Genomic DNA, 57,671 nt, shown 5'->3' with positions numbered 1-57,671 from the left:
TATAAAGTTTAGCTCTTTCCTGATTTCAGAATAAGTGGAGTAATTTGTATATGTCAGCGGATGCTTGAATATATCCGAGAAATTTTTGGTCGAACCATACGTAGAAAACGAATATTCGATTGTTCTGATTTTCCATTCAACGTTCGTTTTGACTTGCCTGAGTAGGTTCTTTTTATCTGTTAAATAACTCGATTCGATCGACTCATAGGTATTCTGATAAATAAATAAACTAAATCCTATGACAAGTACGGCTCCTAATAAAAACATCGGTAAAAATATTTTATAAAACACTGTACTTTTCTTCATTTTCTTCCTCTCTTCCCTTTAAGTAAAAGGCTTTCATTTTTCTGTAAAATTGATACTCATCTAATTAAATGAGCATTCCCCGTTTTTAAGAATAGCATAATTAAAAATAAAAAGCCAAGTAATTTTTAACGTGTGCAATCTTTTCATACCAAAGATCTATTGACTTATCGTAGTTATCGTAATATGATGAATGCGTTAACAAAAAGTGAAAAAGTAAGGAAAATGATGGAATGGTAACGATCAAAGATATCGCTAAAGCAGCTGGTGTTTCTCATACGACAGTTTCTCGTGCTTTGAATAACAGCAGTTTAATCAAAAATGAAACAAAACAAAAAATACGGCAACTAGCTAAGGAAATGAATTATTTGCCGAACTATAGTGCAAAAGGTTTAGTAAATCAAAAAAAATATCTTATCGGACTGTTTTTCTCAAGTTTGCATAAAGGAACTTCATCAAATTTCCTAGCAGATTCCATTGCAGGTATCCATTCAGTGTTGGACACAAACTACAGCTTATCTGTCGAAAGTATCGATGCTGTTGATTTAACAGAAATCAATTTGCAACGTTATGATGGTCTAATCGTTATGAGTCAAAGTGATGAAGATCAGCCTTTTATCGATTATCTAAAAGAAAAAGAGTTTCCCTTCGTAGTTGTCAATCGTCACATCAATGATCCAGCGGTTATCAATGTTACTGCCGATGATGCGGCCGGTGTTATGCAGGCAGTAGATTACGGTATTGGGTGCGGACATACGAAGATCGCTTATATTGGTGGGAAAAAAAACTTTCGTTCGACAAAAGAACGGGAAAAAGGTGTATTGGACAGTCTAAAAAAAGCAAGCATCCCTGCCAATCCAGCCTATTTTTTAACAGGGGACTACAGCTTAGAAAGCGGCCTCCAAAACATGGAGTACCTATTATCGCTTTCTGACCTGCCTACTCTGGTTTTTTGTGGCAACGACGACATAGCGATTGGTGCATTGAGAGCTGTACATTCAGCTGGTCTTCGTGTTCCCCAGAACATTTCTCTGATTGGGTTCGATGATTCTCCAGTCGTCTCCTATCTTAATCCACCGCTTACTACAGTACACAAACCGTTGAAAGAAATGTGTCAAGTAGGAACAAAGCTTTTATTGGATTTGATTGAAGACAGGCCGATCGAACAATCTAAAATGGAGCTCTCCACCTTACTGATGCTTCGTGAGTCGATCAATTACTTGTAAACTGCAAGTAATTTTATATAAAAATGTTAACGTGTGCATAACACAGAAAGGAAGTAATCTATGAATAAACTGACAAAAGAATTAGTGAAAAAAAACGAGGCTCCCGTAAAAGTTCTTCAATTCGGCGAAGGCAATTTTATGCGCGGATTTGTTGATTGGCAGATTCAGCAACTGAATAACCAACAATTGTTTAAAGGAAATGTCGCCATCATTCAGCCTTTAGAACAAGGTCTTGGGAATATGATGAACCAGCAAGACAATTTATATACGGTCATTTTACAAGGACTCAGCAATGGCGAAATCGTTGATACTTCCGAGATTATCACCATAGTAGAACAGATGATCAATCCTTATCATGAATGGGATGCTTATCTTTCTCTAGCAGAAAATGACGACTTAGCCTATATCGTCTCCAATACAACAGAGGCAGGAATCCAATTTGTGGAGACTGATGAACGAACAGATACGCCACCACAGAGCTTCCCGAGCAAACTGACAGCCTTTTTATATCGACGTTTTGAATTAAACAAAGCTGGTTTTACCATTATTCCTTGTGAATTGATTGACAGAAACGGTGAACGTCTAAAAGAAATTATTTTACGCTATGCAGAAAAATGGGATTTAGAACCTGCTTTTATTGAGTGGTTAGAAAAAGAAAATGTTTTTTGTTGTAGTTTAGTTGATCGCATCGTACCAGGTTATCCTCGTGAGGATGCAGATGTTTTCAATCAACGACATAACTATGAAGATCAATTGATGGTCAAAGCGGAACCATTCATGCTTTGGGTGATCGAAGGACCTAAAGAGTTGGAAAATCAACTACGATTCAAACAGGCTGGCTTGAATGTCATCATCACAGATGATATGACTCCTTATCGTGAACGTAAGGTACATTTGCTTAATGGACCGCACACAGCGATGGTCCCTCTTGCTTTGTTGGCGGAATTGGAAACTGTAGAAGAAGTAATGAAAGATCCTTTATTCTCCGCTTATGTTGATCAGCTATTCGATCTAGAATTGATTCCTATGCTTTCTTTACCTAAAGATGAATTAGCCATTTATGCTGATCAAATCAAAGAACGTTTCTTGAATCCTTTTGCCGATCACAAATTAGAAGCGATTTCATTAAATAGTGTTTCAAAATTCAGCACCCGTCTGCTTCCGGTCTTCAAGAAGTATATCGAAGAAAAAAATCAAGTACCACCGCTAATCTCTGTTTCACTAGCTGCGTTACTTCTTATGTATCGAGGCGATCAAGTAAAGCCCCATGATGATGAAAAGACGATAAGCGAATTTGTTGATGCTTGGTCTGATAATGAAACAGCTATTCTTCGATTATTGCAAAACGCTGCGCTTTGGGGAGAAGATTTGTCTCAATTACCGAATGTGGCAGATACTGTTCAAGAAATGGCTACAAAAATCGATCAAAAAGGTGTCCGAGCAGTATTACAAGAAATGAAAGGAACGATGGTCCATGCTTGAAACCCTGCAACCAACAATGAAATTAAATCAACGAGACAGTGTTGTTGTCGCATTAACACCTATCCCAAAGCAAACACAACTGACGATTGATCAGCAAACGATCACCACTCTTGAAGATATCCCGCAAGGTCACAAGATTGCATTGAGTGATTTGAAAGCTGGAGACAACGTGATCAAATATGGCTATCCAATCGGGCACGTGACGACAGATGTAACTGCCGGTCAATGGCTGCACACTCATAATGTAAAAACCAACCTTTCTGGTGAATTGGATTATCGATATGAAAAAGATGTCCATCCAAGTCATTATCCTTTTGAGAACCGAACATTTCAAGGCTACTTACGAAAAAATGGAAAAGTAGGGATTCGTAATGACTTGTTCTTAGTCCCTACCGTTGGGTGTGTGAATGGAATTGCTGAACTGATCGTCAAACAGTTCAAAGAAAAACATCCGGATCTGGGACAGTTTGATCATATTACGATTTTAAAGCATCCCTACGGCTGTTCACAGCTTGGAAAAGATCATCAAAATACTCGAGAAATCTTAGCAGACGCGGTAAACCATCCAAATGCTGGCGGAGTTTTAGTGTTTGGATTAGGTTGCGAGAACAATACCGTTCCTGAATTCAAAAAAATTTTAGGTGAATATGATGAAGAACGAGTGAAATTTCTAGTGGCTCAAGATGTCTATGATGAGATCGAACAAGGCGTAGCTCTATTAGAAGAACTTTTAACCGCGGTCGAAAACGACCAGCGCATACCAGTCCCGCTCTCTAAGTTGAATGTCGGTTTGAAATGCGGCGGTTCTGATGGTCTATCGGGAATAACTGCCAATCCTTTGCTTGGTGCATTTTCTGATTACTTGATTGCTCAAGGAGGTAGCACGATCTTAACAGAAGTGCCAGAAATGTTTGGTGCAGAACAAGTATTGATGGCACGAGCGGAAAATGAAAAAGTTTTTGGTTCAATCGTTGACTTGATCAATGACTTCAAACAGTATTTCTTGTCTTACGGGGAACCAGTTTACGAAAACCCATCTCCTGGTAATAAAGCAGGTGGGATCACTACATTAGAAGATAAGTCTTTAGGCTGCACGCAAAAATCAGGAAGCTCTCCTGTCGTTGATGTACTGCAATATGGCGAAAAAATCAGAAAACCAGGACTTAGTTTATTGCAAGCTCCCGGGAATGATCTTGTAGCTGCCTCTGCTCTTGCTTCATCCGATTGCCAGTTGGTCTTGTTTACCACAGGAAGAGGGACTCCGTTTGGCTCATATGTCCCTACGGTCAAGGTATCTACGAACACGACTCTTTTTGAACGCAAAGGTCATTGGATGGACTTTAATGCAGGCGTCTTATTAGAACAACCAATGGAAGTGATCTTAGAATCATTTGTTCAAAAAATCATCGCTGTGGCTAGTGGAGAAGAAACGAAAAATGAACAAAATGACGTTAGAGAAATTGCCATTTTTAAAAACGGAGTAACACTTTGATTTTCATAAAACAGTATAAAAAGAAAGAAGGAAGATTTATGTTTTTATCTGATGATTTTTTATTAAAAGACGATTGGGCGAAAAATCTTTATCATTCCTACGCAAAAAATATGCCCATTATTGATTATCACTGTCACTTAGATCCAAAAGAAATTTACGAAAACAACAATTTCAGCAATCTGACAGAAGCTTGGTTAGGAGGCGATCATTACAAATGGCGCTTGATGCGAGCTTGCGGCGTGCCTGAAGAAAAAATCACAGGAAATGCTTCTGATTTTGAAAAATTTTTAGCTTGGTGTCAAACCGTACCAAAAATTATCGGCAATCCGCTTTACAGTTGGTCACATCTTGAATTGAAGCGTTTCTTCGATATTGACTTGTTGATAAATGAAGAAAACGCAGAGAAAATTTGGACACAAGCAAATGAAATTTTGGCATCTCCTGATTTCCGTCGGCGGGAAATCGCGAAAAAATCGAATGTAGAAGTGATTTGTACGACAGATGATCCAGCAGATGACTTACACTATCATCAATTGCTTGCTCATGAAGAACCAGATTTGAAAGTTCTCCCTTCATTCCGTCCAGACAAAGCACTCAATATTGAAAAAGAAGGATTTAATGTATGGATTACACTACTGGAAGAAGCAGCTGACCAAACGATTACCACCTATCAAGAACTGATCGAAGTTTTAGGGCAGCGGATAGAATACTTCCATCAACATGGATGTCGTGTTTCCGACCACGCTTTAGACACCTTACGCTATAAAGAAGCGGATGAAACAGTATTAGAAGAGATTTTTCAAAAAGCACGAGCTAACAAACTATTATCTTCAGATGAAATCGATGCTTATCGTACAGAAACACTGATACGTTTGACCCACTTCTATCATTCTCATAATTGGACAATGCAGCTGCATATTCATGCTTATCGTAATTGTAATACACAAATGTTGGAAAAATTAGGACCCGATACCGGTTATGATGGAATGAATGATCTTTCTTTGACTATTCCTCTGCAAAAATTATTGAATCGTGCAGAAGAAACGAATCAGTTGCCAAAGACGACCCTCTATTCACTGAATCCAAATGACTACCCTGCGATTTTAGCTTTGATGGGCTGTTTCCAAAAAGAACAGAATGGAAAACTGCAGTTAGGTTCTGGATGGTGGTACAACGATACTCGAGCTGGTATGCGCGATCAATTGACACAGTTTGCTGATGGTAGTGCTTTGGGGAATTTTGTCGGCATGCTGACAGATTCAAGAAGTTTCCTTTCCTACACTAGACATGAATATTTCCGTCGTGTTCTTTGTGAATTTTTAGGCGAAATGGTCATGCGAGGGGAAGCACCTGAGGATGAACAACTTTTAGGAAGTCTCGTTCAAGCGATTAGTTATACAAATGCTAAAAATTACTTTGGCTTTTTTGCCTAATTGATTAATAGTAACAGTAACGAATCAAAAACAGGATAGCGAAATAACGGAATCCGTTTATCCACGTTTTAGAGAAGAAGACGGACCAAATTTGCTCCGTCTTCTTCTCTTGCTGTTCTGCTTCATTGCCTATAAACCTTTATGAAAGAAGAGATAACATGCCTACTATCCATATTGCCGGTGATTCTACTGCGGCAGAAAAAGATGAAAACAAGCGTCCCGAGACAGGTTGGGGAGAAAAAATATCTGCTTATTTTTCACCTGAGATCCAGATTAATAACCAAGCAAAGAATGGACGCAGCACTAAAACATTTATCCAGGAAGGAAGGTTAGCCCGTTTAGCTTCACAGTTTCAGCCAAATGATTTCTTATTTGTACAATTTGGACATAACGACCAGAAAATCCAAGAAGAAAGAGGTACGCTTCCCTTCGGTAGCTATTTAAAAAATCTGCAGATATTTTTTGAATGCGCAAAAAAAGCGAATGTCCACATGGTCTTGCTGACATCTGTGACGCGACGAGATTACTTAGAAAATGGAACATTGAATCCAGATATACTTGGAGACTATCCAAAAGCGATGCGTGCATTTGCTGAGAAATATCATATTCCGCTTTTAGATGTTTTCTCACGATCACAAGAATATTTCCAGACCTTTTCAAAAGAAGAGACAAAAAAATTCTATCTGCATCTTATGCCTAATAGTTGTGAAAATTACCCAGAAGGACTAAAGGATAATACCCACTTTAGTCCAGAAGGCGCTGATAAAGTTGCCCGAATAATTGCTGAATTGATAAAAGAATCCCGTCTGCCTCTTGCTGATTATTTACAAAAAGGAGTTTGAAATGTTTCCATTAAATTTAGGCATTCGTGCCCATGATCTAGAGGTTCGAAATCGTGAAGAAATCGTTCAAAAAGTATCACAGCTTCACTTGTCCCATATCCAATTTGCACCGCAAAAAGCATTTCCTGAACAACTTAAATTAAATGCCATGACACTTGGAAGTGCTGCCTATTTTGGTGAATACTTCCAAAAAAACAATATCGAACTTTCCATTTTAGGATGCTATATCAACCTATCCAGCAAAAATCAAGAAGTTCGTGCACAAGCATTAGCAACTTTCAAACAGCAAATTGCTCTGTGCTCTGCCTATCAAGCCAAGATGATCGCTACAGAAACTGGTAGTGTCTCTGTCGGTTACACAAAAGAAAATTTTACTGAAGAAGCTTATCAGATCGCTAGAAATTCTGTCATTGAATTAGTCGCTCATGCAGAAAATTTTGGCGTAACTGTTGCTGTTGAAGCAGGGATCAATCATCCAATCTATAACTATCAGTTAGCCAAACGTTTAGTCGATGAAGTAGCTTCACCAAATTTAAAAATTATTTTAGATTGTGCGAATTTGATGCATAAAGAAAATCATACTGATCAGGAGAAAGTGATCCAAGGTGCCTTGGACAATTTACAGGGTTGTATTACAGCCCTTCATCTCAAAGACTACATCATGGAAAATGGAAAGATCCGCATGGTTCCTGTTGGCAAAGGCTGTTTAGATTTCCGACCGGTACTGCATTATATCAAATATGAGCGTCCTCTAATGTACGCCACTCTTGAAGCTACTCCTGAGATTTATGTTCCTGAAGCAATAGAACACTTGCAGTTTATTTACCAAGATTGTTAAGGAGAAGATTATGGAGGAACGAATACAGAAAAGTTATCAAAAATATCATGCAAATGCTTTTCAGACATTGCTGCATCTTTATCAGGGGAATTATTGGCGCTTTGCTATGTCAGGACTCTTTTTTATTATCAAACATCTTCCATCTTGGTTAATGCCGATCGCTATTGCCAATGTAATCAATGCAGCTTCATCAAAAGATTCCTCTCAATTGCAGGCGATTTATTTCAACGCTTTTTTGATGACTTGTCTGATCGGTCAAAATATATTGACGAATTATTTTCATGTAAAATACCATAGCACTTCGATCCGGCAAGTAGAAGCTGGACTAAGAGCGACCCTTATCAAGAAAATCCAAGAACTTTCTATTCCCTATCAAAAAGAATTGCAATCTGGCCGGATCCAATCAAAGATCATCCGTGATGTAGAAGCCATCCAAACATTGTCCTCTCAAGTATTTGTCAGCGGATTGAACATTGCTGTCAATTTATTCGTGGCTTTAGGTATCACGCTTTATAGAAGTCCTGTCGTTTTCTTGTTTTTCTTATTGACTGTCCCTCTCGCCGCGTTAGTTACTCTTTTTTTCCGGAAAAGGATCAGACAGTCCAATTCAGATTTCCGGCAAGAAATGGAAGAAACTTCTGCAAAAGTGATCGAAGTGATCGAATTAGCACCGATTGCTCGAGCTCATGGGTTAGAAAAACACGAAACCACTCGCTTAAATAAGCATTTTACCCAAATCTATGAAAAAGGATTCCACTTAGATATCCTGCAATCTGTTTTCGGATCAGTCAGCTGGGCTAGTTTTCAGATATTTCAGCTGATTTGTTTGATTTTCACTGGGATATTAGCTTTACAAGGGCGTATCCAACCAGGTGATGTCGTGATGTATCAGACATATTTCACAACGATCGTCAATTCCGTTTCTGGAATGATCACACTGATTCCTACGATTTCAAAAGGCATGGAATCTATTACTTCTATTGGTGAACTGTTGATTGCTGGCGATGTAGAAACTTATCACGGTAAGAAAAAAATCCAACATTTGGATGGAAATTTTCGTTTTGAGAATGTTTCTTTTCATTACCCGGACTCACTCAAGCCGATTATCGATCATTTTTCTCTAGAGGTGAAAGCTGGAGAAACAATTGCTTTTGTTGGGCCATCTGGTTCTGGAAAATCTACACTCCTTAACTTATTGATTGGATTTATCCAGCCGTCTTCAGGGAGGATTTTCTTGGATGATCAGCCTTTGGATGAATTGGATATGCGAAGTGTGCGTAATTATTTAGCCGTTGTTCCTCAAACCACTTTGTTGTTCTCCGCTTCGATCAAAGAGAACATCACTTATGGCTTGAAAAACGTATCAAAAGAACGTTTAAATGAAGTCATCGAAGCTGCGCAACTTTCTTCACTGATTGACCAGCTTCCTGATGGTCTGGATACCTTAGTAGGCGAACATGGCAACAAGCTGTCTGGTGGCCAAAAACAACGTATCTCTATTGCACGAGCATTGATACGTCAGCCGAAAATCATTTTGCTAGATGAAGCAACTTCAGCTTTAGACAACCAGTCAGAGAAAAAAATCCAGCAGGCCCTGAATTACCTGACAGAAACACCCACTACTTTTATTGTGGCTCATCGGCTTTCAACAATCAAAGAGGCAGATAAAATCGTCGTGATCGATGAAGGAAAAATCGTTGAGATGGGTACTTACGAAGAGCTGTTAGCTCAAGAGGGCTATTTTTACCGTTTGAAAAATGAATGACAAAAAAAGGAGAGACGACAAGAGTTTTGTCGTCTCTCCTTTTTCTGAATAAACGGTGTTCTCCTGCCAACTCCTCGGTCACAAATCACAATAGTCATCAAACATGAGAAGCTTTTTTTGAAATTGTTCCTTGTAACTCAGAGTTAAACGGTAGGCTCACGACCTCTTGGTAAATGGTGTTCAAGCGACAGTCTATCGGCAATAAGAAGCAATTTTGTCATCGCTCAAGGCTGAACAGCTCTTTCACAACCTCTGTTGTTTCATAAAATAGTTCTATTCGCTGTAAAGGTCGCGAACTGGCGTCATGATAATCCGGTTCAAGTCATTAATGATCGTACTGAACCCTTGTTCTTTTTGCATTAAATCATTGATTACTTCTTCTGATTGAATTTTTACAGCCATTTCTTGTGCTTTCATTGCATCTTCGTCGCTGAATTCTTGTCCGCTCATTTGTTTTTCTTGTAATTCGATTTGCATCGCTTGGAAGTCTTTGAATAGCTTGTGTGCTTCTTCGTTTGCTTGTACTTTCTCGTACGCTTCTTTCAACGCTTTGAATTCTGGTAATTCACGGATCTCACGTTCGATCTGATTTGCGCTATCGTAGATGTTTGACATGTTATGCCCTCTTTTCTTTTAGTAGTTACTCTCTATTGTAACATGGGGTTATTCGTTTTCAAAGGGTCTACTCTCCTTGATATTTCCGCCAGAGGTCTTTAGCCGCTTCACCAATTCCCTGAACGCCTTCTTTTACCATATCGCCGAAATTCTTCAATCCTTCTTTTGCTTGTTCACCATATTGATTCAAGTTATCTTGCCAATTTCCAGACTCTCCATTAGAATTACCTGTATTTCCAACTTGATCTGCTGCTACTACTTGCCCTCCTGTGGCATAGGCATCCGCTACACTAAATCCTGTTTTGGAAGTATAAGGAAGGATACCTTCTGCCGCTGATTTGAAGACTTTCCCGACAACATTTCCACTTGTCCCTTCCAAATAATGCAGCTTGCTGGATTCTTCATACCCCATCCATGTCGAAATCACTACGTCTGGCGTATACCCAATCATCCATTGGTCATTTGCTTTCGTGGCATCGAAATTAGTTTCTGTGGTTCCTGTTTTCCCTGCTATCGTATAACCTGCAGGATTCGCAGCAGCTGCTGTCCCATTTGAGAATGTACCAAGAAGCATGCTAGTCATTTCATCGGCTGTTTCCTTTGATATGACCTGTTTTGGCTTTTTGTTTGTATTATCGATGATCACCGCTCCAGTTGAATCAACGATTTTCGTGATGAGATGCGGCGTATACATCTGACCTTCATTGGCAAATGCACTGTAAGCACCCGCCATGATCATTGGAGATACTCCTTTTTCTAATCCGCCAAGAGCTAAGCCATAATACTTATCAGATTTTGCTAAAGGCAGGCCGAATTCTTCTGCTTTATCATATCCTTTTTGTAAACCGATCTCATGCAAAAGCCATACAGCAGGCAAGTTCAAACTTTGTGCAACAGCCTGATACATCGGTACTTCTCCTTGGTATGTCCCGTCAAAATTATGCGCATCGTAATAACTTTGCGGTTCATCTTTCAAGACACTAGAAGGCTTGTAGCCAGCTTCCAACGCTGGTGTATACACGCTTAATGGTTTGATCGTTGATCCTGGAGAACGGCGCATCTGTGTAGCAAAGCTGAATCCTCTAAAGACATGATCTCCTCTTCGTCCTACTAATGCTTGTACACCGCCTGTATTCGGATCTAAAGCTACTGAAGCAGATTGGACCATGGCACCATCTGAAGCATTTGCTGGGAATAATGCATTATTTTGATAAGTAGCTTCTAATTGCTTTTGGTAATCCTGATCTAAAGCTGTATAGATTTTATAGCCTTTATTCATGACATCTTCTTCATCAAGACCATACTCGTTCACTGCTTCATCGATCACTGCATCAAAATAATAAGGATAACGATAACCAGAATCTGAATTGTCGTATGTGTCATGAAGATAAGCACTGATGTCTGTCTGGCTTTCTGCTTGTTCTTGTTCTTTTGTGATTTTTCCGTTTTCTTCCATTACGCTTAATACTGTGTTTTTCCGATCATTCGCATTTGCTGGGTGATCAATCGGATTATAAATACCAGGACCTTTCAGCATTCCTGCCAAAGTAGCAGCCTCAGATAGCGTAACATTCGTTGCATCTACTCCAAAATACTTTCTGGAAGCGTCTTGGACACCCCATACCCCGTTGCCAAAATAGGCATTGTTAAGATACATGGTCAAGATTTCTTCTTTGCTGTACTTCTTTTCGATCTCGATTGCCAAAAATAATTCCTTCGCTTTTCGATCAAATGTTTGATCTAATGTCAGATAAGCATTTTTGGCAAGCTGCTGAGTGATCGTACTTCCTCCGCCCCCTGATGTTCCGCCAGACAAAACCATCCGAACAGCCGCACGGGCGATTCCTTTGATATCAAATCCGTGATGTTCGTAAAAATTCCTATCTTCTGTCGAGATCACCGCATCTTGGATATAGGGAGAAATCGCGTTTAATTCTACGTATGTCCCTTTTTGGGCGTACAGTGTGCCAGCTTCTTCATTTTTCTTGTCATAAATGACTGTCGATTGGCTTAATCCAGATTTTAACGTTTCGACATTTGCTTGTTTGGCTAAAATAAAAAGGTAGATACTTGTCACTAAGACACAGATCAAACCAATCAGCAAAATCAATTTGTTCACATGATATTTTTTCCAAATGCGCTTTCGCCATCGATGGAATTGTCCGAGATATGGTCTGATCCATCGCCAAAAACTGATCAAAGCAGCTTTTATCTTTCCTAAAATGCTTTGAAAATCCATTCGCTTCTTCTCCTGTCTATTCAATTCAATCGTCTTATTTTACCATAATGAAAGAGTGTTTTCTTCCTGCTTAAGTTGTAGTTCGATTTGTTTTTTTTCGCTAGTGCAAGTAGAGTAACATAAGAATGAACAGAAAAATGTAAGTTTTTTCTTAAATATGTTTTAAAAATGGTACAATTAGTCTGCAATTTTACCGAAAGGAGTACACTTGTGAAAATCACGATTACTTTACCTATGAACCACCCTGAAACAACGATTCGCGACTTGCTTGAAAAGGAATGGTTAGTTCCTAGAAAGGTTCGGCACTTTTTGCGTATACGTAAAAACGTTTGGATCAATCAACAACCTGCTTTGTTCCATCATGAAGTAAAAGGCAATGACCAGATCACATTGTTATTCGAAGAAACAGATTATAATTATCAAGAAGTCCAATTAGGAGATGCGAAGCACATTCGTGTTTTATATGAAGATGAACATTTGATTATAGTGGATAAGCCTGCAGGAATGAAGACTCATCCAAACGAACCAACAGAAAACAGTACCTTGCTCAATCACTTAGCTGCTTATCTCGATACGAAAAAACAACGACCTTATGTTGTCCACCGTTTGGACAAAGAAACAAGCGGCGCTGTTTTATTTGCAAAAAACCCATTTGTCTTGCCGATACTTGGAAGAATGTTGGAACAAAAAATGATCTATCGGAGATATCAAGCCATCGTATGGGGGAAAATCGCCAAAGATAGGACTATTACCAATAAAATCGGACGCGATCGCCATGATCGGAGAAAACGGGTCGTAGATGATAAAAATGGTCAGAACGCCTTGACACATGTCACTGTCGACAAAGTACTTTCTGGAAAAACACAAGTGTATTGTGTTTTGGAAACCGGTCGTACGCACCAGATCAGAGTTCACTTAGCTCATATAGGGCATCCAATCGTCGGAGACCCTCTTTACCAAAATAGACCAGCTGAACGACTGATGCTCCATGCATTAGAACTGCACATGATTCATCCATTTACTCAAGAAAAAATAGTTGGTAAAGCTTTACCCGGATTGTGGAAATAGAAAGAAGAACGTAGTCCTATCATTATCTGCTGATAAGACTACGTTCTTTTTGTGTAACTTGTCTGCTTACTTTTGATGTTCGTGTTCTGCTAACAGCAAACTACCGATAATCCCACTTTCATTCGGCAGTCCCCAACGAACGATATATTCACTTACTTGAGGTGTTTCCATGTAGCCACCCATCAATTCAACAAATTGCTGACGAATTTTTTGAAGGAGATGATCCTGATTCATTACCCCGCCGCCTAAAATAATCTTTTCAGGTGCTAACGTCAACGTATAGTTGATCAGTGCTTGAGCAATATAGAAAGCTTGAATATCCCAAATCGGATGATCTTGTGGCAGATCTTGCCCTTTGATTCCTATACGTGCCTCAATAGACGGACCTGCTGCTAATCCTTCTAAACAGTCTTTATGATAAGGACAAGTGCCTTCATATTGATCATCTGGATGGCGTTTTACCCAAATATGTCCCATTTCAGGATGTGCGATTCCTGAAAAAATTTCCTCATTGATCACAACGCCTGCACCGATTCCTGTTCCCACGGTAAGGTAAATACAACTATTTTTTCCTTGTGCCGCCCCTTGCTTCAGCTCCCCGTATGCAGCCGCATTGACATCCGTCGTCCAAGCAACAGGAACATTGTAGCGTTTCCTGATTGTGCCGAGAAAATCAAATTGTGCCCATCCTTTTTTGGGAGTTGCCAAAACGTATCCGTAATTATCTTTTGTTTGGTCGATACCAATCGGGCCGAATGAGCCAATCCCGATTCCATTCAGTTCATAACGATCAAAAAATTCAAATACTTGATCCAATGTTTCTTCTGGTGTTGTGGTAGGAATACTTGTTTTTTCCAAAATCTCTCCATCTTCTGAAACCGCACACACAAATTTTGTTCCGCCTGCTTCTATTCCGCCATACATTTAGTTTTCCTCCTCGAATCCGATTGTCCGAATTTCATAAGGTTGGATTATCGGGACAACCGATTGCTGCGTTGGTTCTTCAAGCAGATTCAATATGACCGTTTTTCGATTGTCTTTAGTTATTTCTAATTTTTCTAAATGACTAGACATATTGAAACCTCTCACTACTACTTTATCACTAAACTTACTCCGTTTCAAAGCTGTAATTGCAAACGTTTCACTTTTTATCGTTAAATATTGTTGTTTTGATGCCAATGTTCCTTCATGATGTTTGATTTGTTGAGTGGAAAAAGGAATCTGTGCCGCGTATGCATGCAAATAAGTAGAGAATGTTTCTTCTGGTCCATGTAGTTCAACGCTGTAATTGAACTGATGCTTACCTAAACACTGTGCTTCTGGTGTTGGAAAATACCCCCAATCTCCTAGTTCTCCCACACAGCGAAGTAGCGTCACCGCGATTTGTCCATCTGCTGTTACTTCGTATTCATTCAAACCAAAGTTACCAACTGTTACACCGTTCTGTTCATCATGAATATTGACAAATGCTTGCTGATGTTGCGGATTCGTGGGATTTTCCCAGCTCCTAGATACATGGTTTGGGCGCTTTACTACTTCAAAAATACTATCTGCTTCGTGATGTTCCACATGTAACTTTGTAGGAAACAAGATACGCAATCGATGATCTTTCATTTGATTGTCAAGAGTCGTTTCAAAGTCGATTTTTTTACTATCTTTTCTGACTGTCATGATCGTTTCTATTTGAAGGATCCGTTTTTCTTTAGATCGTTCTGCTTTTCGATAACGAAATTCTACAACCATCCGTTGTTCTTTCTCTAAACGCTCGTCTGCAGAAACTGGGATCTCCATTTCCTGTAGAATACTTATTTTTGCTATTTCTGGTGTATCTACTAATACTTTTACTTCAGAGTCCTCTTGATTACTGGATAGGATTGGTTGATCATAGACAGGTTGCTTAAAGATATACTCGTTTCCTATATCACCGATATCTTCAAAAATATGCAGGTTATTCCATTTTCGTTTGTTTTTACGATCTTCCATTGTAATGGCACCGTTTTTTTCAATCGTCAAACGTAGGTGGGCGTTTTCGACGATTCGTCCACTCTGACGGATCATTGTTTCCTTTTCTTCTGCTTTCGCTTCCCCTTCTACAAGCGCGAATGTTTCCCAAGAAAACGCTGGCATGTTTTTTATTGGGAAAGTTACCTTGATTGTCTTTGCCATATATGGCACACGGAAACGATCTTTCGGCAAATCATAACCAAATTGTACAGTTTCTTCAGATAAAATAGCTGGTATAGTGGCCCCGCTTTTTGTTTCTACGTGATACTTCCGTCTAGGCAACTGTTCTAACTCTTGATACAGATGTTCCGGTATTCCCTCAGCGAATCTTTTTCTTTCTAATTCGATGGTTATTTCTGCTTCGCCAGTTTTATCCATTCCTGCAGTATTTACAACGACAAATGGAAAGCTGTCTTTTGGAAATCCAGTTGTATCGATTGCTGTGGCCAGTTGTTCTAAAGAATCTTGTGCAAGATACTTTCCGACTTCATCTGCTTTTTCAAAACGAGGAATCATTTCCCGATGGACAGAATCGACTGAACAACCGCAAATACTGTCATGAGGATGATTTTGCATTAATGTCTTCCAAGCATAATCTAACTGATCGTGGGGATAAATCCCTGTAACTTCGTAAGCCATCGTCGCAAGTGGTTCCGTGATGTTTTCTAGCTGCCGTTGGACCTTGGTATTCCATTGTTTCAAATAAACGCGAGCAGATGCTGTATTGGCTAAAGTATACCAGCCATCCGTTTCTTGACTTGTCAATTCTCCTTCTACTGAACCTAAGTCTTCTGGCAACTCTTGTCGAACTGCTTCCAGATAGTCAGTAAAATTAGAATGGATGAACTCGTAATCTGGAAACAGCTCATTTGCGAGATGAATTGCTTTTGATATATCTTTTTGTACTGGTTGATGATCAACACCATTCATCATTAATAGATGATCAGTAGATGCATATTGTTCTGCATCTGCTAATTTCTGCTTCCAAAAGACACGAGCAGCTTCTTTTTCTACGGGAATCTCGTTCCCATTGCTATACCAATTGGCAAATAACAGACCAAAAATTTCTGTTTGATCAGGTCCTTTCCACCACATCTCTGAGTATTGAGAAGAATAGTTTTCTGCTTCCAGAACTTGATTGTCAAAGCCAATTGGTTTTACCCCACGGCCAAACGCCGCTGCTGAAATACCAGCTTGTTTCATTAATTGAGGCGTCTGTCCCATATTTCCAAATGTATCAGGAAAATAACCTAACATGACGGGGGTTCCCCATTTACGGCTTTCTTCCATGCCAATCAGCATATTTCTCACGTTTGATTCCGAACTGATCAGAAAATCATCTTGCAAGATATAAAATGGTCCGATTCTCAATTTTCCTTCATTGATTGCTTGTTGGAGCGCCTGTCTTTTTTCTGGTCTTACTTGAAGATAGTCATCTAAAATAATCGTTTGCCCATCCAAATGAAAACTGTTGAAGGACGGATCAACTTCAAATAGCTCTAATAAATCGTCTATCAATTCAATCAACCGCATGTGATGCTGTTCGTAAGCCATGTACCATTCACGATCCCAGTGACTATGAGAAATGATATATACTTTCTTTTTCATTTACAGTACCTCCTATTTTTCTACTCGAATATCAAAGTAATCCATGACTAATTCGCAAAACATCATGTTTGCCCAAGAAAACCATTCTCTTGTATAATTTTCAGGATTGTTCACATCAAATCCTTCGTGCATAAGATGTGTTCCTGCATCAGTTGCTACAAGCAAATTCAATAGCCGTTCTTTTTCAGATTTATCTGGTGTTGTCATTCCTTCCATAGCTAGTGCAATTGGCCAAACATACTCTTTTGGCGTATGGGAAGAACCAATTCCTTTTGCATACTTTCCTTCATAAAAATATGGATTCTCTTTACTCAACAATGTTCTTCTTGTTTGAAGATAATCTTCCTCTTTTTCCGAACAGTAACCCAAATAAGGTGCCGCGATCAAATTGGGCACATTGCTGTCATCCATGACCGTCGCGTGCCCCATTCCATCTACTTCGTATGCATAAATCGTTTGCCCTTTTTGATTAACCGTCCGTCCGTGATTTTGGATACCTTCTTGAATCTCTTTCTTCAATATTTGTGCTTTCTGTACAATTTCTTTATCATCGAGTATCGTTTGGAAAATTTCTTCCACATAACCTAACACGACCACCGCAAACATATTGGATGGTACCAGATATCCGTAACGGCAAGCATCATCGCTAGGACGGAACCCAGACCATGTCATACCTGTAAAAGTTGTTTTGGCTCCTCGTCCGTCATTGATCAGCGTATCTTCTTTTCTTGTCGTATCTCGTATAAATGTATAAGGAGAGTGTTCATGATCCTGCTCTGTTTCGAACACGCCTAAGATTTTTTTGATCCCTTCAATAAAAGTTGGGTTGAATTGGTCCGTTTTTCCTGTATTTTTATAAAGAAGATAGGCCAACTGTATCGGGTAGCATAAAGAATCAATTTCATATTTTCTTTCCCAGATCCAATCGTTCATTTTTGTGTGATCTGTTTGGTGTCCCGCACCGTTCGCTTCTTCATTGAAGGCATTCGCATATGGATCGATGTTGATATAAAAAAATTGCTTTTTGACCAACCCACTAATCATGTCAGCTAGTTCCTCATCTTCTTTTGCAATCACTAAATAAGGACGAACTTGTGCAGTAGAATCTCGCAACCACATTGCAGGAATGTCTCCTGTCAATAAAAAAGTAGTACCGTCATTTTGCTTTTTGACTGTTGTCAATAATGTGTTGGCAAATGCTGCTGTAAAATTCGTTGCCCAGTCCGCATGGTTTTTCCCGCATTTTTGTGTGATATCATTCATAAATTTTTGTACTGACTTTGGTATATCTTTATAAACCATATAAATTTCCTCTTTTCATTTGATATATCTTTAAAGATTATACCTCTTGTGTCATTTTATGTCTACGCTTTCAAAAAAATAAATTTTTATTTACTTTTTCATCTATTATGGTATTATTTAAATATGATATATCATTAAGAGGTGTTTATATGAATCAACCATTGTACCAGACAATATTTAATGATTTGCAAATGGCTATTTTAACTGGTGAATTACCTGTAGATAGCCAACTACCAACTGAAAAGGAACTTTCCCATACTTATAAAGTAAGCAGAATCACTTCAAAACGTGCATTGACTGAATTAGAGCAATTAGGGCTGATTTATCGCGTTCGTGGGAAAGGCAGTTTTGTTAAATCAGCTTCTCCGGAGCAGATGCTTCCTTCACCTACAAAAACACGGCGGATTCTGTTTCTTCTTCCATATGTCGCTGATTTGTCTGTTGGTGATTTTACCAAGGGATTGAATCCTGTGATGCAGGATAAACAGATGGATGTCATGATGACGACACATGATTTTTTACAAAATAAAACGGCAAAAGAACTCATCCATGAATTTGATGGATTGATTTATTATGCCTTTGATACAGAACAGCATCTTGACTTGCTTTTTGAGCTTTCATTAAAGGAATTCCCTGTTATCATATTGGATAAAAAAATCTATGAATTGCCTTTTCCTACCGTGCTTTCCGACAACTTCCAAGGTGGTGTGCTCGCTACTTCTCATTTGATCGAACAGGGACATTCAAAAATCGCTTATTTATTTGGTGCACAGACTCATCCACAATCCGTACGTCAGCGTTACCTTGGTTACCTTGAAGCATTAGACAAAGCTGGTTTGGCTTTCCACACTTCGCTGGATGACAAAAGCGCGACATTCGATGAATTGCTTTCTTATATCACTAAGTATGAAGTGACCGCTTTTGTTTGCGAAAACGATGTTGTTGCTATCCAGACGATGAATTTCTTGAGACAGCATGATTATCATGTTCCTGAAGATTTTTCAATCATCGGATTTGATGATATCCAAGCAGCCGCTCTTGTTGATCCACCGCTGACAACCATTGCACAAGATTTTGAACAGTTAGGCAAGCTTGCTGGAGAGGCTTTGATCACTTGGTTAGAGACAAACGAACGTCCTTCCGACAGCAAATTTCCAGTTTCATTTATCAAAAGACAATCAACAAAGGAGAAATAAAATGAATATCGGTCAAATAGATACTAGACATGGCACAGCTAATCAGCCAAATTTCTCTAACGGGAACTGCCAGCCTTACACTGGCGTTCCTTTTGGGATGAATTATTTTGCACCGCAAACGACCGATCAAAACGGCAGCTGGTGGTTTCATCCTGAGGATCGTGTTTTTCAAGGTTATCGACTTACCCACCAACCAAGTCCTTGGATGGGCGATTTTAGTCATATGCTGCTCACGCCAATCAATGGTAAATTACAGGAAAATACCCTTTTTCATGCTCAAAGTTCTTACCGCCCAGAAGAAAGTATATTTTGTCCGACTCATCTGTCGATCCGTCAATTGCGTTATGGCATCCGCTCTACATTGATACCCAGTATGTATGGCGGAATCTTATCTATTGATTACAGCAGAAATGATAGCGGTTTACTTTTATCCTTTCCGGGACGTCATCAGCTCTTTGTTATAGATCCTTACACAGTGGAAGGAAAAATCACACATTTTGCTGGTTCAGAAGATCCTGATTTTTCTTTTTATTTTATATTGAGATTTGAATATCCTTTAACAATTGATGAGTTAGCTGTTTCCAACAAAAATAGCGATTCGATCCCGTTGTATTTTGAACAGACAAAAAAACAAATCATCCGATTCGGGACATCTTTTATCAGCTCGGAACAAGCAGCTTATAACCTGGAACTAGAACAAAACCAAAGTAAAGAGACTTACCTTGCTAACAGCCAGAAACAATGGCAATCCTATTTTGATCGTATACAGCTCACACACCATGATCAACAACAATTGCGGACGTTTTATCATAACTTCTATCGAGTGTTTTTATTTCCGCAGACATTTTATGAAATGGATCCTAGTGGGCAAAAAATCCACTATGATACGACTAGTCGATCTGTGAAACCTGGTGTTCTCTATACAAATAATGGGTTTTGGGATACGTATAAAACGGTTTATCCTCTTTATTCTTTGATTGCTGTAGAAAAGTACGAAGAAATGCTGGAAGGTTTTTTGAATAGCTATAGAGAAAGTGGCTATTTGCCAAAATGGCTGTCTCCTGACGAACGTGGACTAATGCCTGGGACATTAATTGATGCAGTCATTGCAGATGCTGCTGTAAAAGATATTCGGCCAGACTTGATGCAGGAATTTCTAACAGCAATGAAGAAAGGCGCTACAGTTCAAAGTAATCATCCAAATTATGGACGACAAGGGACAGAGGATTACTTGACATACGGCTATGTTCCTAATCACTACCATGAATCGGTCAATCATACGCTAGACTATGCTTACAGCGACTTTTGTATTAGTCAAGTTGCCAAAGTACTAGCAGAGGACGAAACGGTGAAAAAATATCAGCAACGATCATTGAACTATCAAAATATTTTTGACTATGAGACAGGATGGATGCGTTCCAAAGACAAAAATGGCAAATTCAGAGAACCATTTTCTGCTCATCGTTGGGGACAAGATTATGCAGAAGGCAGTGCTTGGCAAAGCAGCTTTGCTGTTTATCATGATTTTGCAGGGTTGATCGAAAAATATGGCGGCAGTGAGAGATTCAAAGAAAAACTCATTGATTTGTGCAATCAATCTCCGACATTTGAAACAGGAGGATATGGTTTTGAGATTCATGAAATGAGCGAGATGGCTGCGATAGAATTTGGGCAGTTAGCTATCTCCAATCAGCCAAGTTTTCATTACCCATACTTGTTCAGCTATATTGGACAACCCGAAATGGCACAGCCATTGCTTAAACAATTGATGACTCAAACTTTCAACGATTCTTCAACGGGTTACCCTGGAGATGAGGACAACGGAAGTATGGCTGCTTGGTATATCTTCAATAGTCTGGGATTCTATCCTGTCACACCAGGAACCGGTGAATATGTTATCGGTATGCCTTTAATGGACAAGGCTGTTGTGCTTTTGTCAAATGGAAAGGAATTGACGATTGAAGCCACTCCTAATCGGCCGCAACAGCAATTTATCCATAAAATCAATCGGATGGACAAAGAATATACGAAATTATATTTTACCCATCAAGATTTGCTGAAAGGCGGCAAGATTTCTTACCAATTAGGTATCGTCCCTCATCCTAAGAAGTATCGATCAAAAGATTTGCCTTTTTCTTTATCAAACGATAACTAACAAAAGGTTGTGAAAAAGCTGTCCTGCATCAAGTAATAAGAACAGCCAAACAAAAATAGCTCCTCCTATTTTCGTTTGGTTGGGCTTATTACCGCAGATGCAAACTTTTGAACATTGATTCATTCCATACGCTTCTTTTTTTAGGATTCTCCTCTTTTTTCCCGATACTCCTTAGGGGATCTGCCGACAATCTTCTTGAATAATTTAGAGAAATACGTGGTATTGTTGTAGCCAATCTCACTTGCTATTTCATTGACGTTTTGATTACTGTGCAAAAGCAGCTGCTTTGCTTTTTCCATACGCAAATGGTTCAAATAAGCTGAAAAACTTTTTTTCGTTTCTTTTTTGAACAACTGCCCTAAATACATGACATTTAAATGCAAACTTTCTGACACTTCTTTGAGTGTAAGTGGTTCTTGATAATGCTGATGCAGGATTTCGATTACTTTTTCTACATTGCCACTGTATTTTTTCTGTCTCTGGTGCTTTTGGACGAACGACAGAAGAAGCTGATGGAGTTCTTGCACCGTTTTTGCCTGATGAATTTTTTCGATTCCTTGTAAATATTCCTCATCTTCTAGATCAATCAATTCCCGTTGAATCTCCATAAACAGTAAAAAGCTGGAGTACCGGATGTCTTCCGGCATCATGGCTGCTAACTGAAATTGCTCGAAAAAATCAGTGATCATTTTTTGGGCATCATCTAATCGTTTATTTTGCAACACACGTCTGAAACTTGAAAAATCGATGGTTTGCTCTTTTATTGTTGCTTGTATTGCGTAAAAAACATGCTCGTCTTTATCTCCATAAAATTGATGTAATTGTAGATTGTCTTTCGCTTGTTGAAATGTTTCAGGGATCTTGTCCAATGAATCTGTCTCTTCCCCGATACTGATCAGCCATTCCTGATCAGGGATGTTTTCTTGGACAAAACAGCAAAATCTATCAACTTCATCTGCCTCCAACAACAGCGTAATCAATATACGGTCTCCATAATTTCTTTGATAATAAAAGATTTGCTGGTGTTCTTTCAACCATGTATTGATAAGAGGATCATGAATTCTTGATAATTGGATCAATACTATTCTATGCTGTTTCTCACTGATTTGTCCTATTATTTCTTCTTCACTTGCTTCATCTAACTCTTCATTCAACCATTGACTGAATAATAGTTCCTGATAGATTTCTTGCTGATTTTTTTGTTCATTTTGCTGGTCTAACCGTGTTTTGATTTTCTTGAGGCTTTCAATCAATTCGAACTTATTCACGGGTTTCATCAAATAATTCACTGCGCCTAATTGCATGCCTTCTTTCAAATAATCAAATTCTTGGTACCCGGACAAAATCATAAATTCAAAATTATGATGTTCTTTTTGAGCCGCTTCAATAAATTCCAGTCCGTTTATTTCTGGCATCGTCACATCCGTTACCACTAGATCAATCCGCTGTTGCTCAAGGACAGATAGTCCTTCTTTGGCATTCTCCGCTGTTGCTACTATTTGGAACCCTAAACTTTTCCAATCAATTATCTTTTTTAACCCATTCAAAATCATGTATTCATCATCTACCAATAACACCTGGTACATGTTCACCCCTCCTTGAATGTAATAGAAACAGTCAGTCCACCTGTCTCATTATTCTCAAGCGACATGTAATAACTGCTGCCGAAGTTGGCACGTAAACGTTCATTCACGTTTTGCAGACCGATTGATTCGTGAAGTTCCACTTTGGGATGAGACAGTTTTTCTTCCACCTGTTTTAGCCGTTTTTCAGTCATCCCTCTTCCATTATCTTTGACGATGATTCTTACCCGCTTGTCTTCCTGTAAGACTTTGACACTTAGGGCATTATCAAATCGAGTAAAATCAATACCATGTTTAAAATAATTTTCAACTAATGGTTGAATCACAAATTTAGGTACTTCGATCTTTTCCAAATCAGGATCGATCATAAAATGATAGGCCACTCGATTAGGATAACGCATTTGATATAAATAGACATATTTTTCGCAAAAGTCCAGTTCTTCTTTCAAAGTGATCGTCTTCTCTTGATTTGTGTTGTTTCGGAGCAAGGCAGAAAAAGCATATACAACATCTGCTAATTCTTCGCTTCCTTCGCTGATTGCATACATTCGGATATATTCTAATGTATTGTATAAAAAATGCGGATTGATCTGTGCTTGAAGCGCCCGCATATGTGCATCTTGCTGTTTGATTTCTAGTTTGTAGATGTCTTCGACAAATTGATTGATGCTATCCAACATTTCGTTGATACCGATTGAAAGTTCCTTTAGTTCATATTCCGTTTTTGTTGTATCAATCCGGGTTTCTAAATTCCCTGCTGCTGTTTGCTCCATTGCCTGCATGACGATGGATATTTGCTGTGAATATCGTTTGAATGTTTTATAAAGAAAGATAAGCAATATACTGTCTAAAACAATGATACCTACAATCAGCGGGGCAAGGTTTTTCCCCGTTTCGATTTTTACGCTTTTTTTATCTAATACAGCTAATATTCGGTAATCATCCGACAGTTCTTGATGTTGGATAAAATTATTTTTTCTCAGATTAGCAATTGGCAATTGTGAATTTTTCTGAAGACTCTCTGAGATAATCGTTTCTTGTCTTCCAAACGTTTCTTTAGCTATTTTATTATCATGGAACGTATACAAGCGATTTGTCGTGCCAGAAATCATGTATAAAGAGAGTCCATTGAATGACGTTAGATTCTCTAAAATCGTATCTAGCTCTTTCTTTTGGAAACCGATAAAAATACTGCCTGACTCAGCTCCTCCTTGTGTGATAGGCAACTTGATATAAAAGGCGTCTAGTAATTTTGGCGTTCCTGCTTTTACTTCTCCGCCTTTGTTTTCTCTAGAGGATTCATAATACTCCGGTAGCTGATTCAGTACGATATATACCGCACTTAGTTCTTCATAATTTATATAAAGATCTTTGATTTGATTTGGGAAAGAAACTAATTCGTCGGTACTGTTTTGCTGCTCATACACATACATCAAATACTGATCTATGGGTTTTGTTAAGTAGGTAGTGACATTTTCGATTTTTTCGGAATCACCGACGAGTTGGTTTTTAATGATCCTACTCAAAGTTGTTTTGTCATTCAGCATTCTGCTTGTACTTTGAACGGCATCACTTGTCATGTTTTCTGCTTGCTTTTGGTTTTGATCCCACGTATGGACACTAAAAATAATAGTAGCAGTCATCGTTACACCAATCATGATAACCGCATATTTCCGCAACAGCCGATTCAGTAACGTTCCTTTTGAAAATAGAATCCGGATCCTATTCATAACTTTCCAACTGTTTATCTAACTCTTCACGCCACTGTTTCGTCGTCGTACCATTCCAAACCGTCAAAAGACCAATGACACCAAATAAGATCAATCCTTTGAATTGCCAAGTCACAGCTATAATTATACCGCTACCAATAATTGTTTTTAGAAAAGACGAAAAGCTGGAAAAAACCGAAATAAAACTCAGCTTTAGTAGATTAGGAACAGAGATCGTATATTCACTGTCTAAAATCATACTGTATTGATAAGTAGCAAATAGACAAAATAAGGCAAAAAGCAAAATAAAATCAATAGCTAAAAAAATGAGTCCTTTGATTTGAACAGATAGATATAGATTGTAGCTCAATAAAGCAGTACTAGATAAAAATAAACCAAATAGCAGATTTCCTCTTAAAAAATTTCTTTTATATATATTCCAGCCTCTTTTTAACGTGATTTCTTTATACTCGAATCCATATAAATAAAATAACTCATTGACTGTTTTCCATGCCGTACCTAATCCAAAGATGATTCCGCCGACAAACGTGTATACCCAGAAATATAAGGTTAGTTTTATAACGACCCAGATTCGGATAAACAACTCTTCCAAAACCTTCCCTAACATATCTTCTCCTCCAAACATTAAGTTTATACTTTCTCATTATACAAAAAAGGTTGGGCAATCAGCACCATGGCCTGAGTATTAAAGGTTGTAAAAGTGCTGCCCTGCATCAAGTAATAAGAACAGCCGAACAAAAATAGCTCTCTACGTTTTTCGTTCGGTTGGGCTGATTGCCGCAGATGCAAGGTTTTGAACACCGTTTATTCGGAACAAGAGGTTGCGACACGTTTTTGTCACAACCTCTTTGTCTTTATTCATTATTGTTCTTGTCAAAACTCGTCATATTGTTTTTGCATTTCTTTCAATACCTTGTCATAACCAGCTTTATCTAAAGCTTCTTTTAATTTCGGCAATGTTTCATCTGGATCAACAGTTCCTGTATTCAATCCATCCAAATACTGGTTCATGACATTTGAAATATTACTTAATTCTGTTTTTACATTGTCCGTGTTGAAGCTGAATCCTAAAATCGGTGAAGTTTCTGCTTCAGCAATCGATTGGTCGCGTTTGGCAATCATGTCATCCGTAATGGACTCTTGTGTATATAGAATCTTGTTGTTTCCTGTATTCCAAGCAGACATATGTGTGTTTGGCTGATAACCATCTAGCAATTTGATTTTATCCTCTGAACCATCGACTTTTTCCCATGCTTCTCCTTCGATTCCCCAAACAAGTCCATTCAATAATTCTGGATCACTGTTAAGCAGCCCTAGAAGTTCTACTGATTTTTCTTTATTTTTTGAAGTATTGGATACGACAAAATTTGCCATTTGTGCTTGAGCTGTAGATTTCAATGGAACAGTAATTGCTTTTGAAACTAGTTCTTGTTTTGCTGCATTTGTCAAAATCGTATCGCCATAATCATAGGGTCCTTGTGTTTCTCCACGCATCAGCCAAGTATTTCCTTCTAGTGGATAGTCCTTATTGCTCGTTGCAGCGTCACTTGGAATGAGTCCTTGTTTGTACCAGCTATGCATCGTACGCAGCAGTCCGATATACGTTTCATTGTCGTATTGATTGATGATTTTTGAATCATCTCCATCCAGATCAATAGCAAATGGTAAAGTGTTCCCTAAAGGATAGTCAAAGTTTCCTTGGACTTTGAATCCTTGTCCAATGGCAAAAGCGGCCGTGTTTGGTTCTTTTTCATGGAATTCCTTCAAAACTTTTTCTGCATCAGCGTAAGATTGGATTCCATCAATTGAAAGATCATATTTATCTAGTAAAGCTTTGTTAAAAGTAAGTACTTGTTGAGCAAAGACATTTCCATTTACTGGAAAGGCATATAATTTCCCATTCACCAAATTTCCCTTGATATAAGCTTCATCTAAATCATTATACGCTTTTTCAGCGTACTTAGGCGCTAATTCAGTCAAATCAGCAAAGGCTCCTTTTTGAGCATTGGAAACATAGTTGTTCGCAAAGGCGATATCGTAATTTTCTCCGGAAGAAATGATGACGTTCATTTTCTTTTCGTAATCGCCCCAACCAATGTAATTGATATTGACTTTTGCACCGATCTCTTTTTCGATTCGTTTGTTTGCCACTTCCATCAATTGATCGAAATTATCCGGTTTATCGCCGATTTGATACATCTGCAAAGTGTCCGAATCACTAGCTTCTGCTTGCTCTTTAGAACCAGAACCTCCGCATGCCGCTAATGTACCTACCAATAATGCTGAAACACCTGTAAAGGCTAGTTTCTTCCATAACTTCATTTTTCTTCCTCCTAATTTTATGATTTATATTTTTTTATTCTTTTACTCCACCGATCGTTAGACCTTTGACAAAATGTTTCTGGAAAAATGGATAGCTGATCGCAATAGGCAACGTAGAGATAACTACGATCGCCATTCTGGCGGATTCTCCTGGAACTGAAGCTAGCCCACCTGTCAATTGGCTTCCTGCTCCTGAATTTTGCGTCAGATATTGAATATTACTTTGGATTTTCATCAAAAGATACTGTAGTGGAACTAGCTTATCATCTTGAATGTATAGTAAAGCATTGAACCAGTCATTCCAGTAACCCAATGCGGCAAATAAGCTGATTGTTGCGATACCAGGAACAGCTAACGGTAAAACGATTTGAACGAATATTCGAAGTTCGCTAGCTCCGTCGATCCGCGCCGATTCAATAATCGAATCAGAGACCGAACGTTTAAAGAATGTGCGCATCACAATAATATTGAAGGGGCTGACAGCCATTGGCAAGATCAATGCCCAAATCGTATCTTTTAACTGGAGAAGATTTGTCATAACAAGATAATTAGCTACCATACCGGGTGAGAACAACATCGTAATCAAACAAAAAACGGTAAAAAAACGACGGAATGGAAAATTTGACCGCGAAATCGCATAAGCATATAAAGAAGTAGCCGTGCTATTGATCAGTGTACCTAAAACAGTGACAAGCATAGTAACATAAAGCGCTTGGAAAATTTTATCCTGCATCTGGTCGAACAAATACGTATAACCAAATAGACTGAATTTTTCTGGCCAAAAACTGTACCCGTGCGTCGACAATACGGACTCATCGGTAACAGAGATGGCAATAACAAATATAAATGGCAAAATACAGGAAATAGCAAAGAGTGCAATCATTATATTAGAGAAAAAATTGGTTGTCTTATTGAAAGAACGGACTTGGACTCTCTCCACTTTCTTTTTTTTCATTTTTTTCCTCCTTAGAATAATGCAGAATCGCTATCAAAACGACGGGCGACCGTATTTGTGATCATCAATAAGACAAAACCAACAACTGATTGATAAAGTCCTGCAGCAGCCGTCATACCAAAATCTCCTGTGGATGTCAGCCCATTGTAGATATACGTATCCAAAACTTGAGTCACATCGTACAATGCACCGGAATTCCTAGGAATGTTATAAAACAGGCCAAAATCAGCTCGAAAAATGTTTCCTACGGCTAAAATCGTTAAAATCGTCATCAATGGAATCAGTTGTGGTATCGTCACATGTTTGATTTGCTGCCATTTGCTAGCTCCATCAACCATAGCAGCTTCATAATAAGTCGGATCGATTCCCATAACAGATGCAAAGTAAATGATGCTGTTATAACCAATCCCTTTCCATGTACCGATGAACACTAAGATAAATGGCCAATATTTCGGTTCATTATACCAATTGACAGCTTCTCCTCCGTGTCCAGTAATCCACTGGTTGAATATTCCTTTGTCGGGACTTAAAAAGGCGTAAACGAAGTAACTGATAATGACCCAAGATAGAAAATAAGGGAGCAAGGACATCGTTTGATAAACTTTAACAAGTCGTTTATTTCTCAACTCGCTCATAATGATTGCAAATACGACTGAAATGAGCAGATTTAAAAGGATAAATGTCACATTATATAAAATTGTATTTTTAGTGATGAGAAATGCTTGGTCCGAAGAAAATAAAAATTTGAAATTTTCCCAACCCACCCAAGGACTTTCCCTCAGGCTAGCCAGGAACCCATCTGCTGAAATATGAAAATTTTTGAATGCTACGACATTCGCCATTACAGGTATGTAAAAGAAAAAAATCATCCAAAGCATACCCGGTACAGCCATCAGGACAAGTGCTTTATAACGCCATAGATTCATAAAAAAATGATTGAACCCCTTTCGTTTTTTCATCTAAAAACCCCTTTCGATTCATTTCCAACGCAATTATAGCGCTTTCAATAATGAGAATAAATAAACAAAGTATAGGGAAAATGAAACAAAGTATAGGAGAGGTTGTGAAATCAGCGTTTTGTCCTGAGTATTAGAGAAAAGAACGGAAAAATAGTTTCTCATATTTTGCCGTTTTTTGAGCTAATACCGAGGGTCAGCTGATTGCACACCGTTTATCAGAGGTTGTGAAATCAGCGTTTTGTCCTGAATATTAGGGAGATCGTGACCTTACTATCTAACTCCGAGTCACAAGGAGCAATGGGGACTGTGACAAAAGTCTTGTCACAGTCCCTTATTCTGAACAAACAATGTTCCAGAAGTAGCTTCTACGGAAATAAGTCGAAATTTCACAAAAAGGCCATCCAAAAGTCAGACGGATAAGTCTGCTTTTCAGATGGCGCTACAACTACGCTACTTATTCTTTTAACTGTCCATTCACTTATTTTTCTCTCACTTGTTCTAGCTCTTCTTTGGTCAGGGGGCGATACTGCCCTTTATTCAAATCTTTAGGCAGCCAAAAATTCCCCATACGGATTCTTTTTAAATATAAGACTTCTTTTCCTACTGCTTTGACCATTCGCTTGACTTGGTGAAACTTCCCTTCATGCAAAATCAGTCGGATAATTGAAGTTTCTGACTCTTGATCTACTTGATCAATTTGGAGTTTTGCCGGCAATGTCTGCTCATCGCAATCAATAATTAATCCTTCTGCAAATAAACGGATATCTTCTTCTGTCATTATACCGCTAACCTCAGCTAGATATTCTTTCTCCACGTGTTTTTTTGGTGATAATAACTGATGAGCAAATATCCCATCATTCGTTAAAATCAGGAGGCCTTCCGTGTCTTTATCCAATCGGCCAACTGGAAAAAGATCTTCCCGATAATCTTGATCTTTCAACAAATCGATTACGGTTTGGTCATGATTATCCTGAGTAGCAGAAATGACTCCTGCAGGTTTATGCAAAATATAATAAAAATCTTTTTGATACGCAATGATTTCTCCTAAATAAGTAACCGTATCTTCAAACTCGTTTACTTGCGTTTTATCGCTTTTGACCACTTGCCCATTGACTTCAATCGTTCCTTTTTTGATCAATCCTTTGACTTCTTTGCGGCTACCAAGTCCCATATCTGCTAAAAATTTATCTAAACGCATGCGTTTCCCCCATTTCAAAAGAGCATTGATTCTGCTCTTCCCATTCACTTATTTTATTTTTAATTTGTGTCGTAAACGCGCTATTCCTGGTCCTAGTAGTCTTTCTGCCAAACGGATTTTCAAAGCTAAATAACCGTACACCAATGCCCCTATACCTGCTACTGCAAGAATCAATAATAGAGACTGGAATTTGCTATCTTCATTTAAGAAAGTCCCAAAAATTATCTTTGTGATCCACGAAGCAAAAAGCATAATCAAGGTAAGAATAAAGATCAGTAATGTCCTACGCCAGACAAAACTTGGTTTAAAGCGGGCTACTTCATGGATCCTCTTTAAGATTAAGGTACAAGACACAGCAAACCCGAGCATTGTCGCTAATAAAGGGCCATACACTTCAAATAAACGAATGGCTGGATATTGAAGAAGTAGTTTCACCAGAAACCCAACAACCAAATAACTGATTGCTGCCCTGTTTTCAAACATTCCTTGCAGCATGTTGGAAACTAGCATATATAACCCTAAGAAGAGTCCTACAAAACTTGCTTGGATCAGTACATTGCTTCCTAGAGAATCTGGTGTATAAAATAATGTGTTTAGCGGATAGGCGAGTAACATGACACCGAATGTCGCTGGAAACATAAAAAATGAAAACAGTTGTAAATTTCCGCTCGTCAATTTTGCCAGCCCTACTCGATCTTTCAACGTAACAGCTTCTGTAATCAACGGTAACCCGGTAGACGCGATCGATGTTGCCAATGCGATAACTACCATCGTCAACTTATCTGGATTGGCACTGAAAATCGAAAAAAGATCTAACAACTGTGCGTTGGAATATTCAGTGGATGCGGACATGATCCTCATAAAAGTGAATTGATCGACTAATTTGAAGATTGTTACCCCTGAACCAACGATAATAAACGGTATTGCTTCTTTAATGGTATCTAACAACAATTCCTTCGTTGCAATATTTACTTTGTTTTCGCTGTAGTGGATAAATGCAGATGTATACGCTTGATGTTTCTTCAAAAAATACAAAAGGACAAGGATACTTGCTAGCATACCGATAAATGCCGCGAAAGTTGATTGCGTGACCGCTGTCACATAATCGCCATTCATGACTTTCATGATGATGAATGTAGCCAATAGCATATAAAAAATACGTGCCACTTGTTCAACGATCTGCGACAGCGCATAAGGCATCATCTCTTGATTCCCTTGAAAATACCCTCGTATCACACTCATACAAGGAAAAACCAATACAGCGATACTCAAAGAGCGCATCGTTGGAATCAGTTCTTCTCCGCCACCAGAAGCATGAGCTAGCCAAGGAGAGGCGATGTACATGAACAAAGCGAACAACAGACCTAACCCGCCCATCATCTGTAATGCCCGGATGAATAATCGTCGTGAAGTGCCATATTCATTCAACGAATTATATCGCGCGGTTTGTTTTGCGATCGCCGCGGGTATTCCTGCTGTAGAGATCAGTAGAAACAATGCATATATATTGTACCCCATATTGAATAATCCATTGGCAGCCTTAGCATTTTCGCCCATCCAAGCATACCAAGGAATGATATAGACAGCTCCTAGCAACCTTGAAATGATATTACTGGCGGTCATCCAGGCAGAGCCTCGTGCCATTTTTTCTTGCGGTGATAATTGATCTAATGCTGGTTTTCTTTGATTATCCATCGGTCAGATTCCAACTTTCTACAAAACATTACTATCATTTTAATTGGTAAAACAGAAACTGGCAATCGATTTTATATAACTTTTATAAGAACGATTGTTTTTTTGAATTCGATTTCGTTTTTTTGGTAAAGTAAAGAAATATACAGCCTTTTATGGCTAACATTTATAGGAGATATCAATGACACAAGAAATAAAAAAACTACCCGTTATATTTTTAGGTCTTTTCTTTATCACAGTTGGATTGAATTGGTTCTTGCTCCCTCATGATATAGCTTCCGCCGGAGTGGGCGCAATCGGACATTTAGTTGAAACGGCCTTTTCTATCCAGCGCTCAGTTACTGTTTGGATCATCAACCTTATGATGCTGCTTCTAGCCGCTGTTCTATTAGGAAAATCAGTATTTTTTAAAACTGTAGCGGGAAGTCTGCTTTTTCCTGTTGTTTTAGAGATTGTTCCAAAAGTGGAAATGCTCTCCTCACATTTCTTTTCACTGATTTCAGGAAGTCTTTTGTTCAGTCTTGGGGTTTACACATTGTACACCGTTGGAGCCTCAAATGGCGGGATAACGATACCGCCGATTATTTTCCACAAATTTTTTCGGCTTCCAATGCCGCAAGGACTGTTACTTACGAATAGCCTTATCGTCTTTTTGAATTATTATGTATTTGGATGGTTAGAGACACTGTTCGTTCTCCTATCTATTACAGTCAGTTCATTGTTTATGAAAATACTCATCCGCTTGTCCCCTGTGTCAAGAAAATTTGAATAAAGCTGGATTTTGTCATAGCGGAATCAAACGATATATTGAAAAGAGTGTGCTATAATAAATCAAGAAATTGAATGAAGCGAGGGATCAATCAATGAGCTTCTCTTTAGAAGACATCCGTCATTTACTATTAAAAGAACATCTATTAAAAGAATTTGTTTCAACAAAAGGCTGGCATCTTGATGTACCAGAAAAAGCTGAATTTCTTCAGTTAAGTTATGATTCAAGAAAAGCTGATGCTTCTACTCTGTTTTTCTGTAAAGGAATGAATTTCAAAGAAGAATATTTGGATTCAGCGATCGAACAAGGTATCCAATATTACGTATCAGAGCAGCCATACGAAAATTCAGCAGTAGGAATCATTGTGACGGATATCCGTAAAGCAATGGCACTTCTTGCTATGGCCTTTTACGACTATCCACAAAATAAATTGAAAGTGATTGGATTCACTGGAACAAAAGGTAAAACAACTGCTGCGTACTTTACTAAAGCAATCTTGGATCACACAACGAATAAAAAAACTGCATTGCTTTCTACGATGAATACAACGCTAGATGGCAAAACGTATTTCAAATCCCATTTGACAACGCCTGAGTCATTAGATTTATATCGTATGATGGCAGAAGCAGTTGAAAATGGTATGACTCATCTAGTGATGGAAGTTTCTTCTCAAGCTTACAAAACACAACGTGTGTACGGGTTGACTTTAGATGTAGGAATCTTCTTGAATATCTCGCCTGACCATATCAGTCCGATCGAACATCCAACATTCGATGATTATTTCTATTGCAAGCGTCAATTGATCTTAAACTCAAAAACAGTTGTTTTGAATCACGAAAGTGACTATTTTGATTTGCTTAAAGAAACCGCCGATCTATTCCAGATCCCAACGATCACTTATGGCCGTTCGGAAGAAAGCAATTATCAAGTGATCCATTCAGACAAAGGTACCCACGGGTTTACTTTATCTTCTCGTCAAGATCACTTAGCTATCTGCGATACTGCTTATGATATTTTGCTGGCCGGAGGATTCAATCAAGAAAATGCAGCCAGTGCGATCATTGCCGCAGCACTAACCGGTGCTTCCAGTCAAGATGCACAAGCCGGATTAAAAGAAGCTCGTGTACCAGGTCGAATGGATCAATTGATCCAAACAAATGGGGCGCATGTCTATGTGGACTACGCACATAATTATCTAAGTTTGAAAACATTGCTAGAATTTGCCAAAAATGAACATCCAGATGGTCGTGTAATTGTTGTATTAGGCAGCCCAGGAAACAAAGCAATCTCCCGTCGACATGATTTTGGAAAAGTGCTATCAGAAACAGCTGACGTTGCCTTTTTGACGGCAGATGACCCAGCATTTGAAGATCCGCAAAAAATCGCGGAAGAAATCAATGAAGCAATTACTAATCCAGAATTGATCGTTCATTATGAAATGGACCGTCCTGAAGCGATTCGACGTGCTTTAGCAGAAAGTACTCCGCAGGATTCAGTCGTCATTGCGGGAAAAGGGGTTGATCCCTATCAAAAAATCAATGGTGTAGATGAACCTTATGAAGGGGATTATGCAATCGTGAAGCGGTTGATTGAAGAGTAATGTTATTTATGTTCTAGTGGACGGGACGCTATGAAAAGAAAACTTTTCATAGCGTCCCGTCTATGGAATTATCAAGAAAAGTTGCCGGAACTGCGTTAATTTTTATTGTTTCTTTATCATGCCTCTTAAAGATAGCGCTATCATCCGTTTTGCTTACTGGTTCTTCTATCGTTGCTTTTAGTTTGTTATTCCTGTTTTTCAATAATATAAAGGTGGTTATTATGAAAAAATTTTTCAACTTAGCAAACGGTATCTTTTTTCTTTCTCTTTTTTCTGTCATTTTTCTAACTTTGAATTTGCAAAGTGGCAAAATGGGGGTCGTTATTTTTAGAAATCTCCATTTGCCAGTTGATGCATCGATTGTTGGATGGTTACTGCTACTTTTTTCTTACTTGATGAGTCGGAAGCATCAGACTAAGTTTTTCGCGCGCTTAGGCGGAAGGGTTGCTCTATTTTTTCTAGTCGTTTATCTGATATTCACATGTCTAGGTTTGCTTCAGTCGCTCGGTATTCTGCCTTGATACTTCGTTCGAATCATATTGACTATAATAAATAGAGGCTGGGACAGAAGCGTTTAACTCCAAGAAATAAGAAGGAATTCACGAAAATTGCTTTTCAAATTTTTGTGAATTTCAGCTTATTTCCGAAGGAGTTGCTTCTGCTTCCGCCGTTTACACATGTTTAGAGCGTGAGACAAAAGTTTTTCTTTACTTTTGTCCCACACTCTCTTAGAAATCAGTTAGCTGACTTTTCGCCAGCTAATTCTGCTGCCTTTTCTCTTTCTTCATTCAATAATTTATTATCATAGAATTTAATAAATGGGAACCAGATAATGAATGCGATGATTGCACAAAAGACAGCTAGCACAGCCGCTTTCCAATCACCCCCACTGCCGACAAATGCGCCAATTCCAACTGGTGAAGGCCACGGCATCTGTGCAAGCATCGGTTTAACGATTTCCAGCCGAATGGCAAAATAAGCGAGTGTAGCAGAAGCCATCGGTGCTAAGAAAAACGGAACCGCTAAATAGGGATTGTAAACGATTGGCATCCCGAAAATAATTGGTTCGTTGATATTGAATAGTCCTGGTACAAGAGAGGCTTTTCCTAACACTTTCAGCTGATCAGATTTCGCGAGGAATGCAATAAAGATGATCAATCCTAAGGTCGCACCTGATCCACCAACGGTTACATAAGAATTGTTGAATTCTCCTGCCAACGGATAATTTGCGCCTTGTGCGTTAGCTGCCATATTAGCTAATACGATTGGGGTCAAGAAAGAAGTGATGATATTCGCTCCATGGATTCCTACGATCCACAATGCATGGATCAAGAAATAAATTACCATGACACCAAGCCACGTATTCGTCAGCTGCGTAACAAACCCAAATGGGATAGCAATCATTTTGAAGATATCCGTTCCTAGCGCAACTAATAATCCATTGATGATCATCACCACAAACGCAATGACAAATGTTGGGATCAGAGCAGTGAAAGAACGAGAAACTCCTGGCGGAACAACATCTGGCATTTTTATGACCCAATTTCTCTTGACACACATACAATACAATTCGACCGCAATAATCGACATAATAATAGCTGTAAAGATTCCTGAAGTTCCTAAACGTTCGACAAAAGAGCCCATCCGTATCCCATTTACTACAGTTTCTGTCTCATTGATAGAAGCAATCAAGCTGATTTTACCATCGTTCATGATCAATTCAGGGATACACATAAAGAATGCAAAAACAGATAGTAATGCCCCCGTGAGCGGATTAACGTTCAACTTTTGTTCATCTCGTTCAATTGACGTTAATTCATAAGCAAACACAATGGCAAAGTAAATAGATAAAATACCCATCGTCATTGTATTGACGATCATGTACAAGTCACTAACTTTGAAAAAAGTTGCATTAAAAAATCCTTCTAAAAATGGGAACGGTAATGGCAAAATATTCAAAACCAAAAACATCGAACCTACAATCGTGAAAGGAATAGAAGCCATCCCCGCTGCCATGACAGCCCGAACGATTTTAAGTTGCGCAATTTTCCCCATAGGTCCCATCAGGTATTTCTGCAAAAAATCAAACATTAATTATTCTCCTTTCCTAAATACAACGCTTTTTCATATTGTTTTATACGGATATACTGCTGATCTTGATTGAGCGAAATTTTCTTTAAACGATACTGGATAAATACACTGACAAAAATACCGCTTACAATAAGAATGAAAACAAATAGCTGTCCTCTATTGTTATTTGCCATAAAAGGATACAAGAGTGTAAATCCTGAGGTGAACAACACTGGAATCAATAATATATTGCAGACACCCTGAAACAAAAAATACCGCTTTGTCCATGGAACATTCGTTTGGTGCTTTCGATAAAGCTTTACTTGTTCTCCTACTGCAGGCAAAATAGCTAAAAGTAGAACCATTGGTAAACTGCTTCCTAAACTTTTAGCTGATAGAAGCAGAATCATCCATTGCATGTTCATGAAAAAGAAAAAGGCAGTCAGATAGCGTACGAACAGATAACGATTGAAATACATGTTTTTCAAACTAAGTTGCTTTTTTTCTAATTCGTTTTTCTTTTTTACTGTATCCTGCACAATAAATCTTCCTTTCTATTTATTTTTTTGATACAAATAATTCATTTCCTGTGCAACTTCCAATAATGTCATCGTCGTCATCAGATGATCTTGTGCATGGACCATGATAATTTCCATTTCTATTTTTGTCCCACTAGCATATTCTTTCAGAAGTTGAGTTTGTGATTGATGCGCATGAAGAATCTCTTCATTTGCTTGTCGCAACTTCTCTTCTACTTCTTCAAACATCTCCTTACGCATCGAGCGAAATGCTTCATGTATCAGTGTTCGTGCATTTCCGCTATGAAAAATGATATCAAAAGACGTCACTTGTAGCGTTTCACTGTTTATTTTTTCAGCCACCTGTTTTCCTCCTTATTCGATCAGTTTGATAAATTTACTGCTGAAATTCTCAAAAATAGGTTCAGCTAAGATTTCCTGTTGCACGTTTAGCTGGTCAACTAACCTAACGATTGCTTTGGTCACGACCGTAATTCCTTCATTTTCGATATAAGAAGGCGAAACTAGAAAAACAAAATGGATTCCTTGATACTGATACCATTGCATCCCTGAAGGAATCAATGCAACGGCTACCTTTGTTTCGATTCCAACTGGAACAGCGGGATGTGGGACTGCCACTGTATCACTGAATATGATTTGTCCCATACTTTCACGTTGCTGGATCTGCTTTCGCATTTCTCTTATATATCCTTCTTCTTCATTTATGCTCAGCTTTTGCAACAAATCATGAAGAACTTCTTCTTTTTTTGGTTCGTACGTATAAGTCTTGAAAAATTTTTCAGACAGCTGCTCGGTGTAAATCCGCTTTTTTTGCTGTAGAGAAAATACTGGTATCGGTCGATCTGAGGAATGATAAGGTATGGATTCACCAATTACCTTTCGTATTTTATGAACATCATCTTCATTCAAAAAAATACTGACATGTAAAACTGGAATTTTAAAAAACATTGTCGAAAGATCAATAGAAGAAATAATCAGGTCGATTCCTTTTAAAGTTGTTTCATTGATCTCATAATAGCCTTTTACATTTACCACTGTAATATTTTTTCCAAATTCGCTGATCACACGATTCTTTAATAATTGAGCACTGCCATAACCTGTTGCGCAGATGATCAACGCATGTAACTTATGCGTAGCTCTTTCTTTTTCCAATGCCGCCATGAGATGCAAAGCCAAATAGGCCCATTCATCTTCATTGATGGTATAGTTTTTCAAAGCTGGCATGTTGCTGAAATGTGTTTTTACTGCTTCAAAAACTTTGGGATTTTCTTTCTTTATCTCTTCAGTCAGAGGGTTCTCAATGCGAATGCCTCGGCTCAATCGAATCATCATTGGTGACAAATGATCAAGCAGTCCATTGAAAAGCTGGTGATCCTCTATTAATGAAAAACGAAATTCCTGAGACAATCGTTTCAAAACTTTCACTACTTCCTTTGATAGTTCCTGATCATTTTTATTTTCTCTATGATTTAACTTAGCCATAAGGTGTAAAGTCAAATAAGCAATTTCTTCTTGGGGAAACGATACATCCGCGATTACCTCAATACGTTGAACAATGCGTTGCGCCACTTGGTACTCTACTCGATCAGAAACTTCTTGTTCGATACCTAGTTCCTTGATTTCAAACCCTTCTCGTAGACGTTTGATTCCCAAAGCCAAGTGTAAGGACAAATTCTGTATGATAAAATCAGAAACTTTTAACTTAGCTTCTCTTGTTTCATCGAGAATGATGATCACTAGCTCTTCAAAACTGATGTCTGTGAAAAAGCGACTTTGTCCTAAATATTCTTTCAATGAATTTCCACAATGGTTCCCGAAAAAAGTATCCATGATAAAATGCCGTCGATTTCTTTCTTCCCCTTCGATCCATATCCCTTGACCATGCTTAGAAACAATTTTTAGTGAATAAGGAATCAACCGCTCTTTGATTGCTTGCATGTCCTTTGTCAAACTAGAACGACTGATATAAAGCTCTTCTGCCAAATCATCCATAAAAAGAATGGCATCTTCCAAAAGCAGTTGATTCAATATATACTTTTGTCGGTCTTCCGACTCATAAAATCCTTGAGGTTCTCTAGCATATCCCGGTACTATTTCTTGCCGACTCAAAAACAGATCAAATGTCAATCTCTGCAAGATGTGCAGTTGGTAGCCATAACCTGGTTTAGCAAGGATCTTACCTCCGTTTTCTTCTACTAACTCTTTGATCCGCTGCAAGTAATTACGGATTGTCCGATCAGATAATAACAATTCAGAAGCTAAACGTTGACTGGTGACATACTCCTTCCTGTGATCAATCAAATATCTCAACAGCAATTTTTCCTTCTGTTTCATTATCATCCACTCCTATTCCATCATATGTTCTCTTCGATCACCTCTGCTAACTTCTGGATGCCTGTAGGGATTGGGACATACGCTTGGAAAGGGATACTAACAACAGGCTTTCCAACAGATTCTCCTAATTTTTTGAATTTATCCAAAAACATCGTCGTTTGCGGGCTGATCAGAAATAAATCAAAATCACTATTCTTAATCATATTATCGCCTTCTGTAGCTGAAACTGCATCTACGAGTACCTCTTCTCCTTTTTGCTTAAACAAATCCGTTGTCTTTGAGGCCATCATCGATGATGACATTCCTGCGGCACAAATAATCAATGCTTTTTTCATAAATCAATCACTCCTTTTATTTTTATAAATCAAGCATAACTTGTAAGCGTTTTCTATTCAAAATATATATTTCCGTAGCATTACGGAAAAAATGTGTATCATATCTTGAATAATAATTTCTGGCACCGTGATATACTAGTGATAGAATTTTTTCAGGAGGGGATTTAGTGAGTATCACAGTGAATATTTTGTATACAAGTACAAATGGACAAGCCAGAAAATTTGCAGAAGAAATGGTCGAAAGAAACATTGTCAAAGCGATTCGCGCAGAAGAAGGAAACGAGAAATATGACTATTACTTTCCACTAGAAGATCCAGAATCTCTTTTACTGATCGACCGTTGGAAAGATGAAGAAGCAATCGAAAAGCATCACAAATCCGAAATGATGGCCCAAATAAACGAACTCCGTAAAAAGTATAAATTAAAAATGAAAGTCGAACGTTTCACTGATCTACCTTAAAACAATGAAGTTGTGACAGACATGGTCAGTTTCAAGAAACAAGAAGGAATTTACGAAAATTGCTACTCAAATTTTTGTAAAATTTGGGCTCATTTTTCGAAGAAGATACTTCTGGAACACCGTTTATTCGTAAAAAGAGGCTGTGACAAAAGTCTTGTCACAGCCCCTTCTTCATTTTTTTCATTATTTTTTAGTGGAACTTACCAAAGGATTCACTTCATGTTTTTCTCTTATTTTTCGGATAAGTATTTCAGTCAACCCAATATACATGACCCCTAGACATACCCCAAGAACATTCTCAAAGATACGGATTGACACTGCTCCTGGAACCCCGAATAAACTGGCAGTGATTGCCAAAGCACCAAAACAATTAAAAACTGTTTTATATCTATAGGTAGAACAAACACCTAAAGCTAGACCACCTAATATACCGACCCAGTTAAAAGGAATAAATTGGCTGATACCAATAAATAAAGCACATCCAATCAATGACCCAATGATTCGGTCTACTGCTCGTTCTTTGAAACCAATCGACATCAATCCATAGCTAGATACAATAGAAGAAAATGCAAACCCTGCCCACATCAATCGCTGAAAAGGGACATACTCTCCTGCAACAATCAAAAAGCTAATGCCAAATGCATAGATGAGCATCCAAATTTTTTCCTGCGAATACATGCCTTTCAAAAAAATCTCTTTAAACAAGCTTTTGTCTTTGTTCTTTTCTCGATGTTTTCTGTAAAGGAGAACTGAAAACCAACAAAAAAACAAAAACAATAAGCTACTTGTTTGTGTAAAGAAATTCTTGTTCAACGAATCTTTAGGTAACGAATAAACAATAAAGAGATATGAAAAGCCGTACAAAGAAGCATTCCCCATTTTGGGATCACTAGCGGTTGCCATTAATATGCTGCTTAGTAAAACAAAATGAATCAACATGCCCATAACTGTCCATTTAATCAGATGGATATAAGGCGCTGTTAATAGTGAGAGCATAACGATGGCTAAACTAATGATCGAATGAGAAATCTTATAACCAAAATCAACAAAACGAATACTCATCAACATACAGAATAAAACCACCGCGTATGGTTTATGCGTCGATTCAAACAATGTTGTAATGAAAATAATAAAACAAATGGCAAACAATACGATGAATAATGATCGTAAAAACAATGAACAAATATACATGCACTTTTCTTTTTTAGAAGCTGCTTCTCGTATTTTTTGTTTTAAAATAAACGGATCTAGTTGTAGAGACTGATAAAAATTCACCTGTTGTCGTCCTTTCTTTTACTTTTATTTCAATATTTTTTACAGTCAACTATGACAGGTTGTAAATACTATGGAACATCATATGGCGTTGTTATTTTCTTGTCAACTATTTTCTCTATTCATGTTTTTTTACAAAAAAACAGCTGACAGAGATTCTGCCAACTGCTTTTATCAGGTTATTTAATTAGCAACGATATTGACTAACTTATTTGGTACCGCAATAACTTTTCTGACTGTTTTGCCTTCGATATATTCTTGCACTGTTTCATTGGCTAATGCTACTTTTTCTAGCTCATCTTTCCCTAAGTCTCGGGGAACATTGCTTTTCGCACGAACTTTACCGTTTACTTGGAAAACAACTTCTACTTCGTCTTCCACAAGTGCTGCTTCGTCGTATGTTGGCCATGGTGCGTAAGAAATACCACCATCATTGCCAAGGATAGACCATAGTTCTTCACCCATGTGAGGAGCAATCGGTGCGAGTAGTTGAACAAATCCTTCGATATATTCATAAGGCAGAGCGTCCACTTTATAGGCTTCATTGATAAAGACCATCAATTGGGAGATTGCTGTATTGAAATGAAGATTTTCATAGTCTTCTGTCACTTTTTTTACTGTTTGATGGTATACTTTATCAAGTTTGCCGTCGTTCAATGTAGTGATACGGTCACGCATTTTATTGTTTTCATCAACGATCAAACGCCATACACGATCTAAGAATTTACGGCTTCCTTCTAAGCCATTTTCGCTCCAAGCAATCGAAGCGTCTAATGGTCCCATGAACATTTCGTACATGCGCAGTGTATCTGCACCGTAAGTTTCAACCACATCATCAGGATTGACTACATTACCGCGAGATTTTGACATTTTTTCGTTGTTTTCGCCTAAGATCATTCCTTGATTGTATAGTTTTTGGAATGGTTCTTTTGTAGGAACAACACCGATATCGTATAAGAACTTATGCCAGAATCGTGCATATAGTAAATGAAGCACCGCATGTTCTGCTCCACCAATGTAGATGTCAACTGGTAGCCAACGCTTCAACTTTTCATAATCTGCTAGCTCTTTTTTGTTATGAGGGTCGATATAACGCAGGTAATACCATGAGCTTCCTGCCCATTGTGGCATTGTATTCGTTTCGCGACGGCCTTTTTTACCTGTTACAGGATCAACGACATTGACCCACTCCTCAATATTTGCTAATGGAGATTCTCCAGTACCGCTTGGCTTGATATTTTTTGTCTTAGGCAAACGTAATGGTAACTCTTCTTCTGGGACAGCTGTGACTGTTCCGTCTTCCCAGTGGATGATTGGGATTGGCTCGCCCCAGTAACGTTGACGGGAGAATAGCCAGTCACGTAAGCGATAGCTGACTTCTTTTTTCCCTACGCCATTTTCTTCTAGCCATTCATTCATTTTGTCGATTGCTTCTTGTTTGTTCATACCGTCTAGAAATTCAGAGTTGATGTGCGTACCATCTTCTGTGTAAGCAGCTTTTTGAACATCTCCACCTTCGATAACTGGAAGAATCTCTAGTCCGAAAGTTTGAGCGAATTCAAAGTCACGTTCATCATGTGCTGGAACAGCCATGATAGCTCCTGTGCCGTAAGAAGCTAATACATAATCAGCGATCCAGATTGGGATTTCTTTGCCATTGACTGGATTGATTGCGTAAGCACCAGTAAATACTCCTGTTTTTTCTTTTGCAAGATCTGTTCTCTTCAGATCTGATTTTTTCGCTGTCTCTTCGATATAAGCTTCTACAGCAGCTTTTTGTTCAGGGGTCGTAATTTCTCTAACAAGATCTAGTTCAGGTGCAAGAACCGAGTAAGTTGCACCGAATAAAGTATCTGGTCGTGTCGTAAACACGGTATAGGATTTATCCGTACCAGCCACTTTAAATTCAATATTTGCTCCCACTGAACGACCGATCCAATTTCTTTGCATTTCCTTGATGCTTTCTGGCCAGTCAACTAGTTCTAGATCATCCAATAAGCGATCGGCATAAGCAGTGATTTTCAACATCCATTGGCGCATTGGTTTTCTGACTACGTCATAGCCACCACGTTCACTTTTTCCATCGATCACTTCTTCATTTGAAATAACTGTTCCTAATTCAGGTACCCAGTTTACCGCTACTTCTGCTTCATAAGCCAGGCCTTTTTCATAAAGCTTTGTAAAGATCCATTGTGTCCATTTGTAATACTCTGGATCAGTTGTATTCACTTCGCGATTCCAGTCATAACTAAATCCTAAAGAATTGATTTGACGTCGGAATGTTTCGATATTTTTTTGGGTAAATTCAGCCGGATCGTTTCCTGTATCTAACGCATATTGCTCTGCAGGTAGGCCGAATGCATCCCACCCCATTGGATGTAGTACGTTGTATCCTTGACTTCTTTTCACACGGGAAAGGATATCCGTTGCCGTATAACCTTCAGGATGCCCTACATGGAGCCCTTGTCCGGATGGATAGGGAAACATATCCAGTGCATAAAATTTTGGTTTTTCAGGATCATCATGGGTGTTGAAGGTATTCGTTTTTGCCCAGTATTTTTGCCATTTTTTCTCAATTTCTTTATGATTGTAACTCATTTTCTGTCCTCCTGTTCTATTAAAAACGCTTGTTTCTATTATAGCGAAAAAACCGGCAGAATCTGTTTCTTTTTGTTTTCTTTTACTTTGTTTTCTCAAACTTCACAAAAGAAATAAAAAAATCCTATAAAAAGATTGCTCTTTTTATAGGACGTAATCTACGCGGTACCACCTATTTTTACCTTAATGAAAAGGCCTCGAACGTTGTAACGGCCGTCACCGCCACCTGCTTACTCGAATATTCAGCAAGGGCAACTCAAAGGCGAGTTCAAAAGCATCCGTGCACATTCTCACCAACCATGTGCTCTCTGAAACTTCAGTCTTTTTACTACTTCCTTTTCAAGTGTTGTCATATTTAAGTAGCCTTATAGTAACAAATATTTTTGTGGAATTCAATCGTTATTTCTTTGAACAGCTATTTTATTTAGCTACAATCAATGTTTGACCTGGATAAATAAAGTTGTTTTTGATATTGTTCCATTCGATTAGTTGAGCCATTGTAATACCATGGCTGTCAGCAACGCCCCAAACAGATTCTCCAGATTTCACAGTATAGGTTTTCGAACCAGCAGGTGATTGTTGGTTTGTTGTTTGAGACGAGCCTTTCTTCACGATCACTTGTTGTCCTGGATAGATGAAATTATTTTTGATATTATTCCATTCGATCAACTGATCCATCGTGATATGATGTTTGTTCGCTACGCTCCAAACTGACTCGCCTGCTTTCACGGTATACATCGTATTGCCAGAGGATGATGTACTTGTTGTAGCTGACGTATTCGGTGTATTTGGTTTCGCTGCCGAAGTAGTTGAACCTGTATTGGTATTTGTTGAATTGCCGCCTTTAACGATCAATTGCTGTCCTGGGTAAATAAAGTTGTTTTTGATATTATTCCATTCGATCAGCTGATTCATCGTGATGCCGTTTTTATTTGCTACGCTCCAAACAGATTCACCCGCCTTGACTGTATAAGTGCCTTGAGACGAACTGCTGCCAGTATTAGCTGAACTGCTGTTATTTGTATTGGCTGACGAACCTGTATTACTTGATGCGCTGTTTGTTGACCCACTGTTTGAAACAGTCAGTTGTTGTCCTGGATAAATAAAGTTATTTTGGATGTTGTTCCATTGGATCAGTTGAGCCATCGTAATTCCATATTTGTTGGAGACACTCCAAACAGAGTCTCCGGCTTTCACTGTGTATTTCGTTCCTGAAGCCGTATTAGAAGAACTTGAGTTAGACGAATTTGAACCACTTGTGTTGCCAGTATTTGCTCCAGTATTAGAAGAACCGCCATTTGATACGATCAGCTGTTGTCCTGGATAAACAAAATTATTCTTGATATTGTTCCATTCAATCAATTGAGCCATCGTAATTCCGTGGTCATTTGAGATCTTCCAAACAGAATCGCCAGATTGAACAGTATATTTCGCCCCAGTTGTTTGTCCTCCATTTGATGTACCAGCATTTCCTGAAGAATTGGTATTGTTACCAGAATTATTCGTCGAAGAGCCATTTTCTTGGCTACCCTTGATCGTTAGTTTTTGTCCTGGATAAATGAAATTGTTTTGGATATTGTTCCATTGAATCAATTGGTCCATTGTAATACCGAATTTATTGGAGATTCCCCAAACAGAATCGCCAGATTGAACAGTATAAGTGGTCGAAGTTGCTGAACCTGAGTTTGTATTACCAGAATTACTTGAACCGCTAGTACTACCTGTACTTCCAGTATTATTACCACCTGTAGTGGCTCCACCGCCCGCGTTTCCGCTAGCTGGTGTATCATATTGGGTCAATCCGTAAGTCGTGATGATATTATTTAATTTGCTTGCATAACCAGGGTCTGTTGCATAACGACCTGTCAAACAAGCTGTCGCATCTGTATAGGATCTCGTGTTGCTCTTCCAAGTACCGGCATAGTAATAACCGTTGCCAAATGAAGTATTTCTAAGTACATAGGCATTGTCATTGAACGATTCAGCAAAAGAAGGATATTGTCGGAAAGGCTCCTTTTTATTTACCCATTGATTATTTAAAAATTCAAGCGTATCCATGTAGACGGTTTGTCCTTGATAGCTGCCTTTTATCCCAAAAAGATTATAATAAGGTGCTTGCGATAACGCACTACTGCCCCAACCACTTTCTACAACTGCTTGTGCGATCATCACTGATGCATACAAATCGTTGGCTTGAGCAATTGGCTGCGCATAAGTAGCAATTTCTGTGATAAATGCCGCTGTATTGATTCTTGCGCCGAACTGAACAGGTGTTTCATCCGCTTGAACAGGAACCGGCTGTACTAATGGAGCAGCGACAGAACAGCCTACCATCGCAGTTCCCACGATTGCTGCCCCTCGTTTTGCTTTTCGAAAACGTTTAGTCTGTTCTAAACGTCTCCGTTCTTTTCTTGCAATGTTTTCCATCTTCTATCCTCCAACTTCAATTTATCTATTATTAATAATTATAACTTCTCTTAATATTTATTAAAAGTTATTTAAGAGCTTTGTTGTTTTTTGTAATCATATTGTAATTTACCGTAATGAACAACTTCTGTTCATTTTCAAGTTCTTCCTACATCTATGTTCTTATTTACAAGGATTTCGAAAAACACTGATTTTATTTTCCTAACATTTCATTTGTATTACCAAAAAATGTCCTTCCGATTACAGTTATTTTTTTATAAGAATATTGGTTATTCAAAGAGGGATCATACACTGGTTTTATCTCTTTACCGTTTTTTTCACTGGACCAAAAATGCTATAATAAGTCATTGCTTCAAAGGAGGAATTGTATGAAATATAAAACATCATTTCAGGTGACTGGCAGCTTCTTTCTTGTCCTGTTTTTTATTTTGGGCTGGATCGTAAAGTTCCATCTGTCGTGGCTTTCTGGTTTCGATCAGTGGTTTACAGACATTGTCAGAGCTTCTTATCCTAATCTGAACAGCTACCAACTCTTTATGACTAAATTCGGTAATCCTCTTACCGTCATCATTTTATTTGCTTGTACGGCTTTATGGATGTGGTATAAGAAAAAAAGGGCAGAAACAGTTTGGTTCGTTTCTGGATTTATTGTAATTGCTGGAATCATCAACCCGTTGATCAAACTATTTTTCATGCGAGAGCGCCCTTCATTGACACACTTAGTGGTTGAAACAAGTTACAGTTTCCCTAGTGGACATGCAGCAGGCAGTATGATTCTTTACGGCTCTTTCCTATTTCTGCTGCCAGCTTTTGTTCAAAAAAGAACCTTACGTACATTGCTTCAATTGCTGATGGTGTTTATTATAGTAAGTGTTGGGATAAGCCGCATTTATCTGGGTGTTCATTTTCCTACTGATATCATCGGCGGCTACTTACTCAGTCTTTCTTGGCTGTGCCTGACTTATCCAGTGTATAGAGAAAAAAGAAAACAAATAGATAACTCTTACAGAAAGAAGGACTTTTAATGACTTTTCCTTATTCAGAAGGAAATAAAAGATATCATTCTTGGAATTATGCTTTACGAAATGAGTTTGGCGGGAAAATTTTCAAGGTGCCGATTGATGGAGGGTTCGACTGCCCGAATCGAGATGGGACTGTTGCCCATGGCGGTTGTACTTTTTGCAGTGTATCTGGTTCGGGTGATATGATTGTTGCACCTGAAGATCCACTTCCAATCCAATTCCAGAAAGAAATCGACATGATGCATCAAAAATGGCCTCATGTCCAACAATACATCGTTTATTTCCAAAATTTTACAAACACCCATGCGCCAGTTGAGATAATCAAAGAACGATTTGAGCAAGTAGTCAATTTACCAGGTGTCGTAGGATTATCAGTCGGTACACGACCGGATTGTCTGCCAGATGAAGTAGTTGATTACCTTGCTGAACTGAACGAGCGAATGTATTTATGGGTAGAACTTGGATTGCAAACAACTTTTGAAGAAACTTCAAAGCTGATCAACCGTGCACATGATTATCAAACTTATTTAGATGGCGTGGCTAAATTACGCAAACATAATATCCGTGTTTGTACGCATTTGATCAACGGATTACCAGGCGAAAGTTTAGAGATGATGAAAGAAAATGTCAGACGCACTATTTTAGATTCCGATATCCAAGGAATCAAGCTCCATTTGATGCATCTGATGCGCAAAACGAGAATGTTGCGAGACTATCATGAAGGTCGACTTCAATTAATGAGTCGTCCTGACTATGTCAATGTCATTTGCGACCAGCTGGAAATGATACCAAAAGAGATCATCATCCATCGTTTGACAGGGGATGCGCCGTGGGATTCCTTGATTGGACCAATGTGGAGCTTAAAAAAATGGGAAGTCTTGAATGCAATTGATGAAGAACTTCTTCGCAGAGATAGCTTCCAAGGAAAATATGATGTACGGAAAAAGGTGAGTGTCTGATGTTGCAAACTGCTTTGCATTTCAGCCATACATTACTGCAAGAAATCTTGCAACCAGGAGATCACGTCGTAGATGCAACGATGGGCAATGGCCACGATACGGTTTTTCTAGCAGAACACATCGGAAAAACTGGTCATGTCTATAGTTTCGATATCCAGCAACAAGCAATCGATGCTACTCGTGAAAAGCTAGAACAGCATCAGTTAGAAGAACGTGTCTCATTGTTTCTACAAGGCCACGAAACGTTAGGAGAAGTGATAGCTGAACAACAAGATCTCAAAGCAGGGATCTTCAATCTAGGGTATCTCCCAAAAAGTGATAAAGCAATCATCACTATGCCAGAGACTACACGCACAGCTATGGAAGAAATATTGAAACGACTTGTGCCTCGCGGACGATTGATCCTTGTTGTCTACTATGGTCATGAAGGCGGAGAAAAAGAACTGGATATGGTTGATTCTTTTTGTTCCAAACTGCCACAGGAAACATATAATGTGCTGAATTATCGGTTTATCAACCAAAAGAACCAGCCGCCTATTTTATATTGTATTGAGAAAAAAAGATAAATAAAAAACGCAAAACATAAATGATATGTTTTGCGTTTTTTTTCTCTAATACTCAGGTTAGAGCGTTGATTTCACAACCTCTTTATTCACGGTGCTCAAAAGCTTGCATCTGCGGTAATAAATCCAACCAAATCAAAAACATGAGAAGCTGTTTTTGATTGGCTGTTCTTATTACTTGATGCAGGACAGCTTTTTCACAACCTCTTTATTCAAATACAAATTGATTATGATAAAGTTCCGCATAAAATCCATTTTCTGCTAATAATTCGTGATGACTGCCTTCTTCAATGACTTCCCCATCACGCAAGACAACGATTCTATCTGCATTCAAGATCGTTTTCAGCCGGTGAGCAATCACAAAGCTGGTTCTTCCTTTGATGGCTTCATCCATTGCTTTTTGGATTCTTGCTTCTGTTACCGTGTCTACATTACTTGTTGCTTCATCCAAAATCAATAAAGATGGATTTGTGATGATCGTTCGAGCAATACTGATCAACTGCTTTTGACCTGTACTGAACAAATTGTTTTCTTCGGATATCTCTGTATCATACCCTTTTTCTAACGTCATGATAAAGTCGTGAATGTTCGCTTGTTTTGCTGCATTGATGATTTCTTCATCTGAAGCATCTGGTTTACCGAATGTGATATTGTCTTTGATGGTGCCAGAGAACAAGACGGATTCTTGCAAAACGATTCCTACATGTCTACGTAATGCATCTAGATCATACTCTCGGATATCTATTCCATCGATTACTACTGACCCATCATTGACATCGTAAAAACGATTCAACAGATTCATGATCGTCGTTTTCCCAGATCCGGTTGGTCCAACAAGAGCAACCATTTCTCCTTTGTCCACATTGATTGAGACATCCTTCAAGACTAGTTTTTCTGGAGAATAACCAAAATCTACGTGTTGCAAGGCAAGTCCTTGTTCCACTCCATCAAATGCTTTACCGTTTTCTGGTTTGACTTCATCTTTTTCATCAAACATTTCATTTAATCGTCTTGCCCCTGTGATTGCTAATTGGATCATGCTGTACCCAGAAGAAATCTGCATCAATGGTTGGTAGTATTGTTGTGAATATTGGACGAATGTCACAACTAAGCCTAACGCCACCGAACGTTCCAAATCGCCATTCAATGCTAACCAGCCACCGAAAAAGATAACGATTGCTGTATTGACTAGTGACATTCCTTGCATCATCGGAAATAGTAAGCCAGAATAAGCTTGTCCTTTGAACGTTGCTTCGCGAACACTTTGATTATGTTCTAAGAATCCTTCAATCGTTTCTTCTTGTAAGCCATTTGTGATGATGACACGTTGTCCGCTGATTTTTTCATCCATATAGCCATTCAGTTTTCCCACTTCATCTTGCTGAAGATCCACATATTTTCGCGCTTTTCGAATAATCAAGACAGCTATCAAAATAGCTACTGGAGTAGAAGCAATCGTAGCCCAAGCTAATTCTACATTTTGACGAAACATCATAATCAAGATTCCGACAAGTAAAACAGCATTCGTGATGACTTGAAGCAATGCTTGGTTCAAACTATTTTGAATATTATCTAAGTCACTGGTAAAACGACTTAAAATTTCACCGTCTTGATGAGAATCAAAGAAGCGAATCGTCAATTTTTCCAATTTGTTGAATAAACCGATACGCATCCGGTTCGTTGACTTCCCTACTACTTGAGTGAATAAAATACTATAGATAAAGTTGGCTGCACTAGCTAATACATAAAACAACAAGAGTTTCCATATTACAGAAACAAATTTGCTTTTATCGTCTACGCCTTGCATCAAGCCACCTACGTAATTTGCTAATTCTTGAAAAGCTTCCCCGATATACTGAGGTGCTTTTACTTGTAGATAGGTAGCAATAATTACTGTGATAAAGATAAAGAAAAAGGAGAGTTTGTACCGCTTCAAATAGTGATAGAAAAATTTACTTGCTTTTATTAAATCAGTCATACTTACTCCTCCGTTCCTTTTTGAGTTTCAAAGATTTCCTGATAGACACGGTTTCCAGCTACCAATTCCTCATGGGTTCCTTCACCGACTAATCTACCTTCATCCAATACTAAGATGCGATCTGCTTTGACAACAGAAGCAATTTTTTGTGCGATGACGATCGTCGTTGTTCCCTTCAAATCTCGATTAAGTGCTTCTCGGACCAGTTTTTCAGAGCGAGCATCCAATGCACTCGTACTATCATCTAAAATCAAGATCTTTGGATCACCGATAACACCACGAGTAATGGATAGTCGCTGCTTTTGTCCACCAGAAAAATTGCTGCTTCGTTCTTCTACTGGTGCTTCGTAACGATCAGATAGCTTTTCGATGAATTCTTTTGCTTGAGCAATAGAAGAAGCATGTTCCATCTCTTTTTCTGTTGCATTCTTTTTTCCTTGGCGCAAGTTTTGAGCAATCGTTCCTGAGAATAAAATTGCTTTTTGCAAAACAAAGGACACCGTTTGTCTTAAACTCTTTTCATTTACTTGGCGAAGGTCTACACCACCTACTTCTACTTTTCCTTCTGTTGGATCAAATAGACGAGGAATCAGCTGTGCTAGTGTGGATTTCCCGGCACCAGTCGCCCCGACAATCCCGACCATTTCTCCAGGTTTGATAGAAAAGCTGATATCTTTAAGCGTATCTGTATCCTCACCAGGATAACGAAAAGAAACATGGTCAAAAGTGACAGAACCCGTCAACTCTTGTTCTGGAACGTCTAAATAAGTAAGATCTGGTTCAGCATCTAAAATTTCCGCAATCCGCTTCAGCGATACGGCTGCTCTTGAAGTCATCATCATCATCATTCCACCGATAATGATTGCCATCATGATCTGCATCAAGTAATTCATGAATGAAGCAATTCCACCAATTAATGTAGGATCATCTTTAACAAGGTCGCTCACAAAGAAGATTGCTCCAACCACAGCCAAATTGGCAGCCAACATGAAGGACGGGATCATCACAGAAAATAATGTACCGACTATGATGTTGTGTTTTGTTAAGTCTTCACTTACTTTGCTGAATGTCTTCAATTGGTTTTCTTCCTGTACAAAAGATTTCACTACACGAATCCCTAGTAAGTTTTCTTTTGCAATGCTATTTACACGATCAATCAGTTTTTGAATGATCATGAAGTGCTTACCCATCCGTGTAAATGAAAGTGCCGTGATAAGAAATACCGTAACGATAAGCGCTACGATGATCCACCACAATTGTGGCATCGTGATCATAGCTAAAATGAAGGCACCAATAAATAAGAATGGAATTCGAAAAAGTGATTGCAAAGAAATCATCACTAAATTTTGGATTTGCGTGATATCATTTGTTAGACGAACAACAAGATTCCCAGCAGAGAACTGTTCGATATTCCCAAATGAAAATGTCTGGATCTTTCGAAAAGCTTCTTCTCGGATATCTGCACTTACGCCCTGAGCTACTTTCGCAGAGAAAATCGTGTTCGTTACACCTGCAGCTAATCCTAGCAAAGCCAGACTGATCAGATAAATACCGATTGTTTTCATTTCATCATTATCTTCTGTAATAATAGCTTCCAATACTTGCTGTAGTAATTTAGGTTGCCATAATGCTGCTGCAACCATGACTGCTACGGACAGCAAGGAAATAAAAACAGCTACTTTATATTTTTTCGCATGTCGTAAGATTAATTTCATTCGTTGATTACACCCCTTTGTTTAAATTGACAGGACTAATTTAACACTGTAAAATTAGACCGACTAACAATTTACCATGTTTAAAAAGATAATGCAATACACGAGGTTGATAAAATGGAAATAAAGCTTTCTCAAGCCATCATCATTCAGGCCGCTTTTGATATCCTGGCTGAAACACAAGCTCTTTCGCAGCTTTCCATGCGAAACATCGCAAACAGAATTCACGTTCAAGCGCCTGCTTTATATTGGTATTTCAAAAATAAACAACAGCTCTTGCAGAAAATGGCTGAAACAATGGAAGAAGAATTAGCGCTTCCAGATCCAACTTTGCCCTGGAATGAACAGTTGCTACAGTATATGGAAAATTACTATGACCTTTACACACGTTTTCCTTGTGGGGCAGAATTAGAAATCAATACTGTGCCCGCTTTTCCGAGTCGATTAGAACATTTGGAACAAATGATCCAACTACTTGTTCGTGAAGGATTTTCAGTCACTCAAAGTCATCAGGCCATTGCCTCTCTCCACAATTTATTGATTGGACAGCTAATGGATCAGCAGCATGAACAACAGCTTCGGCAAAAGATTATGGACGGAAATGAATTTTTGAAAGAAACAGTTCTATTTATGCGTAATTATGTAGTCGAAAATCAATTAGAGGGTTTTAAAGAAAGTATGCAGTCCCATGCAGAATTGAATGAAAAAGCACTCTTTCTAACGAGTGCACAAACCTATATTGAAGGTTTATGCCAACAAAATAAAAGAAGAGAAAACAATCGATAAAAAAAGCTCCTATAAAGGTCACCAACAAAGTGATCTCTATAGGAGCTATCTTTTTAAGTCTCTTTTTTACTTTTCTTCCATCAACCACACCAATGCACGTTGGATCCATTGATCCCAGAAGACCCAATTATGATCGCCAGGTCCTTGTTCAAAGGTGACCGCTAAGCCTTGTTCCTGCATAGCAGATACCATTTCCTGATTTGCTTGATAAAGAAAATCAGATTCCCCACAAGCCATATAAAACCTTGGGACTGGTTTTCCGCTTTTTACTAATTCTTTCAATAAATATTGTGGATCATTCTTTGAACCTTCGATTTGATCCAATGGTCCAAAGATTCCTTCCCAAAAGGCTGCTTTACGAACCATCAAAAGATCATCCATTCGGTTTCCTACAGAAACAGCGCCTGAAAGAGAGATTACTGCTGCGAAATTTTCTGATTTTGCAAGGCCTAGTTTTAATGCGCCATATCCGCCCATCGATAATCCAGCGGCATATGTTTTTTCCCTTTTTCTTGTTAATTGTGGGAATAGTTCATGACAAATCTCAGATAGCTCTTCTGCAATGAACGTCCAATATTTCATATCATAAGCCGTATCTGTGTACCATCCAAGATCAGTAGATGGCATTATGACAGCTAATCCGTAGTCTGCTACGTAACGTTCAATCGACGTACGTCTTTCCCATACACTATGATTGCCACCCATCCCATGAAGTAAATATAAAACAGGTATGTCCGTTGTCGCTTGCTCTGAACTGGTGCCAATCACCTTTTTAGTTGTTTGTGGGAGTATCACATTTAGATTGACTTCCATTTCTAATACATTCGAATAAATATTTGCTTGAATAAATGCCATATTTTCGCCTTCCTTAGTAAGAAGTTATTTTTGAATAACTTTAAATTTGAATGATTCGGCAGAGTACATGTCTCGACCGAAACTACTGTTTTATTTTACCACGTTTTTCATGAACGAAAAGCGTTAAGACCAAAGCAATGATCACGAGTAACAAGCCAACTAGATAAACGGAATGTAACCCATCATAAAGAATTTTTCTTAATGGCAACAGAATATCCGCATCGATATATTTAGCCGTTTGTGGATTCACCAGTTTGTTCATGATATCTGCATCATTTGTTAAATTTGCTGCTGCAAGTTCTCGTTTAGTTACCCCATTTATCAATAAACCAAAAATAGAAACCATAACTGTTTGACCAATTGTTCGAACTAACGTATTAAAAGAAGTTGCTACACCAAGCTGATCACGAGATACACTATTTTGTGCACTGACAGTCGAGGTAGTCATGGTCACACCTAAGCCTATACCGATGACCGTTGATATAGCAAAAAACCATAAATAGTTACTTCTGAAAGGCATAAGATACAACCAAGCGCCCCCAATAGCTGCGATTAGTAATCCAATTCTCAAGACCCAATGAGTTTCCATTTGAGTCATCCACTTGCTTGCAAGGAAAGAACCGACCATCCAGACTAGTGATAATGGTGCTAATACCAACCCACCAATTGCTGCATTCAGTCCTAATACACCTTGCATCCACATAGGAATATAAACATCGATTCCCATCAAAAAACCACTAGCCAATGCTGCAGCCAAGTTTACCACAACAAATAGTGGATTTTTGAATAAATGCATCATGATAACAGGATCTTTAGCTCTTTTTTCGGCAAAAATAAAAATACCTAACAGTACGATACTTCCTAGCAACAAAGCAGAAACAAGCGGACTCATTCCTTCGTCTCCTAATAATTGGAACCCTAACAGCAATGTGACAAGCATGGCCATCAAACTAAAACTACCAAAAATATCCATTGGTTTAGACTCATGTATGATTTTTGGTTCATTTAAATATAGCCAAATAAAAATAATTAATAGAATTCCGATCGGCACATTGATAAAAAAGATCCAGTGCCAGCTGATCGTTTCAACGATGAATCCTCCCGCAAGCGGTCCAAAAACACTGGCAATCCCCCAAGCTGAACTATTCAAACCTAAAACTTTTGCTCGCTTTTCAATAGAATAAAGATCGCCGATGATCGTCAAAGCTACTGGCATCATTGCTCCAGCACCCATCCCTTGAATCGCACGAGCAGCAATCAACCCAATCATGCTTTGAGATAAACCGCAAAATAACGAACCGATAATAAACAATAATGTCCCAAAAATAAAAATTGGTTTTCGTCCCACTTTATCCGCAAGTTTTCCGTAAATCGGAGTAAGCATAGCGTTTGTCAGCAAATAAATCGAAAATACCCAGTTCATGATTTCCATTCCATGTAATGAGCCAACAATCGTTGGCATAGCGGTTGTTACGATTGTCCCTTCAATAGCCGTCATGAACGTTGCAATGAAAACACTCACTGTGACTAAAGTAACGTTTGTTTCTTTTTTCATCTTATGCCTCCTTTTTCATCATGACAGGATCTAAAAATAGATAAATACTCACTATCTTTTTCAAGAGGTGCACTGCCATAAAAAAAGCTGGAACAACCACCATTCGGCGATCGTTCCAGCTGAATATAGCTTATTTTGCTAAACTTGCTTTCAATGCATCTACTTTGTCCGTATGTTCCCAAGGCAAATCCACATCTGTACGGCCAAAATGACCGTAAGCAGCTGTTTGTTTGTAAATCGGACGACGCAAATCAAGCATCTCGATGATTCCTGCTGGCCGAAGATCGAAGTTTTCTCTCACTGCAGCAATCAATTCTTCTTCCGGAACCGTTCCAGTACCGAAAGTATTGATTGAGATCGAGACAGGTTGAGCAACACCAATCGCATAAGCTAGCTGTACTTCTACTTTGCGAGCAAGCCCTGCTGCAACGATGTTTTTAGCAATATAACGTGCAGCATAGCTGGCAGAACGGTCAACTTTTGTCGCATCTTTACCAGAAAAAGCACCGCCACCATGACGAGCATAACCGCCATACGTATCAACAATGATTTTTCTTCCTGTTAATCCTGCATCCCCTTGAGGACCACCAATGACAAATCGGCCAGTCGGATTGATATAATATTTTGTTTGATCATCTAATAATTCAGCTGGAATAACTTCCTTCACTACTTTTTCGATGACATCATGACGAATTGTTTCATTATCTACTGCATCATCATGCTGTGTTGAAATAACGATTGTATCTACACGTTCAGGTTGTCCTTGATCATCATATTCAACTGTGACTTGAGATTTTGCATCTGGACGTAAATACGTTAATTCATTTGATTTACGCAAATCTGCCAAGCGGCGTACCAGACGATGACTCAAAGCGATTGGTAAAGGCATTAATTCCGGTGTTTCATCTACAGCAAAACCAAACATTAACCCTTGGTCGCCAGCACCAATTTCATCTAATACGTCTTTTTTATCTTCATCCCGGATCTCAAGTGCTTCGTCAACTCCTTGAGCAATATCAGGAGATTGTTCATCAATCGCAACCAATACAGCTGCTGTATCTCCATCAAATCCGAATTTTGCACGTGTATAACCAATTTCTTTTATTGTTTCCCGTACGACTTTTTGAATATCTACATATGCCGTCGTAGATATTTCTCCAAATACTAAAACAAGCCCAGTTGTTACAGATGTTTCACACGCTACTCGTGCTGTTGGGTCTTGTTCTAAAATTGCATCCAAGATCGCATCACTGATTTGGTCAGCGATTTTATCTGGATGTCCTTCAGAAACAGATTCTGATGTAAATAAGTGTCTTTCTACCATTATAATGATTCCCCCTAGTTAAATTCGGTTACAAGGCATCTCCGTCCTGCGGATCCTTTCGGGAACTTGCAACGAACCAAGTATAGCAGATAAAACAGTTTTCTGCTCGTATTTTTTCATTTTTTTGCTTAAAAAATATAAATATTTTACATTAGATTTATCCAAAAAAGCTTAGCACAATCATCTATAAAGATAACTCTGCTAAGCCTTTTAAAATCATTCTTTCAGATAAAAAGAAAAAGATACTCATCAAGTATCTTCCATGACCCGTACGGGATTCGAACCCGTGTTACCGCCGTGAAAGGGCGGTGTCTTAACCGCTTGACCAACGGGCCAATAAAATAAATGGGCCTAAATGGACTCGAACCATCGACCTCACGCTTATCAGGCGTGCGCTCTAACCAGCTGAGCTATAGGCCCATAAAAACTAAAAGCGGGTGACGAGAATCGAACTCGCGACAACAGCTTGGAAGGCTGTGGTTTTACCACTAAACTACACCCGCAT

The 57,671-nt window shown here is 38.6% G+C and carries 45 protein-coding genes, 3 tRNA genes, 1 riboswitch and 1 other annotated feature (1 of these 50 only partly in view); of the genes, 18 read left to right on the top strand and 30 right to left on the bottom strand.

The annotated features are described in order from the left end of the window. A protein-coding gene (locus A5849_RS14460; RefSeq protein WP_002310851.1) for a helix-turn-helix domain-containing protein crosses the window boundary here: on the bottom strand, positions 1 to 306 show its 5' end (the start). Its footprint begins 1,893 nt before the window's first position; 306 of the gene's 2,199 nt are visible here — the first part of the coding sequence; it begins with the start codon at positions 304 to 306; the stop codon falls past the left edge of the window. 230 nt (positions 307 to 536) lie between these two features. On the opposite strand from A5849_RS14460, the gene A5849_RS14455 reads away from it, so the two are divergent. From A5849_RS14455 to A5849_RS14425, 7 genes are all read left to right on the top strand, one after another. Beyond that, complete coding sequence (locus tag A5849_RS14455) at positions 537 to 1,529, top strand: LacI family DNA-binding transcriptional regulator (RefSeq protein WP_002310850.1); 993 nt, start codon at positions 537 to 539, stop codon at positions 1,527 to 1,529. A 60-nt stretch (positions 1,530 to 1,589) separates the two neighbouring features. Then, on the top strand, positions 1,590 to 3,011 hold the full coding sequence (locus A5849_RS14450; RefSeq protein WP_002310849.1) for a tagaturonate reductase: 1,422 nt from the start codon (positions 1,590 to 1,592) through the stop codon (positions 3,009 to 3,011). After that, positions 3,004 to 4,503, top strand: coding sequence for a UxaA family hydrolase (locus A5849_RS14445; protein WP_002310848.1), 1,500 nt, complete (start codon positions 3,004 to 3,006; stop codon positions 4,501 to 4,503). The genes A5849_RS14450 and A5849_RS14445 overlap by 8 nt, the downstream gene beginning before the upstream one ends. Before the next feature lie 38 nt (positions 4,504 to 4,541). Next, on the top strand, positions 4,542 to 5,936 hold the full coding sequence (uxaC, locus tag A5849_RS14440; protein WP_086310207.1) for a glucuronate isomerase: 1,395 nt from the start codon (positions 4,542 to 4,544) through the stop codon (positions 5,934 to 5,936). A 158-nt stretch (positions 5,937 to 6,094) separates the two neighbouring features. Beyond that, a complete protein-coding gene (locus tag A5849_RS14435; protein ID WP_002335436.1) occupies positions 6,095 to 6,778 on the top strand; it encodes a rhamnogalacturonan acetylesterase in 684 nt (227 codons plus the stop codon). 1 nt (position 6,779) lies between these two features. Then, a complete protein-coding gene (locus A5849_RS14430; RefSeq protein WP_002314466.1) occupies positions 6,780 to 7,616 on the top strand; it encodes a sugar phosphate isomerase/epimerase in 837 nt (278 codons plus the stop codon). 10 nt (positions 7,617 to 7,626) lie between these two features. Next, on the top strand, positions 7,627 to 9,381 hold the full coding sequence (locus A5849_RS14425; protein ID WP_002310844.1) for an ABC transporter ATP-binding protein: 1,755 nt from the start codon (positions 7,627 to 7,629) through the stop codon (positions 9,379 to 9,381). Positions 9,382 to 9,654: 273 nt separating this feature from the next. On the opposite strand, the gene A5849_RS14415 is transcribed toward A5849_RS14425, so the two are convergent. After that, positions 9,655 to 9,996, bottom strand: a complete 342-nt coding sequence (locus tag A5849_RS14415; protein ID WP_002285994.1) for a YlbF family regulator — start codon at positions 9,994 to 9,996, stop codon at positions 9,655 to 9,657. 67 nt (positions 9,997 to 10,063) lie between these two features. Continuing rightward, positions 10,064 to 12,235, bottom strand: a complete 2,172-nt coding sequence (locus A5849_RS14410; protein ID WP_002310843.1) for a PBP1A family penicillin-binding protein — start codon at positions 12,233 to 12,235, stop codon at positions 10,064 to 10,066. A gap of 210 nt (positions 12,236 to 12,445) precedes the next feature. On the opposite strand from A5849_RS14410, the gene A5849_RS14405 reads away from it, so the two are divergent. Next, positions 12,446 to 13,303, top strand: a complete 858-nt coding sequence (locus A5849_RS14405) for an RluA family pseudouridine synthase (RefSeq protein ID WP_002310841.1) — start codon at positions 12,446 to 12,448, stop codon at positions 13,301 to 13,303. A 66-nt stretch (positions 13,304 to 13,369) separates the two neighbouring features. On the opposite strand, the gene A5849_RS14400 is transcribed toward A5849_RS14405, so the two are convergent. Genes A5849_RS14400 through A5849_RS14390 form a run of 3 tightly spaced genes read right to left on the bottom strand, consistent with a single transcriptional unit; the run spans position 13,370 to position 18,217 of the window. Then, the gene (locus tag A5849_RS14400) at positions 13,370 to 14,227 is read right to left on the bottom strand and encodes an ROK family protein (RefSeq protein ID WP_002310840.1); all 858 of its coding nucleotides are present in this window, start codon (positions 14,225 to 14,227) and stop codon (positions 13,370 to 13,372) included. Then, on the bottom strand, positions 14,228 to 16,915 hold the full coding sequence (locus A5849_RS14395; RefSeq protein WP_086310206.1) for an alpha-mannosidase: 2,688 nt from the start codon (positions 16,913 to 16,915) through the stop codon (positions 14,228 to 14,230). 12 nt (positions 16,916 to 16,927) lie between these two features. Then, complete coding sequence (locus tag A5849_RS14390; protein ID WP_002310838.1) at positions 16,928 to 18,217, bottom strand: glycoside hydrolase family 125 protein; 1,290 nt, start codon at positions 18,215 to 18,217, stop codon at positions 16,928 to 16,930. Between the two features lie 149 nt (positions 18,218 to 18,366). Here A5849_RS14390 and A5849_RS14385 point away from each other — a divergent pair, with 149 nt between their 5' ends. Together A5849_RS14385 and A5849_RS14380 are read left to right on the top strand one after the other, a co-directional pair. Then, positions 18,367 to 19,413, top strand: a complete 1,047-nt coding sequence (locus tag A5849_RS14385; protein WP_002310837.1) for a substrate-binding domain-containing protein — start codon at positions 18,367 to 18,369, stop codon at positions 19,411 to 19,413. A 1-nt stretch (position 19,414) separates the two neighbouring features. Beyond that, positions 19,415 to 21,568, top strand: a complete 2,154-nt coding sequence (locus tag A5849_RS14380; protein WP_073490532.1) for a GH92 family glycosyl hydrolase — start codon at positions 19,415 to 19,417, stop codon at positions 21,566 to 21,568. Positions 21,569 to 21,708: 140 nt separating this feature from the next. Here A5849_RS14380 and A5849_RS14375 read toward each other — a convergent pair whose 3' ends face one another. From A5849_RS14375 to A5849_RS14335, 8 genes are all read right to left on the bottom strand, one after another. Beyond that, positions 21,709 to 23,154 (bottom strand): response regulator transcription factor, encoded by a 1,446-nt coding sequence (locus A5849_RS14375; RefSeq protein WP_002314459.1) that lies wholly within the window; start codon positions 23,152 to 23,154, stop codon positions 21,709 to 21,711. A gap of 2 nt (positions 23,155 to 23,156) precedes the next feature. Further along, entirely contained in the window at positions 23,157 to 24,881 is a 1,725-nt protein-coding gene (locus A5849_RS14370; protein WP_002310834.1) for a sensor histidine kinase, read from the bottom strand. Then, positions 24,874 to 25,488 carry a YesL family protein gene (locus tag A5849_RS14365; protein WP_002310833.1) on the bottom strand — a complete coding sequence of 205 codons (615 nt, stop codon included), beginning with the start codon at positions 25,486 to 25,488 and terminating at the stop codon, positions 24,874 to 24,876. The genes A5849_RS14370 and A5849_RS14365 overlap by 8 nt, the downstream gene beginning before the upstream one ends. Before the next feature lie 266 nt (positions 25,489 to 25,754). Then, positions 25,755 to 27,203, bottom strand: coding sequence for an ABC transporter substrate-binding protein (locus tag A5849_RS14360; RefSeq protein WP_086310205.1), 1,449 nt, complete (start codon positions 27,201 to 27,203; stop codon positions 25,755 to 25,757). Between the two features lie 34 nt (positions 27,204 to 27,237). After that, positions 27,238 to 28,158, bottom strand: coding sequence for a carbohydrate ABC transporter permease (locus tag A5849_RS14355; RefSeq protein WP_002310830.1), 921 nt, complete (start codon positions 28,156 to 28,158; stop codon positions 27,238 to 27,240). A gap of 11 nt (positions 28,159 to 28,169) precedes the next feature. Continuing rightward, on the bottom strand, positions 28,170 to 29,117 hold the full coding sequence (locus A5849_RS14350) for a sugar ABC transporter permease (protein WP_002310829.1): 948 nt from the start codon (positions 29,115 to 29,117) through the stop codon (positions 28,170 to 28,172). 478 nt (positions 29,118 to 29,595) lie between these two features. Beyond that, positions 29,596 to 30,315 (bottom strand): pseudouridine synthase, encoded by a 720-nt coding sequence (locus tag A5849_RS14340; protein ID WP_025478076.1) that lies wholly within the window; start codon positions 30,313 to 30,315, stop codon positions 29,596 to 29,598. Positions 30,316 to 30,363: 48 nt separating this feature from the next. Further along, positions 30,364 to 32,010, bottom strand: a complete 1,647-nt coding sequence (locus tag A5849_RS14335; RefSeq protein ID WP_002314455.1) for a polysaccharide biosynthesis protein — start codon at positions 32,008 to 32,010, stop codon at positions 30,364 to 30,366. 178 nt (positions 32,011 to 32,188) lie between these two features. Between A5849_RS14335 and A5849_RS14330 the strand changes: the two genes are divergently transcribed. The 3 genes from A5849_RS14330 (at position 32,189) to A5849_RS14315 (ending at position 34,897) form a co-directional block, all read left to right on the top strand. Further along, positions 32,189 to 32,779 (top strand): YitT family protein, encoded by a 591-nt coding sequence (locus tag A5849_RS14330; RefSeq protein ID WP_002310826.1) that lies wholly within the window; start codon positions 32,189 to 32,191, stop codon positions 32,777 to 32,779. A gap of 91 nt (positions 32,780 to 32,870) precedes the next feature. Further along, positions 32,871 to 34,376, top strand: coding sequence for a UDP-N-acetylmuramoyl-L-alanyl-D-glutamate--L-lysine ligase (locus tag A5849_RS14325; protein WP_002316984.1), 1,506 nt, complete (start codon positions 32,871 to 32,873; stop codon positions 34,374 to 34,376). Positions 34,377 to 34,597: 221 nt separating this feature from the next. After that, complete coding sequence (locus tag A5849_RS14315; RefSeq protein WP_002320520.1) at positions 34,598 to 34,897, top strand: hypothetical protein; 300 nt, start codon at positions 34,598 to 34,600, stop codon at positions 34,895 to 34,897. Between the two features lie 214 nt (positions 34,898 to 35,111). Here A5849_RS14315 and celB read toward each other — a convergent pair whose 3' ends face one another. Genes celB through A5849_RS14290 form a run of 5 tightly spaced genes read right to left on the bottom strand, consistent with a single transcriptional unit; the run spans position 35,112 to position 39,654 of the window. Next, complete coding sequence (celB, locus tag A5849_RS14310) at positions 35,112 to 36,467, bottom strand: PTS cellobiose transporter subunit IIC (protein WP_002314452.1); 1,356 nt, start codon at positions 36,465 to 36,467, stop codon at positions 35,112 to 35,114. Beyond that, positions 36,467 to 36,985, bottom strand: coding sequence for a hypothetical protein (locus A5849_RS14305; RefSeq protein WP_002310821.1), 519 nt, complete (start codon positions 36,983 to 36,985; stop codon positions 36,467 to 36,469). The genes celB and A5849_RS14305 overlap by 1 nt, the downstream gene beginning before the upstream one ends. 15 nt (positions 36,986 to 37,000) lie before the next feature. Then, positions 37,001 to 37,327, bottom strand: coding sequence for a PTS cellobiose transporter subunit IIA (locus A5849_RS14300; RefSeq protein ID WP_002285954.1), 327 nt, complete (start codon positions 37,325 to 37,327; stop codon positions 37,001 to 37,003). Positions 37,328 to 37,339: 12 nt separating this feature from the next. Then, on the bottom strand, positions 37,340 to 39,319 hold the full coding sequence (locus A5849_RS14295; protein ID WP_002345663.1) for a transcription antiterminator: 1,980 nt from the start codon (positions 39,317 to 39,319) through the stop codon (positions 37,340 to 37,342). Between the two features lie 20 nt (positions 39,320 to 39,339). Next, positions 39,340 to 39,654 (bottom strand): PTS cellobiose transporter subunit IIB, encoded by a 315-nt coding sequence (locus tag A5849_RS14290; RefSeq protein WP_002310819.1) that lies wholly within the window; start codon positions 39,652 to 39,654, stop codon positions 39,340 to 39,342. Between the two features lie 167 nt (positions 39,655 to 39,821). On the opposite strand from A5849_RS14290, the gene A5849_RS14285 reads away from it, so the two are divergent. Further along, a complete protein-coding gene (locus tag A5849_RS14285) occupies positions 39,822 to 40,115 on the top strand; it encodes an antibiotic biosynthesis monooxygenase family protein (protein ID WP_002285944.1) in 294 nt (97 codons plus the stop codon). Between the two features lie 183 nt (positions 40,116 to 40,298). Here A5849_RS14285 and A5849_RS14280 read toward each other — a convergent pair whose 3' ends face one another. The 3 genes from A5849_RS14280 to A5849_RS14270 form a co-directional block, all read right to left on the bottom strand. Further along, positions 40,299 to 41,390 (bottom strand): FUSC family protein, encoded by a 1,092-nt coding sequence (locus A5849_RS14280; protein WP_086310203.1) that lies wholly within the window; start codon positions 41,388 to 41,390, stop codon positions 40,299 to 40,301. A gap of 180 nt (positions 41,391 to 41,570) precedes the next feature. Next, the gene (gene leuS, locus A5849_RS14275) at positions 41,571 to 43,985 is read right to left on the bottom strand and encodes a leucine--tRNA ligase (RefSeq protein ID WP_002310817.1); all 2,415 of its coding nucleotides are present in this window, start codon (positions 43,983 to 43,985) and stop codon (positions 41,571 to 41,573) included. Positions 43,986 to 44,129: 144 nt separating this feature from the next. Beyond that, positions 44,130 to 44,336 (bottom strand) — a binding site (T-box leader). 69 nt (positions 44,337 to 44,405) lie between these two features. Beyond that, positions 44,406 to 46,412: a LysM peptidoglycan-binding domain-containing protein gene (locus A5849_RS14270; protein WP_002310816.1), complete on the bottom strand. Its 2,007-nt coding sequence runs from the start codon at positions 46,410 to 46,412 to the stop codon at positions 44,406 to 44,408. A 368-nt stretch (positions 46,413 to 46,780) separates the two neighbouring features. Here A5849_RS14270 and A5849_RS14265 point away from each other — a divergent pair, with 368 nt between their 5' ends. The 3 genes from A5849_RS14265 to A5849_RS14255 are packed head-to-tail and all read left to right on the top strand — an operon-like array spanning position 46,781 to position 48,959. Further along, the gene (locus tag A5849_RS14265; protein WP_002310815.1) at positions 46,781 to 47,437 is read left to right on the top strand and encodes a phosphatase PAP2 family protein; all 657 of its coding nucleotides are present in this window, start codon (positions 46,781 to 46,783) and stop codon (positions 47,435 to 47,437) included. Further along, the gene (locus A5849_RS14260) at positions 47,437 to 48,393 is read left to right on the top strand and encodes a TIGR01212 family radical SAM protein (RefSeq protein ID WP_002285909.1); all 957 of its coding nucleotides are present in this window, start codon (positions 47,437 to 47,439) and stop codon (positions 48,391 to 48,393) included. Before A5849_RS14265 ends, A5849_RS14260 begins: the two co-directional genes overlap by 1 nt. Continuing rightward, positions 48,393 to 48,959, top strand: coding sequence for a class I SAM-dependent methyltransferase (locus tag A5849_RS14255; RefSeq protein ID WP_002320153.1), 567 nt, complete (start codon positions 48,393 to 48,395; stop codon positions 48,957 to 48,959). Before A5849_RS14260 ends, A5849_RS14255 begins: the two co-directional genes overlap by 1 nt. A gap of 205 nt (positions 48,960 to 49,164) precedes the next feature. Here A5849_RS14255 and A5849_RS14250 read toward each other — a convergent pair whose 3' ends face one another. Further along, on the bottom strand, positions 49,165 to 50,934 hold the full coding sequence (locus tag A5849_RS14250) for an ABC transporter ATP-binding protein (protein WP_002292737.1): 1,770 nt from the start codon (positions 50,932 to 50,934) through the stop codon (positions 49,165 to 49,167). 2 nt (positions 50,935 to 50,936) lie between these two features. Continuing rightward, complete coding sequence (locus tag A5849_RS14245; protein WP_002310813.1) at positions 50,937 to 52,649, bottom strand: ABC transporter ATP-binding protein; 1,713 nt, start codon at positions 52,647 to 52,649, stop codon at positions 50,937 to 50,939. A 114-nt stretch (positions 52,650 to 52,763) separates the two neighbouring features. Here A5849_RS14245 and A5849_RS14240 point away from each other — a divergent pair, with 114 nt between their 5' ends. Beyond that, positions 52,764 to 53,432 carry a TetR family transcriptional regulator gene (locus tag A5849_RS14240; protein WP_002310812.1) on the top strand — a complete coding sequence of 223 codons (669 nt, stop codon included), beginning with the start codon at positions 52,764 to 52,766 and terminating at the stop codon, positions 53,430 to 53,432. Positions 53,433 to 53,498: 66 nt separating this feature from the next. Here A5849_RS14240 and A5849_RS14235 read toward each other — a convergent pair whose 3' ends face one another. From A5849_RS14235 to A5849_RS14205, 6 genes are all read right to left on the bottom strand, one after another. Further along, entirely contained in the window at positions 53,499 to 54,287 is a 789-nt protein-coding gene (locus A5849_RS14235; RefSeq protein WP_002314447.1) for an alpha/beta hydrolase family protein, read from the bottom strand. A gap of 82 nt (positions 54,288 to 54,369) precedes the next feature. Continuing rightward, positions 54,370 to 55,842 (bottom strand): MDR family MFS transporter, encoded by a 1,473-nt coding sequence (locus tag A5849_RS14230; protein WP_002310808.1) that lies wholly within the window; start codon positions 55,840 to 55,842, stop codon positions 54,370 to 54,372. A gap of 130 nt (positions 55,843 to 55,972) precedes the next feature. Continuing rightward, entirely contained in the window at positions 55,973 to 57,166 is a 1,194-nt protein-coding gene (gene metK, locus A5849_RS14220; RefSeq protein WP_086310202.1) for a methionine adenosyltransferase, read from the bottom strand. Continuing rightward, a riboswitch (SMK box riboswitch) is annotated at positions 57,164 to 57,243 on the bottom strand. Its footprint overlaps the gene before it by 3 nt. A 186-nt stretch (positions 57,244 to 57,429) precedes the next feature. Then, positions 57,430 to 57,501: transfer RNA gene (locus A5849_RS14215), tRNA-Glu, on the bottom strand. A gap of 11 nt (positions 57,502 to 57,512) precedes the next feature. Next, a tRNA-Ile gene (locus A5849_RS14210) sits at positions 57,513 to 57,586 on the bottom strand. Positions 57,587 to 57,598: 12 nt separating this feature from the next. Next, positions 57,599 to 57,669: transfer RNA gene (locus A5849_RS14205), tRNA-Gly, on the bottom strand. Between the last annotated feature and the right edge of the window lie 2 nt (positions 57,670 to 57,671).

Origin of the sequence: Enterococcus sp. 10F3_DIV0382 (genome assembly GCF_002140245.1) — a bacterium.
GTDB classification, from domain to species: domain Bacteria; phylum Bacillota; class Bacilli; order Lactobacillales; family Enterococcaceae; genus Enterococcus_B; species Enterococcus_B lactis.
This window is presented reverse-complemented; position numbering and strand designations above follow the sequence as displayed.

What these genes read in the sequence shown, in the direction of transcription:
- A5849_RS14290 (WP_002310819.1), bottom strand. Translation starts at nt 39,654, where the DNA reads ATGAAAAAAGCATTGATTATTTGTGCCGCAGGAATGTCATCATCGATG.
- A5849_RS14430 (WP_002314466.1), top strand. Translation starts at nt 6,780, where the DNA reads ATGTTTCCATTAAATTTAGGCATTCGTGCCCATGATCTAGAGGTTCGA.
- A5849_RS14410 (WP_002310843.1), bottom strand. Translation starts at nt 12,235, where the DNA reads ATGGATTTTCAAAGCATTTTAGGAAAGATAAAAGCTGCTTTGATCAGT.
- celB (WP_002314452.1), bottom strand. Translation starts at nt 36,467, where the DNA reads ATGTTTGATTTTTTGCAGAAATACCTGATGGGACCTATGGGGAAAATT.
- A5849_RS14380 (WP_073490532.1), top strand. Translation starts at nt 19,415, where the DNA reads ATGAATATCGGTCAAATAGATACTAGACATGGCACAGCTAATCAGCCA.
- A5849_RS14450 (WP_002310849.1), top strand. Translation starts at nt 1,590, where the DNA reads ATGAATAAACTGACAAAAGAATTAGTGAAAAAAAACGAGGCTCCCGTA.
- A5849_RS14315 (WP_002320520.1), top strand. Translation starts at nt 34,598, where the DNA reads ATGAAAAAATTTTTCAACTTAGCAAACGGTATCTTTTTTCTTTCTCTT.
- A5849_RS14350 (WP_002310829.1), bottom strand. Translation starts at nt 29,117, where the DNA reads ATGAAAAAACGAAAGGGGTTCAATCATTTTTTTATGAATCTATGGCGT.
- A5849_RS14240 (WP_002310812.1), top strand. Translation starts at nt 52,764, where the DNA reads ATGGAAATAAAGCTTTCTCAAGCCATCATCATTCAGGCCGCTTTTGAT.
- A5849_RS14335 (WP_002314455.1), bottom strand. Translation starts at nt 32,010, where the DNA reads ATGGATAATCAAAGAAAACCAGCATTAGATCAATTATCACCGCAAGAA.
- metK (WP_086310202.1), bottom strand. Translation starts at nt 57,166, where the DNA reads ATGGTAGAAAGACACTTATTTACATCAGAATCTGTTTCTGAAGGACAT.
- A5849_RS14365 (WP_002310833.1), bottom strand. Translation starts at nt 25,488, where the DNA reads ATGTTAGGGAAGGTTTTGGAAGAGTTGTTTATCCGAATCTGGGTCGTT.
- A5849_RS14235 (WP_002314447.1), bottom strand. Translation starts at nt 54,287, where the DNA reads ATGGCATTTATTCAAGCAAATATTTATTCGAATGTATTAGAAATGGAA.
- A5849_RS14390 (WP_002310838.1), bottom strand. Translation starts at nt 18,217, where the DNA reads ATGGTTTATAAAGATATACCAAAGTCAGTACAAAAATTTATGAATGAT.
- A5849_RS14435 (WP_002335436.1), top strand. Translation starts at nt 6,095, where the DNA reads ATGCCTACTATCCATATTGCCGGTGATTCTACTGCGGCAGAAAAAGAT.
- A5849_RS14395 (WP_086310206.1), bottom strand. Translation starts at nt 16,915, where the DNA reads ATGAAAAAGAAAGTATATATCATTTCTCATAGTCACTGGGATCGTGAA.
- A5849_RS14295 (WP_002345663.1), bottom strand. Translation starts at nt 39,319, where the DNA reads ATGAAACAGAAGGAAAAATTGCTGTTGAGATATTTGATTGATCACAGG.
- A5849_RS14330 (WP_002310826.1), top strand. Translation starts at nt 32,189, where the DNA reads ATGACACAAGAAATAAAAAAACTACCCGTTATATTTTTAGGTCTTTTC.
- leuS (WP_002310817.1), bottom strand. Translation starts at nt 43,985, where the DNA reads ATGAGTTACAATCATAAAGAAATTGAGAAAAAATGGCAAAAATACTGG.
- A5849_RS14325 (WP_002316984.1), top strand. Translation starts at nt 32,871, where the DNA reads ATGAGCTTCTCTTTAGAAGACATCCGTCATTTACTATTAAAAGAACAT.
- uxaC (WP_086310207.1), top strand. Translation starts at nt 4,542, where the DNA reads ATGTTTTTATCTGATGATTTTTTATTAAAAGACGATTGGGCGAAAAAT.
- A5849_RS14360 (WP_086310205.1), bottom strand. Translation starts at nt 27,203, where the DNA reads ATGAAGTTATGGAAGAAACTAGCCTTTACAGGTGTTTCAGCATTATTG.
- A5849_RS14230 (WP_002310808.1), bottom strand. Translation starts at nt 55,842, where the DNA reads ATGAAAAAAGAAACAAACGTTACTTTAGTCACAGTGAGTGTTTTCATT.
- A5849_RS14340 (WP_025478076.1), bottom strand. Translation starts at nt 30,315, where the DNA reads ATGCGTTTAGATAAATTTTTAGCAGATATGGGACTTGGTAGCCGCAAA.
- A5849_RS14415 (WP_002285994.1), bottom strand. Translation starts at nt 9,996, where the DNA reads ATGTCAAACATCTACGATAGCGCAAATCAGATCGAACGTGAGATCCGT.
- A5849_RS14455 (WP_002310850.1), top strand. Translation starts at nt 537, where the DNA reads ATGGTAACGATCAAAGATATCGCTAAAGCAGCTGGTGTTTCTCATACG.
- A5849_RS14265 (WP_002310815.1), top strand. Translation starts at nt 46,781, where the DNA reads ATGAAATATAAAACATCATTTCAGGTGACTGGCAGCTTCTTTCTTGTC.
- A5849_RS14355 (WP_002310830.1), bottom strand. Translation starts at nt 28,158, where the DNA reads ATGAAAAAAAAGAAAGTGGAGAGAGTCCAAGTCCGTTCTTTCAATAAG.
- A5849_RS14270 (WP_002310816.1), bottom strand. Translation starts at nt 46,412, where the DNA reads ATGGAAAACATTGCAAGAAAAGAACGGAGACGTTTAGAACAGACTAAA.
- A5849_RS14260 (WP_002285909.1), top strand. Translation starts at nt 47,437, where the DNA reads ATGACTTTTCCTTATTCAGAAGGAAATAAAAGATATCATTCTTGGAAT.
- A5849_RS14370 (WP_002310834.1), bottom strand. Translation starts at nt 24,881, where the DNA reads ATGAATAGGATCCGGATTCTATTTTCAAAAGGAACGTTACTGAATCGG.
- A5849_RS14445 (WP_002310848.1), top strand. Translation starts at nt 3,004, where the DNA reads ATGCTTGAAACCCTGCAACCAACAATGAAATTAAATCAACGAGACAGT.
- A5849_RS14400 (WP_002310840.1), bottom strand. Translation starts at nt 14,227, where the DNA reads ATGTATGGCGGAATAGAAGCAGGCGGAACAAAATTTGTGTGTGCGGTT.
- A5849_RS14385 (WP_002310837.1), top strand. Translation starts at nt 18,367, where the DNA reads ATGAATCAACCATTGTACCAGACAATATTTAATGATTTGCAAATGGCT.
- A5849_RS14375 (WP_002314459.1), bottom strand. Translation starts at nt 23,154, where the DNA reads ATGTACCAGGTGTTATTGGTAGATGATGAATACATGATTTTGAATGGG.
- A5849_RS14245 (WP_002310813.1), bottom strand. Translation starts at nt 52,649, where the DNA reads ATGAAATTAATCTTACGACATGCGAAAAAATATAAAGTAGCTGTTTTT.
- A5849_RS14425 (WP_002310844.1), top strand. Translation starts at nt 7,627, where the DNA reads ATGGAGGAACGAATACAGAAAAGTTATCAAAAATATCATGCAAATGCT.
- A5849_RS14250 (WP_002292737.1), bottom strand. Translation starts at nt 50,934, where the DNA reads ATGACTGATTTAATAAAAGCAAGTAAATTTTTCTATCACTATTTGAAG.
- A5849_RS14255 (WP_002320153.1), top strand. Translation starts at nt 48,393, where the DNA reads ATGTTGCAAACTGCTTTGCATTTCAGCCATACATTACTGCAAGAAATC.